The organism is Xanthomonas citri pv. citri, from assembly GCF_000961215.1.
Classification (GTDB): Bacteria; Pseudomonadota; Gammaproteobacteria; order Xanthomonadales; family Xanthomonadaceae; genus Xanthomonas; species Xanthomonas cissicola.
In genome coordinates, this window is sequence record NZ_CP008998.1 from 4731049 (window position 1) to 4788719 (window position 57671).

A 57671-nucleotide genomic window follows, 5' to 3' on the forward strand; every position below is an offset into this window, starting at 1 on the left:
CGCTGCCGGTGCCGAGCGCATCAAGGTGTTCGTGATCGCGGTGGACGACCCGGAAACCAACATCAAGACGGTGCGACTGATCCGTCGCCTGTACCCGCAAGCCACCGTGCTGGCGCGTGCACGCAACCGCCAACACGCCTGGAAATTGATGGACCTGGGCGCAGAACCGTTCCGCGAGGTATTCGCCTCCAGCCTGGAGCTGAGCGAGCGCGTACTCACCTCGCTCGGCCTGGGCGAAGCCCTCGCACACGATCACGTCAAACGCTTCCGCCAGCACGACGAAGACCTGCTGCGCCGCCAGCACCTGGTCTACGACGACGAAGCCAAGGTCATCCAGACCTCGCGCGATGCACGTGCCGACCTGATGAACCTGTTCGAAGCCGACGTCAGGGCGGATGTGGATGGGGAACCTGCACCCACCCTGCGGGAACGTTGAGCTCTTCCGTAGGAGCGCGCCTGCGCGCGACCAGGTGTTTACCGGCAGAGTCCCGTCGCGCGCGGGCACGCTCCTACGCGGATGTGGTGCACCGGTCGTCAGCGGTAACGACGCAGTCGTTGCCTCGGCGACGACCTGCACGCGATCGTTCGATTGCTCAAAATCATAATCCGATGCGGATGGCGAGCCCCCACCAACCACACATAATCGCCGCGCTGTTCGTAGGAGCGTGCCTGCGCGCGCCCCGGGCGTTACCGGCAAAGCACGTCGCGCGCAGGCACGCTCCTACGTGGCGCTGCGGCGGCTGTAGGCCGCTCGCCTCGGTCAGCGGCGTGGCGTGCGCGCCACGGTCTTGCTGGCCGACTTCTTCGCTGCGCCCTTGCCTGCCGCGGTTTTGCCGGCGGCCTTTGCGACCTTGCCGGTTACGCGTTTGCTCACGGCCTTCCTGGCCGCGCTGCTAGGCGACGTAGCCGCATCCTGCGATGGTCTTGCTGAAGCCGCAGATGCGCGTCTGGCTGGCGCCTTGGTGACCTTCTCGGCCGGCGCCTTGGCGGCCTTCTTGGCAGATTTGCCGGTGGTTTTCTTAATCGGCGCGGCAGCGCCAGCACGCGCTTCCGGCGGCCGGCGCGGTGGCGGCTTGCGCCCTGGGGTGAGTGCGCGCCAGGCGTGTCCGCCATTCATTGCCAGTAGTGCATCGGCAGCCGAAGGGCCGGCGCTGCCGGCGGCGTAATTGGGGAAGTCGCTTGGGGGTTGTTTCCATGCATCCAGGATCGGTTGCACGATGCGCCATGCGCCTTCCACCATGGCCGCATCCTGGAACAAGCCGGCTTCGCCGTTCATGCAGTCCTGCAGCAGGCGCTCGTAGCCCACCGTGTATTCCTTGGGGAACCAGTCGCGGTAACGGAAGTCCATGCGCACCGGTGCCAGTGCCACCTGCGCGCCCGGACGCTTGACGTCGAACTGCAGCGAGATGCCCTCGTCCGGCTGGATATGCAGCACCAGCCAGTCGGGGCCGTAGCCGCCCACCTCGGTACTGCGGAAGGGCGCCAGCGGTGCCGGCTTGAAGCGAATGGCGATCTCGGTCGTGCGTTCGCGCAGGCGCTTACCGGTGCGCAGGTAGAACGGCACGCCGGCCCAGCGCCAGGTGTCCACCTGTAGCTTCATCGCCACATAGGTTTCGGTGTCCGAATCGTCGGGCACGGTGTCTTCTTCGCGATAACCCGGCACCGCATTGCGATTGACCGCACCGGAGGCGTATTGCCCGCGCACCACGTCTTCGGGTTTGATCGGGCGCACCGCTTCGATCACTTCGGCGCGACGGCGATGCATCGCCTCGGTGGTGAAGGCCGCTGGCGGCTCCATCGCAATCATCGCCAGCAGCTGGAACAGATGGTTCGGCACCATGTCGCGCAGGCAGCCGGTGGGGTCGTAGAACCGTCCGCGCCCTTCCACTCCGATGGTTTCGGCCGCGGTGATCTGCACATGGTCGATGCGGTCGCGGTTCCACACCGGTTCGAACAAGCCATTGGCGAAGCGGAACGCGAGAATGTTCTGCACGGTTTCCTTGCCCAGGAAATGATCGATGCGGAACACCTGATCCTCGTGCAGCACCTTGGCGACCGTGGCATTGAGGTGCTGGGCGCTGGGCAGATCGTAGCCGAAGGGTTTTTCCACGATGACCCGGCGCCAGCCTTCGCCTTCGCGCTGCTTGACCAGGCCAGCCTCGCCCAGGTTGAGCAATACCGGCTCGAAGAAGCGCGCGGCGGTGGCCAGATAGAACAGCACATTGCCCTGCGTGCCGTAGCGCTTGTGCAGCTTGTCCAGCACGCCGCCCAGCGATCGATAGGCTCCCTGATCGGTGAAGTCGCCGCGCAGGTAATGCATGCGTTCGCGCAGCCAGTCCCAGGTGGCGGTGTCGAATTCGTCGGTCTGGAATTCGGCATCGCGGCTGCTGAGCAGCTGCGTCATCGACTGCCCCATGTTGGTCCGCCAGGCGCGCTCGCTGATGTCGCCATGGTCCATGCCGACAATGGCGAAATCATCGCCCAGCGCACCGGAACGGCGCAGGTTGTACAGCGCCGGCATGACCAGGCGCTTGGTCAGATCGCCGCGTGCGCCGAACACCACGATGATGCACGGCGGTGTGGTTGCTTGCTCACTCATGGATGCGTTTCCTTTTCGCCCATGCGTCCATGCAGGCGCAGTGCCGCATTGACCAGGGCCACGTGGGAATACCCTTGCGGGAAGTTGCCGAGCATGCGTTTGCTGCGCGGATCGTATTCTTCGGCGAGCAGGCCCACGTCGTTGCACAGCCCGAGCAGGCGTTCGAGCAGCGCACGCGCCTGGTCGGTGCGGCCGATCAAGGCATAATTTTCCACCAGCCAGAAACTGCAGGCCAGGAAGGTGCCTTCGCCGGCCGGCAGGCCGTCGGCGCTGTCGTCGGCGCGATAGCGCTCGACCAACCCGTCGATGGTCAGATCGCGCGCGATCGCATCGACAGTTGCGGCGATGCGCGGATCGTCCGGCGGCAGAAAGCCCACGATGGGAATCAGCAGCAGCGAGGCATCCAGCCGATCCGAGCCATAGCTCTGCACGAAGTGGCCGTCCGGGTGCACGCCTTTTTCCAGCACTTGCGCGCGGATTTCTTCGGCAATGCGGCCCCAGTGCGCGCGTTTTTCAGCCTCTGCGTTGGTGATGCCGTCGCGCGCGCCGCAGTCGAAGGCCAGCCAGGCCATCACCTTGGAATGCACGAAGTGGCGGCGCTCGTCGCGGATTTCCCAGATGCCTTCGTCAGGTTCGCGCCAGAGGGTTTCCAGGGTTTCCAGAATCTTTTCCAGCAGCGATGCAGACGAACCGTCATCGTCCGACGGCAGGCCCACGCCTTTTTCGCGTGCGTAATGAAACGCACCGATCAACTCGCCATACACATCGAGCTGGAACTGATCCACCGCGCCGTTGCCGATGCGCACCGGGCCGGAATGTTCATAGCCGGGCAGCCAGTGCGCTTCCCATTCCTGCAAGCGGCGTTCGCCGGCAATGCCGTACAGCGCCTGCAATTGATCCGGCGAACCGGCAATGGTGCGTTGGACCCAATCGCGAAATGCCGCCGCTTCGTCGCGGTACCCGGCCTGCAGCAACGCGATCAGCGTGAACACCGAATCGCGCAGCCAGCAGTAGCGATAGTCCCAGTTACGGGTGCCGCCCAGATGCTCCGGCAACGAGGCAGTGGGCGCGGCGACGATGCCGCCGGTGGGCAGATAACTCAGCCCCTTCAGCACCACCAGCGAGCGGCGCACCTGCTCGGTCCATGGCCCGACATCGGTACAGCGGCGCGCCCAGCCGTGCCAGAACGCGGTGGTGCGTTGCAGTGCCTGTTCGGCGTCGATCAAAGGCGGCGTGGCTTGATGGGATGCGCCGTGGCTGAGCAGGAACCAGGTGCTTTGCCCTTCGCGCAGGGTGAAGTCGGTTTCGGTGCCCATGTCCTGGCCGCGCAGCGTCTGCGGCGAACGCAAGGCCAGTTGATCGGGGCCGGCGATGGCGCGGATACCATCGACGATACGCGTCACCCATGGCACGGTGCGGCCGTAGTTGAAGCGGAAGGTCAGGCGCATGTGCATGGGCACGCTGCCCTGCACGCAGCGCACGATACGCACCAGATGCTGATGGACTTCGCCGTTTTCGCTGGCGACCATGAAGTCGATCAGTTCCACCGTGCCGCTGTCGGTGATCATGCGCGTGCACAGCACCAGACTATCGTCCTGGTAGGCGCGCTCGGTACGGAAGTCGGCGGCCGGCGACAACGCCCATTGCCCGTGTTGTTGATCGCCCAGCAACGCAGCGAACACCGCATCGGAATCGAAGCGTGGCAGGCACAGCCAGCCGATGGTGCCGCGGTGGTCGACCAGGGCCGCGCTGTGGCAGTTGCCCAGCATGGCGTGATCCTCGATACGCACGCTCATTGGGTGGGCGCTTCCTTCCGGCGAAAGAACGCGCAGTCTTGCATGGGCCGTGTCGGGATCAGGTTACGACTGCGCCGGTAGACCCAGCAGCGGTGGCACCGTGTGTTCCAGGCGGCGTACCAGGGCCGGATCCATGTATGCATCGCCGTCGGGAATGTGCAGACAGATCACCCGGCAATGGCGCAGGTGCGCGGCGAAGCGTTGACGCAGCAACTGCAGATGGGGGCGTTCCGTGACCAGCACCACCTGCGCTTCCTGCAACAACTCCGGGGTGACCTGCACGCCGGCATCTGCAGCCAGCCCGGCCGATTGCGCCTGCACGCCGGGCCAGTCGGCGAGCACGCGCTCGGCGGTGGGGCTGCGAAGGCGGTTACGGCTGCACACGAACAGCACCCGCAGCGGTTACCCGCCGCGCTGGCTCAGCGGCCTTCGCGCAGGAAGCGCGCCATCGAAGAGACGCCCGGCAACGCCGGTTCGAATTGGCCGGCCACATCGATGAAGCCGCGCATGATGGCGATCTCGCGTGGGGTGCGGTTGAGCGCATCGCGGCGGTCGGCATCGGCGCCGGCCCGCAACAGGCGCTGCACCAGCAGCGGCAGGCCGTGCAGTGCAGCCAGATGCAGCGGGCCGAAGCCGCGCTGGTCGGCCACATCCAGCGAGACATCTTCGTCGAGCAGGCGTTCGACGCCGGCCAGCACCACCTGCTCGTCGCAGGAGGTACCCGGTTCGGCACGCGCGCCCAGCAACAGCAGCAACGGGCTGACCCGGCCACCGGCCAGGTAGTCCGGGTCGGCGCCGGCCAGCAGCAAGGTGTCCAGCAGAGCCAGCAGGCGGTTCTTGTCGCGCGCGGTAAAGCCGTACAACGCCGCGCAATGCAGCGGCGCCAGCCCCTGATTGTCGGTGGCGTGCACGTCGGCCGCGGCAGTGAGCAGGCGCGCCACGATGTCCGGCAGGCCCAGCGCGCAGGCCAGCATCAGCACGGTGACCCCGCCCGGCAGGCGGTGCTCGATCTGCGCACCGGCGTGCAGCAGTGCGGCCACGATCTCGGTCTGCCGCATGCTCACCGCCGCCGACAACGGCGTGGCGCCGCTATTGGCCGCGCGCTGCGGATCGGCGCCGCGGCCGAGCAGGTGCGTCACCACGCCAAGATGGCCACCACCGGCCGCACGCAGCAGCGCGGTGCAGCCTTGGGCGTCGACGGCGTCGACGGCGAGGCCGAGATCGATCAGGCGACGCACCGCATCGGTATCGCCGGTCATCGCAGCGGCCGGCACATCCGCTTCGCGCAGCGTGCGGCGCGGCAGCGACCAGATGCGCCAATCCAGCCAGTCGGCCAGATCGCGGCGGCCGATCGACAGCGCCACGCCCAGTGGGGTCTGCCCGTCGGCAGCGCGCGCTTCCGGCGAGGCGCCCTGCTTGACCAGCAGTTTCAGCGAGGCGTCGCGGCCCAGTGCGGTGGCCAGATGCAGGGCGGTCATGCCGTGGCTGTCGCGCGCCTCGCGGTCCACGCCATGTTCCAGCAACCAGTGCTGCAGACGCAGCCAGCCCAGCCGCACCGCCAGCGACAACGGCGGATCGCCGGCGGCCGACGGAGCGAAGGGGTCGGCGCCGCGTTCGAGCAGTTCCAGCGCGAACTGTTCCAGCCCGCGCGATGCCGCATCGTGCTGCACGCAGGCACTCAGCAGCCGGGTCAGGCCACCGGCGCCTGCCGGCGAGACGCCATGCCGCAGCAACGCCTGCAGCGCCGGTACCGCCTCCACGCCGCGCGAGAGCAGCGCAAACATCGGGACATCGCCGCAGGCGTCGCGCACTTCGGCGTCGGCGCCGTGGCGCAGCAGCCAGTCGACCGCCTCGGCGTTCAAGGCCAGATGCGCGTCGTGCAGCAGGCCGCCCAGTTCGTCCGGGGCGCATAGCCGCGCCAGCGCGACCAGGCCGTCGCGCTGCCCGAGCTGCAGGCCTTCGCGCAGCAGCACCAGCGGCGGGCGATCAGGCAGGACGGCAGCGCCAGGCGTGTCGCCCTGCGCGTCGCTGACCGCGGCCGGCAACGGGTAAGCGGGATCGAGCAGTTGCACGATCGCCCAACGTCCGGCCTCGGCGGCCACATCCACCGCGCGACGGCCATGCGCATCCACGCTGTCGGCAGGCACCTGCAGGTCCAGCAGGCGGCGGATCAGCGCCGGCGAGACGTTGTCGGCGGCGCAGGCCAGCATCAATGCGTTGCGGCCGTCGCCATCGATGGCCAGCACATCTGCCTTGCGCGCGACCAGGCGTTCGAGCACGGCGCTCCGTGCCTGGCGCGCGGCATCCAGCCACGGCGTACGGCCCAGCAGATCGCGTGCTTCCAGATTCGCCCCGGCCGACAACAGCGCCTCGACGATGTCGCCGTGGCCGGCCAGCGCGGCTTCGTGCAGCGCACTGCGACGCTGGCGGTCGCGCGCATCCACACGCGCCTTGTGCTTGAGCAGCAACTGCACGCCGGCCGGGTCGTCTTCTTCGGTACCGGCTGCCGCCAGCAGCACCGGGGCGCCGCCCTCCGGCTCCGACTGCGCGCCGCGCTCCAGCAGGAATTTGGCCAGCCGCCAGTTGCCGACCTGGCAGGCCATCGCCAACGGCGAATGGCCTTCGTTGTTGAGCGCGTCGAGCTCGGCGGCGGCATCGTGCAACAGCGCGGCCACGCCCGGGTCGGAACTGCGCACGGCGTGATGCAAGGGGGTGTTGCCGTCGTTGTCGCTGGCGCGCGGATCGGCGCCGTTGGCCAGCAAGGTCATCACCGCATCCGGGCGGCCGTGCCAGCTGTCGCGGGTGGCGGCCAGCAAGGGGGTCATGCCGCGATGCGGTTGATTGACGTCGACGCGGCGCACGATCAACTCACGCAGCAGGCGCAGATCCGGCAGTACGGCCGCCAGCGCCGGCAGGCTGCGTTGATCGCGCCATTCCGGCAGCGGCAGCGCCTGCGGGTCGGCACCGGCCTCGAGCAATTGCAGCGCGCGGTCCACCCGGCCACTGCGCGCGGCCTCGAAGAGTTCAGGCACCAGCTGATGCTGGGCCACCGGTTCCAGCGGGCGCGGTTCGGCGGCGGCTTCGGAAAAGAAATCGGCGGCCTGGCGCGTCTGTGGCACATCGCTGCGCATGGGTGCGGGGGTGCGTTGCAGCAGCAGATGGGCCACCGGCAACAGCACGCAGGCGGCCACCGCCAAGCCCCAACGCAGGCCGCCGGACAACCAACCCGGCCAGGCCAGCACCACGGCCAGGGTGCACATCGCCAGCACCAGTGCAGCCGCCAGCAGGCCGCGCCAGGCATGCAATTCCTGCGCAGCCAGCGCCTGCCAGCGTGGCGCCAGCGCACCACCGTCGCGTTCCACCTCGCCCCACAACGGCCAGGTCCGCCACAGCCCCAGCAAGGCTGCGCTGACTGCCACGCTCAGCGCCAGCGCGGCAGCCAGGCTGCCGCTGTCGCGCAGGGCGGTCAGCGGCCAGCTGATCAGCGCCGCCAGTGCCAGCAGACCCACGCCCCAGATTGCCAGCAACGGCGGCAGCGCCTGCGCGATCGCGCGCGGCTGGCCCGGCACTGCGCGCGTCCCACGCGCCCACGACACTGCCAGCGCGAACGCCGGCTGCGCCAGCCACAGGCTCAGCGCAGCAACCGCACCGCCAATGCCACCGAGCAGGCAGAGCACCACGCCAGCCGCACCGGCCAGCGCTGCGGCGCGCATCCGTGCGCCACGCACAGGTTCAGTCATAGTCGCACTCGCCTGCGAGCACGATGGTTTTGGGCAATTGCAGATAGAAGCCGTGCTTGCCCAGCGCCTCGCGCACCGTGGCCGCATCGGCCTGCGCCAGCCGGCGCTCGGGTGTCAACGCCACATCCAGCACGAACGTAAACGGCGCCAGCTGCGCCTGCACGGCAGCAGGAAGACCGGAGAAATCGTCGCGTGTGGCGAGATAGACGAAGGTGTCCTGCTTGCGTTGGCTTTTATAGACGTAGGCGTGCATGCGCGCGTGGTCGCGCTCGGAAGAGAGATGTGTCGCGTCGATTGTGTCGCAATTGCGGCGACGGCGAAAGCGCGGCCTGTGCGAAAAATCCCAGCCGCGTCAGCGACATGACTGTGACGTTCAGTTGCGCCGTCCACGGGACCCACGCGCGCCATCGATATACTGGCCGCACTTTTTGCCAGCCAGACCATCGTGAGCCAAGCGCAGCATTCGTCCCAGATGGCCCCGGTTGCCGTCACCGCGTTCACTTCCACCACCGCGCTCGGCGCCGGGCTCGCCGCCCAGGCCGCCGCGTTGACCGCTCGCCGCAGCGGCCTGCGTCGCAACGATTTCGGCCCGCAACCGCTGCTGCCCTGCTGGGTTGGCCGCGTCGATGGCGTTGAAGACGTTGTACTGCCCGATTCTCTGCAAGAGTGGGATTGCCGCAACAACCGCCTGGCCTGGCTGGCCCTGCAGCAGGACGGGATGGCGCAGGCCGTGCAGGCCGCTGCGCAACGTTGCGGCGCCGAGCGCGTGGCGGTGATCATCGGCACCTCCACGTCCAGCATCGGCGCCAGCGAAGAAGCGTATACGCGGCTGGTCGACGACGCCGACGGTGCGCGCTTTCCCGAGGATCTGAATCGCCCGATCGTGCACACCCCGCATTCGCTGGGCGATTTCGTGCAGCACGCCACCGGCCTGCGTGGCCCGTGCGTCACCGTGGCCACGGCCTGTTCGTCCAGCGCCAAGGTGTTCGCCCAGGCGGCGCGGCTGATGGATGCCGGCGTGATCGATGCGGCGCTGGTCGGCGGCGTGGACACCTTGTGCGGCAGCGTGCTGTTCGGCTTCAACTCGCTGCAGGTGGTGGCGCCGGAGATGTGCCAGCCGTTCGATGCACGCCGGGTCGGCCTGAGCCTGGGCGAGGCCGGCGGCTTTGCGCTGCTCGAACGCCCGGCCGCCGCACCGGATGCCACGCTCTGGCTGTACGGCTACGGCGAATCCAGCGACGCGCACCATATGTCGGCCCCGCATCCGCAAGGGCTGGGCGCGCAGCTGGCGATGCGCGGTGCGCTCGACCGCGCCGGTCTGGAGCCAGCCGCGGTGGGCTATCTGAATCTGCACGGCACCGCCACGCCGGCCAACGACAGCGTGGAAGCCGCCGCAGTGGCAGCGATCTTCCCCGGCACCTTGCACGCCAGTTCGACCAAGGCCTGGACCGGCCACACCCTGGGTGCGGCGGGCATCGTCGAATCGGTGATCGCACTGCTCGCGCTGCGCGACGACGTGCTGCCCGGCACGCTCAACAGCGATATCCCCGACCCGGCCTGTGGCCCGCAAATCCGCTTCGACAACGCCCATGCCCGCATCGACTACGCCATGAACAACTCTTTCGGTTTTGGCGGCAACAACTGTTCGCTGCTGTTCGGGCGGGCCCGCTGATGCTGGCCGCGACCATCGAAGGGATCGGCTTCTGGACCCAGGGTCTGCCCAACTGGGACGCTGCCAGCGCCTTCGCACGCGGCGGCGCGCTGCAGGACACCCCCGCCCGCCCGGCGCCGCAGCTGCTGGCCGCCAACGAGCGCCGCCGCGCGCCGGACACGGTGGCCGTGTCGCTGGAAGCTGCGCTGGCCGCCTGTGGCGCCGCCGGCCGCGATCCGGCCAGCCTGCCGTCGATCTTTACCTCTACTTACGGCGATCTGGCCATCTCCGACTATATGTGCACCACGCTGGCCAGCGACCCGTTGGCGATTTCGCCAACGAAGTTCCACAACTCGGTACACAACGCCGCAGCCGGCTACTGGACCATCGGCGCCGGCGCGATGACCCCGGCCACGGCGATGAGCGCCAGCCTGGGTAGCTTCGCGCAGGGCCTGCTGGAAGCGCTGGTGCAGCGCGCTGCCGGCGCGCAGGCCGTGCTGCTGGCCAGCTACGACGCCCGTTCGGTCGGGCCGCTAGGGCGCGTCGCCCCCAGCCTGGGGCTGCTGGGTAGCGCATTGGTGCTGGGCACGCCCGGCCAGGCCGGCAAGCCGCAGCTGCACGCACATCTGGACGACGGCGCTCCCTCGCCCGGCGATGGCGCGCTGTCGCGCCACATCGCCGGCAATGCAATGGCGCCGATGCTGCCGCTGCTGGACCTGTTGGCCGGCAATGGCGGCAGCGTGGCGCTGCATGCCGCACCGGGCCGGGTGCTGCGCGTGGAGGTCCGGCAATGAGCCGGCAACCGCTGAGCCGCGAAGACACCGCCATCCTGGTGCCAGCCTTGAACGAGGCGCTGCGCATCCGCGAAGTGGTCACCGACGCGCTGACCTATTGCTCTCACGTCATCGTGATCGACGACGGCTCCGACGACGGCACCGCCGAGTGCATCGCCGGCATGCCGGTGACGCTGATCCGTCACCCGCAGCGCATGGGCAAGGGCGCGGCACTGCGCAGTGGCTTTGCGCAAGCACAGCGTCTTGGCATGCGCGCGGTGATGACCATGGACGGCGACGGCCAGCACAAGGCGGCCGATTTCCCGCGCCTGCTGGCCGCCGCCAACCGCCACCCGGGCTGCGTGATCATCGGTGCGCGCATGCGCAAGCGCGCCACCCAGCCCACCATCCGCCGCATCGGCAACGATTTCGGCGACTGGGGCATTGCCTGGGGGTGCGGCTTCCGCTTGATCGACAGCCAAAGCGGCCAACGGTTGTATCCGGCCTCGGTGTTCACCCTGCCCAACGTGCCCGGCGAGGGCTTCGTGTTCGAAGCGCAGCTGCTGATTTCGGCCGCGCGCCAGGCCGGCGCGCGCGTAGTCGCCGTGCCGATCGAAACCCGCTACGCCGGTACCTCGCCTGGCACCTTCCGCAAGAGCCATTTCCGGCTGGTTCGCGACCTGTGGAATATCACCTCGCACGTGGTCAAACAGGTGTGGGCATACGGCCATGTGTGGCGCGAATATCGCCGCGTGCGCGCCAACCCGGTGATCGTTGACGATCCCGATGGCGAATTTGCTACTGTCCCTGCGGTCACCAAGAGCAATCACTCCTCATGAATGCGCAGCGCGCCGATGTCGTGATCACCGGGGGTGGCCTGGCCGGCCTGAGCCTGGCCTTGCAACTGAAGCAGCGCGATCCGGAGCTTGCCATCACCGTGCTGGAACGGCGCGCGCATCCGGTCCGCGAAGCCGCGTTCAAGGTCGGCGAATCCACGGTGGAAATCGGCGCACATTATTTTGCCGACGTGCTGGGCCTGCGCGAGCATCTGGAGTCCGAGCAGATCCGCAAGTTCGGGTTTCGCTTCTTCTTCTCCGACCAACGCCACGACATCGACCGCTGCACCGAACTGGGCGTGAGCAAGATCCTGCCCACGCCGTCCTGGCAGATCGACCGCGGCCGCTTCGAAAATTTCCTGGGCGAGCGTGCGCGTGCGCAGGGCATCGCCTTCATCGACAGCTGCAGCGTCAAGGGCGTGGACCTGTCCGAAGACGACACCGACCACGCCGTGCGCTTCGAACGCGATGGCACGCCGGGCACGCTGGGTGCGCGCTGGGTGGTGGATGCCAGCGGACGCGCCGGCCTGCTCAAGCGCAAGCTCGGCCTGGCGCAGGACAACGCGCACAACGCCAATGCCGTGTGGTGGCGTGTGGAAGGCCTGATCGACCCCAACGGCTGGTCGCAGGACAGCAGCTGGCTGCAACGCTGCACGCCGCCGGACCGCTGGCGTTCGACCAATCACATGTGCGGGCCGGGCTACTGGTTCTGGCTGATTCCACTGTCCTCGGGTGCGCATTCGCTGGGCATCGTCTGCGATGCGGACCAGCATCCGCTGGAGAGCATGAACACCCACGAGAAGGCGATGACCTGGCTGCGCACGCATCAGCCGCAGGTGGCCGCCACGCTCGACCAGGCCGATTACCGGCTGCAGGACTTTCTGTTCCTGCGCAACTTCTCCTATGGCTGCAAGCAGGTGTTCTCGTCGCAGCGCTGGGCGCTGACCGGCGAGGCAGGCGTATTCCTGGACCCGTTCTATTCGCCCGGCAGCGACTTCATCGCCATCTCCAATACCTACATCTGCGAATTGATCGGCCGCGACCGCGCCGGCAAGTCGCTCAGCCCGTACGTGGAGCTGTACCAGCAGCTGTATTTCTCGTTCTACGAAAACACGCTGACGCTGTATCAGGATCAGTACGCGCTGTTCGGCGACGAGCAGGTCATGCCGGTCAAGGTGATCTGGGATTACACCTATTATTGGTCGTTGCTGGCGCCGCTGTTCTGCAGCGGGCGCATCGCCCATCTCAGTCTGCTCTCGCGCATGAAGAACGACTTCCTGCACGCGCGCGACATGAACCTGGCAATGCAGCAGGTGCTGCATGCATGGGGCGTGCGCAATGCCGCCCAGGGCATCGCGGCCGGCAGCGGACGGCTGCTGGACCAATACCTGATCGGCTGGTTCAACGAACTCAATGGCGCCTTGAACGACACGCTCGACGATGATGCGTTTGTCGCACGCATCCACGGCAATGTCGCGCAGATGGCGGTACTGGCGCGCGAGATCCTGCAACAGGCACGTCAACGCTACCCGGACCTGCCCGACTACGGCCTGGAGTCGTTGACTGCCGGCGCCAACGGCGAGGCGATTCTTACCGCAACCTGGTACGCCGACGCGGCGTGAGGCCTACAGAATTAGGTGTGCGCCATGAAACTTACCTTTTTCGCTATATCGATTGCGCTTAGCACACCGACTTATGCTGCGGAGATTGCCTCATGCTCAAATCCCGCAGGGAAAGGCTACTACGCCGAAACAGGCATCATCACGGCAAAAGACAGCGGCTGGAACGATGAAAGGATCACTGGCGGTCTGACCAAACTCTCAAGACAGGGTGATGATTACGACCTGATCTATGTAGATGTTCGCAAGGAAATAGTGTCAGCTCGCGAGGAAGGAGCACAGGTAATGCTTCTAAGCCGGGGCATCAGTTCGTTATCCATTCTGGTTGTTTATCCTGGGAAGACTGCCGAGGTTTACACTTTTCTCAAGACATCCTCAGGAAAGCTGGAATACATCCACACGTTCAGTCGCGCTGGTGATGAGGTTCTCATCACCAAGGCATCCGTGATGCGCGGAGAATGCCGCTACATCAACTTCGATGCGATTTAGAGCGGCTACCAAAACGTAGCGAGCAGTCATCAGGTGGGTGTGGACGGCGCACTCAGAACCACAGTGTCCGAGTGGTACATGCCGATACCGAGCACCGACCGCGCCCTGGCGGTGAGCGCAGTCGTATCGGTAGCCGCCCTCAGCCCATCCCACCATTGACGCCGATCACCTGGCCATTGATGTAGCCGGCCGCGTCCGAGCACAGAAAGGCGACCAGCGCGGCCACTTCATCGGGTTTGCCGACGCGGCCGGCGGGCACCAACTGCTTGATCGCCTCCGGCGCAAAACTGTCGCCGACCATGTCGCTTTCGATCACGCCGGGCGCGACCACATTCACCGCGATGCCGCGGCTGGCCATTTCGCGCGAGAGCGACTTGCTGGCACCATGCAAGGCGGCCTTGGCGGCGGCGTAGTTGGTCTGCCCGCGATTACCCAGCACGGCCGCCACCGACGACACGCTGACGACGCGGCCCCAACGCGTGCGCGCCATCGGCAGCAGCAACGGCTGGGTGACATTGAAAAAACCGTGCAGCGACACGTCGATGACGCGATGCCACTGCTCGACATTCATGCCTGCCATCGGCGCGTCGTCGTGGATGCCCGCGTTGTTGACCACGATCTGGATCGGGCCAGCTTCCAGCAAGCTCTCCAGCGCCGCCGAACTTGCCTGCGCGTCGGCCACATCGAAGGCCACTGCCTGTGCGCTCCCGCCATCGGCCACGATCGCGGCAACCACCTCGTCGGCACGCGCCAGGTTGCCGTTGGCGTGCACGATCACATGCCGGCCCTGCGCAGCCAGGTGGCGGCAGATCGCACCGCCAAGATCGCCGCTGCCGCCGGTAACGAGTGCGCGTCGTGCAGATGAGTTCATAAGCCACGAACCATATGAGCAGAGAAGGAGCGTTATCGTAGATCAAGCTGCCCGCTGAAGGACGGACTCTTGGTACTTCTCGCGTATTTGCCTGACCATGCCGCAAATCCGACCGCTGCCGCTTGAGCGCTTTCGAATCCGACTGGTAGCTTTCGAACACGGGCAGCGATGAACGACACGAGATGAGTGCAGCGAACTTGGCGGGCCTTGGCAAGCAAGGCGAGGACGCGATGAATGCATGGCTGCAGCTGCATGGCTTCAGCTATGTGGCCATTTGCCAAGCGCCGGACACCTTCGCGCCATTATTCGGCACAGCGGTCAAACGCCCGGATTTCCTGATGCTGTTGGAGTCGATCGGCTTGATCGCCATTGACGTCAAGAACTACGTCCAGTTCAAGCATGCCAACCAGGCCTGTTACAGCCTTCCGTACGAGAGCGAGCTCAAACGTGCGGTGGCGTTCGAACGGCTATTCCGCATTCCGGTCTGGTACGCCTACTTCAATCGTCAGGATGCCGGTCGGTCCTTCCATTGGATCAGCGCATTGAAGGCACTTGAAGTAGGCGAGATCAAGCCGGCGCGCGATGACAATCCGGAATTTCTCTCTATCGGGTTGGAGCATTTCGAACACGTACATAGCGGCGGCGATATCGCACGGCTGTATACGCACCGCCTGCCCAGCGTCGCCAACCTGAGCGCGCTGGTTGCAAGCAAGACACCCGCCGCCTCCTGAAGCTGATCTCAGGGCGCGCCCAGCATCACGGTGGCGCGTCCTTCGGCAAGCAATTGCGCGCCATGGGTCAGGCGAAAACTGTATTGCTGGCTGTCCTCGCCCTGCATCAACACCTGCGCCTGGCACTCGATCGCATCCGGCAAGGTATCCAGATACATCACGTGCACCTCCACGCTACGCAGCGCTACCAGCATGCCCGGGCGTACCGGCTTGCCGGATTTGCGGCCCAGCAACCCGCCATGCACGGCCATGGCCTGCGCGCCGTATTCGCACAGATGCAGGGCGCGCAAACGCCCGTTGCTACGCAACGGATGCGCATCGCTGCGATGCGCGTGACTGCGCAGCACAATGCGCTGCGCATCCCACTCGATCACTTCTTCCCACAGGCACATGCTGCCCTGGTGCGGAATCAGCGCAGCGATTGCGTCACGTCCCTGCATGCGGTTCTCCGTTCGCGGTGCGTTCCAGCGCCGGTTCGCGCGACACCAGCAAGGCCAGAATGAAATTGAACAACACGCCCAACGCCACTGTGCTGCCGATGGCACGCAAGACCGGGATGCTGGACACGGCCAACAGCGCAAATACCAGCAGCGTCATCAGGCTGCAGACGATCAACGCATGCAGCGTACGCAGTTGGTCGGCGTGATCGTCGCCGGCATGATCGAAGAACAGCGCGTAATCCAGGCCCAGACCGGCGGCCAGGATCAGCGCGATCAGATGGAACAGATTGAGTTCCACCCCGGTGCCGCGCAGGATCGCCAGGATCAGCACCGTCGTCAGCGCCATCGGCAGCAGTACGCGCACGATGCGGCGCGGGCTGCGCAGTGCGATCGCCACGGTCACTGCCAGCAACAAGGCAGCCAGGACCAGCGCACCGAGCACGCGTCCGCGGTAGGCGGCCACCAGCGATTCGGAGGCGTCCTTCAGATCCAGCAATTGCGCGCCGCTGCCTTGCACGGCGGCCGCCAACACCGCCGGATCGCGCAGGCCCGTCAACGACACCAGCGCGGTGCTGCGATCGCCACGGCCGAGCAGCAAGCCACCGACCGACGTGGCCAGCGGCGAGCCGCTCAGATCCTTCGGTAGCAGCGGTGCGGCGCGCTTGGCGGCGTCCAGATCCTGCAGGAACGGCGCAAACGCATCGCTGCGGAATGGCGTGGTGGCTACTGCGCGCTCGGTCAGCGCGCGCGCCTGCGCAGTATCGGGCAAGGCGGCCTGTCGCGCACGCTGGGTCTTGGCGCTGGGCAGATAGCGTGCCGCCATGTCGTAGCCGAGCAACGCACCAGCGCGCACCGGCGCATCCAGACGCGGGCGCAATTGCTCGCTGGCCTGCAGCGCCGCCTCATCGCTGGCTGCCGGCAGCGCCAGCACGTAACGCACGTCCGGCGCGCCCAGTTCCTGACGCAGATGGGTGTCCTGCGCCAATGCCTTGGGCGGCACGGGGGTTAGCTTCGACAGATCGTTTTGCCAGAACTGCCCCGGCGCGAACACGATCACCGCAATGCCGATCACGGCCATCGCCGCCAGGCTGATGCGTGGCCGCGGCAGGCGCGCAATGCCACGCCACAGCACCGCCAGCACGCGCGAGTCCGCGTAGTCGCGCGGGGCCGGATCGATCAGGGCCGGCAACAGCCAGCGCGTGGTGACCGCGGCGGTGGCAAGGCCGGCAATGGTGAACACCGCCAGCTGCCGCAAGCCGTCCACGCCGGAGAACAGGAAGGTCACGTAGGCAATGCAGGTGGAGACCACGCCGGTGGCCAACGTCGGCCACAGATGCCGTGCGTTCTCGCGCGGATCCAGACCGGGACGCTGATGACTGAACAGATGGATCGGGTAATCCTGCACTACACCGATCAGCGTGAAGCCGAATGCCACGGTGATGCCGTGCACGCCGTCGAACAGCAGCGCCACCGCACCCAGGCCGGCTAGACCGGCGCTGGCCAGCGGCAACACGCCAAGTACCGGAATCTTCCAGCTACGGTAGGCCACCAGCAGCAGCAGCACCAGGCCCACCGTATCGAGCGTGCCGATCCACTGCGCCTCGCCCTGCGTGCGCGCGGTGATTTCCACCGCGAATGCGCCCGGCCCGGTCAGCGTCAGCCGGGTGGCAGTGCCCTTGCTGACCTTCGCGAACGCCGCTTGCACGGCGTCATAGGCCAGCTGCTGGCCGGTGGGGTCGAAGCCTGCCGCGCGGGTCTGCACGATCAACAGCGCCGAGGTGCCTGCGCGATCGAACCACACGTCATTGCGCGTGCGCGGCATCGCTGCCGGCTGCAGGGTGTCGGCCAGATGCAGGATTTCCATCGTGGGGTCGCGCGGCAACAACGGCTCCACCATGGCCGCCGCCGGCGAGCCCAGATCCTGCACGCGCGCCTGCAACGCCGCTTCCAGCGTCCGCGCGTCGAGCGGGGTCTTGTCGAAGCTGTCGCTGAGCAGATAGCGGTACGGCAGCAAGCGCTCGGGAATCGCCTCCAACCCGGCATTGCCGCCATTGCCGACCAGTTCGAACAGCGCCGGCTGTGCGGACAGCGCTTGGTGCAGTTGCTGCGACTGCTCGGCCAAGGTGACCGGATCGTTGTTGGACAACGCCATCAGCAGCAGCCGCGATCCAGGGCCTTCGCCGAGTTCTTCGATCAGCAGTTTTTGCGCCGGCGTGCGCGGGGCGGGCATGAACTTGCGCAGGTCGCCGGTGACCTTGAGCGTCTCGCTCAACCAGAATCCGGCCACTGCCAGCAAGGCCAGCCACAACAGTGCCAGGCCGATGCGGCGGTTTGCGTTCAACTTAAGCGACATGGTGTACGTGTCCTGCTACAGCGGCCGAACGCCCGCTGGCCGCGCGCGCGGCATCGGGCTGCAACGACGCGTTGTTTTTCCTGAGGGCGGGCATGAACTTGCGCAGGTCGCCGGTGACCTTGAGCGTCTCGCTCAACCAGAATCCGGCCACTGCCAGCAAGGCCAGCCACAACAGTGCCAGGCCGATGCGGCGGTTTGCGTTCAACTTAAGCGACATGGTGTACGTGTCCTGCTACAGCGGCCGAACGCCCGCTGGCCGCGCGCGCGGCATCGGGCTGCAACGACGCGTTGTTTTTCCTGAGGGCGGGCATGAACTTGCGCAGGTCGCCGGTGACCTTGAGCGTCTCGCTCAACCAGAATCCGGCCACTGCCAGCAAGGCCAGCCACAACAGTGCCAGGCCGATGCGGCGGTTTGCGTTCAACTTAAGCGACATGGTGTACGTGTCCTGCTACAGCGGCCGAACGCCCGCCGGCCGCGCGCGCGGCATCGGTCGTTATTGGCAACGTGCGCGTTTCAGCTGCGAAGAGTGTGATGTGGTTAGAGACGACCGGCGCAACCATCCCGCGCGCGGTCACGCGCCCGAGCCGTGGCAAAGCGTGGTCAGCGCGGCGGCATCGGTCACGCCGGCGGCCGCGCGCGCTGCACCGGCCAGCAGGGTGCGCTGCAGGTCGCCCTTGGCAGGCACGCTTTCGATACACCGCAGTTCGTCGTTGCGTCCGTACAGGCGCAATTCGTGCACCTGCTTGGCCACGGCGGCGTCCTTGGGCTGCAGGGTCAGCTGCCAGGCCTGTGGCTGGCCCTGCCCACTGACGCGGTAGTGCTGCTCCAGCAGGGCGCGGTCGCCGGACAGCAACGCGCCGAATCCGGACTTCAAGCCGGCCAGCTCGGGCACGCGGCTCAACGAGAAACGGCGTGGCGATTTGCCTTCGCGTTCCAGCACGCCTTCGTCGCCGGTCAGCGTGGTGGTTTCGCGGTATGGCGCACTGACCTCGCGCACCAGCGTCTGCGCGTCCGGGCGACGGTAGTGGCCCTCCACGCGCAACGGCGTCTTCAGCAAGGCCGAGCCGCGCAATTCGACGAATTCGGTGCTGACCGGTGCGGGGCGCGCCAGGCGCTGCAGCACCTGCCCGACGTCCAGCGTCTCAGGCGGTGCGGCGCATAGCGGTGCGGCGCTGAACAGCAGTATCAGCATCCACGGCAGGGTGCGGCACATCGGCATGGTGGGTGTTCCAGAAATCGTAGAAGTTGAACCAGTTGTACGGCGCGTAGCAGGTGTAATGTTCCAGCCTGGCAGCGTAATCGCGCATGAGTACCGCCAGCACCGGGGCGCGCTGACGACGTGGCACGTCCAGGCCTTCGCTGAAGGTCTCGAACGCCAGCTCGTAGTGATTGCCGCCGTGATACAGGCCGAACGCCAGCACCACCGGCACCTTGAGCGCGGCGGCGATCAGCCACGGCGAGGTCGGGAACATCGCATTGCGGCCAAGGAACATCGCCGGCAGCGCCGGGTCGCCTTCGCGCGGGCGATCGATCAGCAGCGCCACCAGCGCACCGGCATCGGTGGCCTCCTTGATCGCCATGACGATCGAGGTCGCGTCCATGCCGGCGTCGATGATGTTGGCGGCCAGCTGCGGATTGAGCGCCCCCAGCAGGTCGGTCATGGCGCGGTTGTGCGCCTTGTCCAGCACCACCTTGACCTGCACGTCCGGGCGCTCGGTGGCCAGCACGCGCAGCGCATCGAAGCTGCCCAGGTGCGAGCCGAAGATCAGCACGCCGCGGCCGCGATCCATTTGCGCGTGCAGTTGATCCAGGCCGGCGATGTCCACGCGGAAGCGCTGCATCTGCCCGCACAGCATGTACACCCGGTCCAGGATGGTCGAGGCGAAGGTATGGATGTGCCGCGCCACATCGCGCAGCGTGGCCGGGCGGCCCAGCACCCGCGCCAGATAGGCACGCGAGGCGGCGCGCTCTGGGCCACGCACCAGCAGGAAGTACAGCGTGATCGGGTACAGCAGCGCACGCCCCACCGCACGCCCGGCGTGCCGTGCAATGCCGCGGATCAGCCACAACGCAAAGCGCCCGCCACCTTCCGGACGCTGTTTCCAATGCTTGCTCATGGCGCTGCCTCGGCCACCAGTTCGCCGCTGACCAGCAACGCCTCGGCGCGCTGCACGCGGAAGCGCCAGCGCGGGCCATCGCCTTCCAGCGTGACCGAGGCGGTCTGGCCGGGCAGCAACGGCTGCACGAATTTCACCTGCGGCAGGCGCATGGCCGCGCGCGGACCATGCAGGGCTTCCACTGCCTGCAGCACATGGTCGAGCACGACCACGCCAGGCACCACGGGACGGCCCGGGAAATGTCCGGGCAGGCAGGGATGATCATGCGGCACAACGAAATCCATAAGCGTGGAACTCAGATCCTGGGTTGAAGCATTGCAGCCACGGCCTTGTGTGCCTGCTCGGTCAATTGTTGGCGATCCGGCGCATCCGGCCCGGTCACCGCGATCGGCGCACCGATCCGCACGCGAATGATGCCCGGCCTCACCCTGAACAGGCCATCGACCGGCAAGACCTTGCCGCAGCCATCCAGCGCCACTGGAACCACCTGCACGCCAGCATCGATAGCGGCCTGCAGTAGTCCGGCCTTGAATGGCAATAATGCGCCGGTGCGGCTGCGCGTGCCTTCGGGAAACAGACACAACTGTTTGCCCTCGCGCAGCAGTGCAGCAGCCTGGCGCCGCACCAGCGCCCCTGCCCTGCGGCTGTCGCGGTCCAGAAACAGCATGCCGGCGGCATGCGCATACCAGTTCACGAACGGCACCTTGCGCATTTCCTGCTTGAGCAAGAAGCGCAGCGGCACCGGCAAGGCATGGAACAGCGCACAGATGTCGATGATCGACTGGTGGTTGCTCACGAACAGATAGTTCTTGGACCAATCCACCCGCTCGCGCCCTTCCACGATGACGGTGGCGCCCGCACCACGGAACAGCACCGGCGACCACATCCAGCTGCCCATGCGCAGCATTCGGTCGGCATCGCGCGTGATCGCCAGCAATACCAACGCGTAGACGATCCCGCCAGCGGTAAAGGCCAGCGTAAACGCCAATTGCAACAGGTTGAACCCAGCCCACGCCAGGCGCGGCGGCATCCTTGCCAACGGCATTTTTGTCTTGCCCCCGAAAATATGCACGTCCGTCGCTGCCCCAGGCCACGCACTCAGCGCAGCAGATCGCGCCAGAAATCCGGCCCGAGCCGCGCCATCTGACGCAAGAAGTCTGGCAGATTACGATAGGGGCGCTGTGGAAACCAGCGACCGCGCAATAGATATTCCGCAACGAAGAAGCCGCCAATCACCCCATAGGCGAGCAGGTTGGCGAACAACGAGGCGCGCGCGTCGCTGATCGGCAGCGGCGAGGCATGGCCCAGCTGCGCGAGCACGCCGCTGGGCTCGGCGCACAGACCCAGCACCAGATTGGCCAGGGTCAGGCCGCACAGCAGCACTGCCCAGGCCAGCGTGAGGCGGCGCGTGTAGCGGCGTTGTTCGGGCGTGATCGGCATGCCGGCCTGGCCGTACAGGCCTTCAACAATGCGCGTGATCAGCGGCGTGCGCCCGGCCCGCAGGCTGCGCCCGAAAAACCAGGCCACCCAACCGGTAAACACCACCGGCGGCGCCGCCAGCACCAACATCGCATACGGCGAATGCCACAGCGCGCCCAGCCCGGCAAGCAGCAGCAGCGCCAACGCCCAGGCCCAGGGCCGGCGCGCAACCATCGGTTCGATCAACACCATCAGCACCAGCAAACCACCGGCGATGACGGCCAATTCCGGGCGGTGACTGGCATTGGCCCAATGCGCCAGCGGCGAATACGCCACCGCCAGCAGAACGCCCAGCCCCAGCACCCACGCGGGTGCGTCGGGGGATGGCGCAGTTGGCAGATCAGACGGTCTTGTTGGCTTGGACATGCGCCGACAGTGCGCGCAGCGACGCGAAGATGCGACGGTTTTCGTCGTTGTCCGAGCGCAACTGGAAGCCGTAGCGCTTGCTGATCGCCAGCGCCAGTTCCAGTGCGTCGATCGAGTCCAGCCCCAGCCCGGTATTGAACAACGGCGCCTCCGGATCGATGTCGGCGGGCTGGACGTCTTCCAGGTTCAGACTTTCGACCAGGAGTTCGGCCAGTTCACGTTCGGCAGCGGTTTGCGAGGACATCCAGGATTTCCACAGGTCAGGGTCGGACAACAAGAGTGAGAACAAGCAAGAGCAGCGCGGGCGACCATCGGCAGGCATGGGCGTCGCGTCGGGCCGTAGTGTACGTTGCCGCCGCTGCCAATCCGAGCATCTGCCGCGCGGCTGGCCGGCGCCTGCCTGCTGCCGTCGTTCTTCACATATGGATCGGCGGGCCACAGCTGGCCGGGCCGCCGGTCAGGCTATCATGACTGCATGACGCTCGCCCGCCGCAGGTTCGTTCCAGGATGACTTCCACCGCTGTTCGCCTCACCCCGACCGCCATGCCGGCAGCCGGGCCGGCTCCCGGACCGGAGTGTCCGGATGTCCTGATCGTCGGCGGCGGCCCGGCTGGCTGCACCGCGGCCATCGCACTTGCCGAGCTCGGTTGGTCCGTGACCCTGCTCGAGAAGGCACAGCACCCGCGCTTTCATATCGGCGAATCCTTGCTGCCGATGAACATGCCGATTCTTGAACGCCTCGGCGTGCTGGAAGACGTGCGCGCCATCGGCGTGCTGAAGCGTGGGGCGGATTTTCCCAACGACAGCGGCGGCTACAACACATTCCGTTTTTCGCACGCGCTCGATGCCAAGGCCGATTTCGCCTTCCAGGTGCCGCGTGCGCAATTCGACCATGTGCTGTTCCAGCGTGCGCGTGCGGTGGGCGTGGATGCACGCGAGCAGGTCTGCGTGGAGCAGGTCGCCTTCGACGGCGAACACCCGGTGCTGCAGGCACGCACGGCAGATGGTGGCGTACAGCAGTTCCGCCCGCGCTATCTGCTCGATGCCAGCGGCCGCGACACCTTCCTGGGCAACCGCCTCAAGCTCAAACGCGCCAATGCAACGCATCAATCGGCCGCCTTGTTCAGCCATTTCCGCGGCGTGGCACGACGCCCGGGCGAGGATGCCGGCAACATCAGCATCTACCGGCATGCGCATGGCTGGATGTGGCTGATTCCGCTGCCGGAGGACATCATGAGCGTGGGTGCGGTCTGCTACCCGGACTACATGAAGACCCGCCAGGGCGACAGCGAGGGCTTCTTGATGCGCACGCTGGCGCTCAACGCCGAGCTCAGCGCGCGCATGCTCGGCGCCGAGCGCGTGGCGCCGGTGCATGCCACCGGTAACTACGCCTACGAATGCACGCGCATGGCCGGGCCGCGCTGGTTGATGCTGGGCGATGCCTACACCTTCGTCGACCCGATGTTTTCCTCTGGCGTGTTCCTGGCCATGCACGGCGCCGAACGTGGCGCGGCGATGGTGGATGCCGCACTGCGCGCACCGCAGTCGGAGGCGAAACTGCAGCGCGCCCTGCAGCGCGAACTTGCGCGCGGCGTGGATGAATTCAAGTGGTTCATCTACCGCTTCACCTCGCCCACCATGCGCGCCTTGTTCGCGCAGCCGCAAAACACCTGGCAGTTGGAGCAGGCGGTGGTGGCGATGCTGGCCGGCGATGTGTTCGACGCCCCCAAAGTCCGCATCCGCCTGCGCGCCTTTCGCGCACTGTACGCACTCACCGCCTTGTCGATGATGCCGCGCGCCTGGCAGTCGTGGCGCCATCGCCGGCGTCAGGCCAAGCTCGGCTTCGACGGCGACACCTTGCAACGCGACACGCAACAACGAGACGCTCCATGACCGCTTCCCAGGCCCAGACCACGCACGCCGTGCGCCACCCCCGGCTGCAGGTCGACTATGTCGACCAGACCGACCCTGCCGTGCTGCTGACCGACCCGCAGGTGCTGGCCGTGTTCGGCTTCGGCGATGCGGCGCCGCGCCTGCACGACCCGCGCTATCTGCGCGTGCCGCTGCAGCCGTACCAGGCCAGCGTGCTGGAAGTGTGGCGCACCGATGCGCCGGTGAGCAGCGGCCGCGATGGCAACATCGCCTGGTCCAGCGATGGGCACCTGCAGTTCGGCGTGATCGAGATCGACGAGCAGGATGTCGATATCGAAGAAGCCGCCGCCCGGGCGTATGCGGAAATCACCGCCTTCGTCAGCAACAGCCAGACGCCACGGTTGCTGCGGATCTGGAATTACCTCGACGCCATCACCCTGGGCAGCGGCGACCGCGAACGTTACCGGCAGTTCTGCGTGGGCCGTGCACGCGGGTTGGGCGCATTCGACACCGCGCAATTGCCGGCCGCCACCGCCGTGGGCCGTTGCGATGCCGAGCGCATCATCCAGATCTACTGGCTGGCCGCCGCCAATGCCGGCACGCCGCTGGAAAACCCGCGCCAGGTCAGTGCCTACCACTACCCGCGCCAGTACGGCCCGCAGTCACCGAGTTTCGCCCGTGCCATGCTGCCGCCGGCCGGCAGCGACATGCCGTTGCTGCTGTCAGGCACCGCTGCCGTGGTGGGCCACGCCTCGATGCACACCGGCCAATTGCTGGCGCAGCTGGAAGAAACCTTCGCCAACTTCGACGCCCTGCTCGGCGCCGCGCGCCAGCAGGCACCTGCGTTACCCGCGCAGTTCGGCGCCGGCACCCGCCTGAAGGTCTATGTGCGCGAGCGCGAGGACCTGCCCCGGGTTGCGCAGGCACTGGACGCCCGCTTCGGCGATGCGGTTCCGCGCCTGCTGCTGCACGCGGTGATCTGCCGCGATGAGCTGGCGGTGGAGATCGATGGGGTGCATGGGTGATGCCGCCTGCCGCGGAGGCCATCTGCGGCGATCGCTTGAGCAGCGCCAACGGATGGCGCGATGCGGGCTGACGTGACGCAGGCATTCCTGCGCTGTGCGCGTTCAACACCGCTTGTCGAAAGCGTTAGACAGCCGCTGACAAATGCCAGCACACCGCTGCTTCTAAGCTGGCCTCTCAGCATTGCGCGCAGAGGCCGACCATGTTGTTGCTTGCGATCGTATTGGCGGTGTCCGTTCCAGCCGGCCCCCAATTGCTTGTCGGCCAGTCATTCGAAACCTTCGCGACGCAAACCGACAGCCTGTGCCCTGGCAGGCACGCCAGATCGATCACGCCCGGCGATCTGGATTTTGCGCAAGAAACCTTTGAAGCGCAGTTGCGCCCACGCACCCGCACACGGCTGGAGGCGGCGAATACTGCGGCAACACGCTGCGCCGATCGCAATGGCCTGAGCTGCCAGGTGGAAGCAACGCTCGAAGCCCTGCAGCAAACGCGCTTGCTGGCACGTTTTTCGCGTTATGTCTGCAGCCATCCATCGCCAAGCTGATCCTGACAGACGCAGCGCCCGACGACGGCGCACGCGGCAGGTCACGCTCAGCCGTTGAGCAATCCCAGCACCACATCGCGCGGCAGCTTGCCGGTTTCGTTGCGCGGCAGGGCGGCGAGTTTGCGCAGGCGGCGCGGCAGGAACACCGGGTCCACGCTGACGCGCAGTGCGGCCAGCACCTGGGCTTCGTCGAGGGTGGGGGCGACCACCAGCGCAGCGATGCGACCGACCGCCTGGCCGGGGTCGGGCGCGAGCTGCACGATGGTCCCGTCGATGACGCCGGGAATGGCGAGCAAGCGCCGGGTGAGATCGGCCAGCGATGCGCGTTTTCCGGCGATTTCCAGCAGGTCGGCCTGGCGGCCGCGCACCTGGAAGCGGCCGTCGTCGGCCACGTCCATCATGTCGGCCAGCAGCACCGGCGTGGCCAGATGCGGCGCATGCACCAGCGTGCCTGCAGCCTGGGTTTCCAGGCGCACGCCGGGCAAGGGCGTCCACGCCGCTTCCAGCGCGGTGCGGCGCACGGCGAACACGCAGGTTTCGGTGGAGCCGAACATCTCGCGCACCTCACCGCCGAAACGCGCTTCGGCGGCAGCGGCGATCTCCGGCGCCAGCGGCGCGGTGGCCGACACGATGCCGGCCAGCGGCGGCAGCGCCACGCCGGATTCGACCAACGCACGCAGATGCACCGGCGTGGTCACCAGGACACGCGGCGCGGGAATATCGGCCAGCGCACGTGCCACGTCGTCCGGAAAGAACGGCCGCCCTGCGTGCACCGCCAGCGTGGTCACCATCGGCAGCAGCACCGACAATTCCATGCCGTACATGTGCTGCGGCGGCACCGTGGCAACCACGTGCGGGACGGCATCGGCGTGCGTCCACAGGCTTTGCAGCGCGACCAGATCCTGGCGCGTGCTGGTCAAAAAACTGCCCCATGTCTTGGGATTGGGTTGCGGGCTGCCCGTGCTGCCGGAGGTGAAACCGATCGCCACCAGCGCATCGTCGGCCAGCTGCGGAATCGGACCCTGGGCCTGCGGCAACTCGGCCGGCAGCTGCCAATACCGCGGCGGCGCCAACTCCAGCGTCAGATCGCCCAGACAATAGGTATCGGCGTAACGCGCCTGCACTTCGCCCACGACCGCCGGCGCGCGCGAAGACGGCAGCAGCGAGACCTGCCCGCGCAGCGCACACGCATAGAACGCCACCATGAAACGGTAGCGGTCTTCGCACAGATTCACCGCATGGCTGCCCGCGGGCAGCTGTCGCGCCAGGCCGTGCACGTGTGCAATGAAGGTCGCCAGATCGACCGACTGCCCCGCGCGCCAGGCCAGCGGACGGTCGGGCGCACCAACAGCCATCGGATGGGAAACAGCGGGAGCAGGCAGGCTGGACATGGAAACCGACGGTCGCAAAAGCGCGCTAGCTTGGCCGCCACCTGCGCTGCTGGCAAGTCGGGGGTTTTCCTCAGCGACACGCGGAGTTGATCGCCGCCAGGGCGTGGCATGGGGGGACGGGCCAGTTGCGTGTACCGCGCGCGCCTTGTGCGGCACGGCAATCATCATCTCTGCGCTCGGCGGGTCTTCGCCAGTGCGTGGTTGCGCTGGGCGTTGCGATACGCCGGTCGGCTGCAGGTGTGGATGGCAGTCGTGCGGCGCGGCTGCGCAGGTGGGTTTTCCACGCGAGATTTTCGCTGCGCTCGTCTGCGCTTGTCAGTCGCGCGCGGATTTACCAGTGCCGTGGAGTTGAAGTGTTCATTTTGCTGTCGCGTCCTACCTTGCTGATGCCGCGTACCGCTTGCTCTGCAACTGCATGCCTTGCGCAGCGCTCGATCATGGTCGCGCCCGCTCATCGCGCGCTAGCAGATGTTATCGGCGGCTGCATGCAGCCACGCACGCATGACCTGTGGCCCAAGCCTGCCACGAAGGCGAACTGCTAGGCTTGCGCGCTCTCCTTTGCGTCCAGCCGTGTCCGATGCCTAGATTGTTGCCGTTGACCCTTCTGCTGCTGGCCACCGCTGCGCATGCGCAGTCTGCCGCCCCGCTCACCATCGAACAGGCGATGGCCGACCCGGACTGGATCGGGCCGTCGGTGGATCAGGCCTGGTGGCAATGGGACGGCAAACAGGTGCAATACCTGCTCAAGCGCGATGGCAGCCCGGTGCGCGACACCTATCGCCAGGGCACCGGCGGTGGCACTGCCGAACGTGTGGCCGATGCCGCGCGCGCCGGCCTGGATGCGGCAAACCCCAGTTACGATGCCACCCGCCAGCGCATGCTGTTCGCACGTAACGGCGACATCTTCCTGCGCGATCTGCGCACAGGTGCGCTGACCCAGCTGACCCGCAGCAACGAGATCGAATCGCGTCCGCAGTTCGCCAGCGACGGCGGTGCGATCTGGCGCGCGGGCAACAACTGGTACCACTGGCGCGCCGACGGCGGCACCGCGCAGGTGGCGGTGGTCAAGGCCGAGCGCGACCCCAACGCCGCCCCAAAGGCCGATGTGCTGCGCGATCAGCAACTGGCGACGCTGGCCACCTTGCGTCGCGACAAGGAGCAACGCGACGCGCTGCGCACGCAGGAAGATGCCTGGCGCCGCGCCGATGCCACGCGTGCGGCAGCGCCGGTGTATCTGGGCGATGAGGTGGAGATCGTCGACAGCGCGTTGTCGCCGGACGGCCGCCATCTGCTGGTGGTCACACAGGCCAAGAGCGCCGACGAAGGCCAGGCCGGCAAGATGCCCAAATACGTGACCGAATCCGGTTACGAAGAATTCCAGGAAGTACGTACACGTGTGGGCCGCAACGCACCGGCAGCGCATGCGCTATGGCTGGTGGATGTCGGCGCGGGCACAGCCAGATCGCTGTCGTTCGATCCGCTCCCCGGCATCGCCACCGACCCGCTGGCGGCCTTGCGCAAGGCCGCCAAGCGCGACCCGCTCAAGGGCAACCGCGCGGTGCGCGTGGAAAGCGATGGCGACGGCAGCGGGCCGGCCGTGCACTGGAGCGATGACGGCCGCAACGTGGCGGTGGAAATTCGCGCGGTGGACAACAAGGACCGCTGGATCGCCAGCGTGGACCTGGACAACGCCAGGTTGCAGCCGCGTCACCGTTTGAGCGATAGCGCCTGGATCAATTGGGACTTCAACGATTTCGGATGGCTGCCCGACAATCGCACGCTGTGGCTGCTGTCGGAAGAGTCGGGCTATTCGCAGCTGTACACCGTGGAAGGCAACGGCAAGCCGCGCCAGCGCACGCGCGGCAAGTGGGAAGTGTCGATGCCCGTGCCCAGCGCCGATGGCAGCGGCATGTTCTTCCTGTGCAACCAGAAATGGCCGGGCGATTACGAAGTCTGCAAGCTCGATCTGCGCAACGATCAACTCACCGAGATCACGGCGTTGAACGGCGTGGAAGGCTACAGCCTGTCGCCCAACGGGCAGCAGTTGCTGGTGCGCTACTCCGGCAGTTATCTGCCGACGCAACTGGCGGTGGTGCCGGCCGCAGGTGGCCAGGCCACCGTGCTCACCGACACGCGCACGCCGGCCTTCAAGGCGCAGCCGTGGATTGCGCCGCAGTACGTGCAGGTGCCTTCCAAACATGGCGCCGGCACGGTGTGGGGCAAGTATTACGGGCCCAAGACGCCGGAGCCGGGCAAGCACTATCCGATCGTGATGTTCGTGCACGGCGCCGGGTATCTGCAGAACGTCTCCGAACGCTACACCCCGTATTTCCGTGAGCAGATGTTCCACAACCTGCTGGTGCAGCAGGGCTACATCGTGCTGGACCTGGACTATCGCGCCTCCGAAGGCTATGGCCGCGATTGGCGCACGGCGATCTATCGCAACATGGGCCACCCCGAGCTGGAAGATTACCTGGATGGCCTGGACTGGCTGGTCGCCACCAAGCAGGGCGATCGCGCACGCGTCGGCATCTATGGCGGCTCGTACGGCGGCTTCATGACCTACATGGCGCTGTTCCGCAGCCCCGGCACGTTCAAGGCCGGGGCGGCGCTGCGCCCGGTCGGCGACTGGATGCAGTACAACCACGAGTACACCTCCAACATCCTCAACACGCCCGAGCTCGATCCGGAGGCCTACAAGACGTCCTCACCGATCAACTACGCCGAGGGCTTGCGCGACCATCTGCTGATCGCACACGGCATGATCGACGACAACGTGTTCTTCAAGGACTCGGTCGACATGACCCAGAAGTTGATGGAGCTGCACAAGGACAACTGGCAGGTGGCGCCGTATCCACTGGAACGCCACGGCTTTACGCGTGCCGATTCATGGCTGGACGAGTACAAGCGCATCCTCAAACTGTTCAACGAGCAGGTGAAACCCTAAAGCCGGCGAAACTGCGCGTGTCTGTCCCTGGATGGAAGCGGACGACACGCGCAGGGCTCGGGCGTTGCGCGTGTTGCACGCAGACGCCGGGGTCAGGCCAGCTCGCAGTCACGATCCGCCCTGACCAACGGCGCACAAGGTTCCTGATGCGGCATCCGCAGCGACGGCCCTGCGAGCGGGATCAACAATGCAGCACGTGCGTAGGCAAACCAACACCGGCGCGTCGGTTGCTTCGCACTCACCTGTTGCTACGCAAGTGGCTCTAAGCTTGGCGCAGGACCGGCAACGCGCCCTCGCTGCGCGCGCGTTGCTGCACCGGTCCGCCGCATGACCGGTGCGCCGCCGGCATGATGGCGCTTCCACTCACCACGGGCGCAGGGAAGGAAGAAGCGATGGGCCTGTGGGACCGTTTGTTTGGACGCAAGAGCACTGCGGCAAACACGCCGCGCACAGCACCGACGGCAGCGCCTGTCGCTGCCGCAGACGCCTCGGAGGCGGGGGCCGAGATCGACCCCGCACTGCAGCCGGCGCTGAGCGCGTTTCAGCGCGGCGACCATGTCGGCGCCTACAACGCTGCGCAAACGCAGCTCCACCTTGGTGCCGACGCGCAGCGCCTGTGCGCGCTGTCGTTGAGCGCGCTGGACCGCTATCGCGAAGCCTACCCGTACTGGCTGGCGCTGTACGAGCTGGAGCCCAGCGCACACAACGCACTGCAGTTGGCAACCACCTCGGTGATGTGCAACGAGATCGCGCAGGGCGAGCAGTGGTTGCTGATCTTCGACGATCTCAACGCGCAGGAGCGGTCCACCTCGCCCGCCACCGCACGTACCAGCTTCCTCACCGCGCTCACCCGCGCCGGCCATGGGGCGCACGCGCTGCCGCATCTGGAATGGTTGCGCGAGGCATACGCCGGCATGTCCATCACCGACAGCCACTTCCTGTACGTGCGCGGGCTGCCGTTTCTCGAAGCCTTTCTTGAGCGCAGTACGCCGCTGTTGCGCCAATGTCTGCCAGCCGATGCAGTGCCCGAGTGGTACGCGCAACTGCAACCGGCGCTGGATCCCCCCGGGCAGGCGATGGTGGCTGCCCACATCGCATCGCTGCAATGAGCGCCGTCCAGCCAGCATCGGCGCGGCAGCGCGGTGGCTTCGTCACTCCGTTGGCGTGGGTTTCCCTGTTGCTGGGGGTGGTCGGCGTGCTGGCCAATCTGGTGCAGATCGCAATGATCGCACTGACGCCAGGTGCGGCATCGCTAGGTCTGCCCGAAGGCATCACCCTGCCCCACTCCTGGCAATGGCTGATCGATCACGCGCTGTCCTTATCCGTCGCCGGCGTGTTGCTCTCGGCTGCGTTCTGCTGGTTGAGTTGGGCGCTGCTGCAGCGGCGCGAGTGGGCAAGGCTTGGCTTCGTGGCGGTGTTGCTGGTGACCGGAGTGCTCAATTTCGGCGGACTGGCGTTGATTGGACCATTGTTCGACGGCGTACAGACGCTACTGCCCGCCGATGTGCTGCAAAGCCCGGAATGGCCGCAGATGCGGGCACGTTTGCAGGCCACCCAGCAGATGGCATTGGTCCTCACCGGCCTGGGTGCGCTGGCGATCGGCTGCGTGCATGCGGTCCTGGCATGGCGGTTGTGCGCGCCCGCTGTCCGCGCGGAATTTTCGCAACCTGAGTGACTTGGGAGCGGGCAAGGACGCTGCAGCCTGCAGCAGATCAGCTGCCTTGCAACGAAATACCCCTCGCTCGCCAGTTGCGCATCAAAAACTGAGAGCTTGCGTGTGCGATTGCCCGGCGATCTTCAAGCCCAGGTCGACTGTACGGCGCCTGCATCGCTCGCGGCACACGCCGTGCACCCATCGTTGCGGAGGACACTGCACCAGCATCCCCGCATCGCACTGCGACAAACGGGCGCGCTTGCGCGGGATGCACCACGCGGAGTGCACGGCTTAGAATTGGGACATGAACGAATTCGACCGTGTACGCGATTATCTGACCGACCTGCAGGACCGGATCTGCGCCGCTGTGGAAGCTGCCGACGGCAAGGCACGCTTCGCCGAGGATCTTTGGAAGCGCGAAGAAGGCGGCGGTGGCCGGACCCGCATCCTGCGCGACGGCGCGGTGTTCGAGCAGGCCGGCATCGGTTTTTCGGATGTGTCCGGTACGCGCCTGCCGCCGTCGGCCAGTGCGCACCGGCCCGAGCTTGCCGGTGCGACCTGGCGTGCATGCGGCGTCTCGCTGGTGTTTCATCCGCACAATCCGTATATCCCGACCACGCACATGAACGTGCGTTACTTCCGCGCCGAGCGCGATGGCGAGGTGGTGGCAGCCTGGTTTGGCGGTGGCTTCGACCTGACCCCGTTCTATCCCTTCGATGAAGACGTGCAGCACTGGCACCGCGTTGCGCAGGCGCTGTGCGTGCCGTTTGGACAAGAGCGCTATGCCGCGCACAAGCGTTGGTGCGACGAATATTTTTTCCTGCGCCACCGCAACGAAACGCGTGGCGTGGGCGGGCTGTTCTTCGACGATCTGGGTCAGGACTTCGAGCGCGACTTTGCCTACCAGCGCGCAGTGGGCGATGGCTTTCTGGATGCCTACATACCCATCGTGCAGCGTCGCAAGGACACACCCTATGGCGAGCGCGAACGCGAGTTTCAGCTGTACCGTCGGGGGCGCTACGTGGAATTCAATCTGGTCTACGACCGCGGCACCCTGTTCGGTCTGCAAAGCGGTGGGCGCGCCGAGAGCATCCTGATGAGTCTGCCGCCGCGGGTGCGCTGGGAGTACGGCTTTACGCCGGAGCCAGGCAGCGCGGAAGCGCGCCTGGCCGATTACCTCATCCCACGGGACTGGCTGGGTTGATGAAGACGCCGCCGTAAGGCGTGTCGTCCTAGCGGACCTCCATGCAGGCTGTGGTCGTGGCCGATACGTTCCAGCGCGCGTCGCGAGCAAGTGCGCTACTTGCTGACGGCTCGATCGACTGTGCGTCATCGGTGCGCCACGCCGCCGGCGACAGCGCCGCAAAGGCGCGGATCGCGCAACGCAAGGCGCCCCGCTCCCTAGCAGGATGAAACTCGCCAACCATCGCCGGCATCGGGAGCGTGTCCGGCAAGCGCGCAGGGCTAGCGTGTGCAACGCAACAACGATAAGCCGATAGCTGAATGCGCGCGGTGGCACGACCCATAAGTCTGAATGCCTGAGAGGGTCACCATACCGCCGGCGCAGCATGACCTCTACATCGCCGCGCGCGGCCAATTGAATGGCATTTTTCCTGCAACGCAGCCTGCAGTGGCGCCTGGCGCAAGCCAATGCGTCGCCTCCGCGGGACCTCTGACCATGTCGCTACATGCCGCGCGCTGCGCACGCCGAGGCACACCGCATCGCAACCGACCCTGCAGTGCTTGCGGCATCATTGGGAAGACACAAATAAAAAAGCCCCGCAGACCAGGGGGAGGTCGGCGGGGCCAGGGAACGGAAACTTGGGGAGGAGTTTCCGCTCCGAGATCTGCTCCAGGGGATGGGAGAGATCTGCCGACAGGCATTGCGCCCGTCGAGGGATATAACAACATTTTCCACATTGATGGATCGTGAAGATGACTGTTAAAAAAATGTAGAATTTAGGGGGTATTCATTCCATTAACTCAGCTGAATTCACATTATGTTTGGAACGGATTATTGCTGATCTGCGTATTCAGCATATCGCTGCCATTCGCCGCATCAATGCGCTTGGTCCCAATTATCGCCAACGCCCGAATCGACCACCAGCGGCACGCGTAATTCAGCAGCGCCCGCCATGCGCGTGGTGACCTCGCTCAGCAGCGTGTCGACGAAATCGATATCGGCTTCGAACACCAGTTCGTCGTGCACCTGCAAAATCATCTTCGCGCGTTGCGCGTGGTCGGCGATCCAGCCATCCACCTTGACCATCGCGCGCTTGATGATGTCCGCAGCGGTGCCCTGCATCGGCGCGTTGATGGCGGCGCGCTCGGCACCGGCACGCTGGCCCTGGCTGCCGGCATTGATGAAATCCAGGTACAGCCGACGGCCGAACACGGTTTCCACATAGCCCTTGTCGCGCGCCTGCTGGCGGGTGGTTTCCATGAAGTCGCGCACGCCCGGGTAACGGCTGAAGTACAGCGCAATGTAATCCTGCGCCTCGCCGCGGCCGATACCGAGCTGGCGGGCCAGGCCAAAGGCGCTCATGCCATACATCAGGCCGAAGTTGATCGCCTTGGCAGCGCGGCGTTCGTCAGCGCTGACGGTGTCGATGGTGCGGCCGAAGACTTCGGCGGCCGTGGCGCGATGCACGTCGGCGCCGGACTCGAACGCACCCACCAGCCCGGGGTCGCCGGACAGGTGCGCCATGATGCGCAGTTCGATCTGCGAATAGTCGCAGGCGATCAGCTTGCGTCCGGGCGGTGCGACGAAGGCGCGGCGAATGCGGCGGCCGTCTTCGGTGCGGATCGGGATGTTCTGCAGGTTCGGATCCGAGGAGGACAGCCGCCCGGTGGCGGCACCGGCCTGGTGGTAGCTGGTGTGCACGCGCCCGGACTGCGGGTGGATCATCTCCGGCAGCTTGTCGGTGTAGGTGCTGCGCAGCTTGGTCAGGCCACGGTATTCCAGGATGACCCGCGGCAGCTCGTGCTGGTCGGCGATGGCTTCCAGCGCCTCTTCGTTGGTCGAGGGCTGGCCCTTGGGCGTCTTGACCACGGCAGGGAGCTTGAGCTCGTCGAACAGCAGGGCCTGCAGCTGCTTGGGCGAATCCAGGTTGAAGGTGCGCCCGGCCAGCTCGGTGGCTTTCTGCTGGGCGGCGAGCATGCGCTTGGACAGGTCCGCGCTCTGGCGGCGCAGTTCGGCCGCATCCACGCACACACCGTTGGCCTCGATGCGGGCCAGCACGTCCACCAGCGGCATTTCGATGTCGCGGTAGACGCGCTCCAGGCCCGGTTCGCTGGCCAGGCGGGGGCCGAGCACGCGATGCAGGCGCAAGGTGATGTCGGCGTCTTCTGCGGCATAGCGGGTGGCGTCTTCCAGGCTGATCTGGGCGAACGGGATCTGCTTGGCGCCCTTGCCGCAGACGTCTTCGTACTTGACGGTGTCGTAGCCGAGATAGCGCTTGGCCAGGCTATCCATGTCGTGGCGGGCGCTGCCGGAATTGAGCACGAAGCTCTCCAGCAAGGTGTCGTCGGCGTAGCCGGCCAGTTCCACGCCATGCCGGCGCATCACGTGCAGGTCGTACTTGCCGTGCTGGCCGAGCTTGCGCACGGCCGGGTCGGTGAGCAGCGGCGCCAGCTGCGCCAACGCCTGGGTGCGGTCGAGTTGAACCGGGACGCCGGGAAAGTTGTGGCCGAACGGCAGGTACGCCGCCTGGCCAGGCTCGGCGGCCACGCTCAGGCCGATCAAATCGGCTTGCAGCGGGTCCAGGCTGTCGGTTTCGGTATCGAAGGCGAACTGCCCGGCGGCACGCAGCCGCGCGATCCAGCTGTCGAGCTGCTCCTGGGTCAGGATGGTGTCGTACTGGCCGGGCGCCGACAGCGACGGATCCAGATCCACCGCTGCGTTGACGGGGCCGGAGACGAAGCCGGTGCCGCGCGCGCGGCCCGGCTCGGTGCGCGCAGTGGCAGCAGCAGCGCCCAGCGCCACCGGCTCGGCCAGCAGGCCCGCCTGGGCAGCGGCCGCACCACCCAGTTCGCGCAGCGCCTGGGTGAAACCGTAGCGGGCATACAGCACCGCCAGCGCCTCGGCATTGGGCTCGCGCAGGTCCAGCGCGCGCGGGCCGCTGGCCAGGGTGACATCGGTCTTGATGGTGACCAGCGTGCGGTTGAGCGGCAGCCGTGGCAACGCGGCGCGCAAGTTGTCGCCGATCTTGCCCTTGATCTTGTCGGCATTGGCGATGACGCCATCGAGCGAGTCGTATTCGGCCAGCCATTTGGCGGCGGTCTTGGGGCCGCACTTTTCCACGCCGGGCACGTTGTCGACGGTGTCGCCCATCAGCGCCAGCAGGTCCACGATCTGCTCCGGCCGCACGCCGAACTTGGCGATCACCGCCGCGTCCGAATCCATGCGGCTGCCGCTCATGGTGTTGACCAGTTCGATGCCCGGGCGCACCAGCTGGGCGAAGTCCTTGTCGCCGGTGGAGATGGTGACGGCCAGGCCATCGGCGGCGCCCTGCAGCGCCAGCGTGCCGATCACATCGTCGGCTTCCACGCCGTCGATACGCAGGATGTCGATGCCCAGCGCATGCACGATGTCGCACATCGGCTGCACCTGCGCGCGCAGGTCGTCGGGCATCGACGGCCGGTTGGCCTTGTAGTCGGCATACAAGTCATCACGGAAGGTTTTACCGGGCGCATCCACCACGAAGGCGATGTAGGCCGGGCGCTCCTTCAAGGTGGCGCGCAGCATGTTGACCACGCCGAACAAGGCGCCGGTGGGCTCGCCCTGCGCATTGGTCAGCGGCGGAAGCGCGTGGAACGCGCGATACAGGTAACTGGACCCGTCGATCAGGACTAATCTGCTCATGACCCAATTCTACGCTGCACGCCCAGGGCACACCGCGCCAGCGCATACTTGCCGACGCTCAATACGGATAACGACAATGAACAAAGCACGTCTTTTGCTGCTGCCGTTCCTGCTGCTCGGCGGCTGTGCCACCAGCGGCGGCGACCGCGCCGGTGGCGATATCCCGGCTGGCGCCGATGTCACCAGCAAGACCATGGGCAACGGCGACAAGGTCGACGAATACCGCGTCAACGGTCAGCTGGAAATGGTGCGGGTGACGCCGGCGCGTGGGGCGCCCTACTTCCTGTACGACCGCGACCACGACGGGCATACCGACGCGGAAAGGGACAAGGTCAACAAGGTGTATTGGCAGCTTTATAGCTGGTGATTGGGGATTGGGGATTGGGGATTGGGGATTGGGGATTGGGGATTGGGGATTCGTAAAGCAGGGGCCGCGGGTCGGAGACGTTCCGTGGCTTTGTTTTTGATCTCTGGTTTGGTGGGTTAGGTGCGTTGCGGCGTTGCTTGTAGAGATGGCTGACTGAGGCCTGGGTACAGTTCTTCGCATGCCGGCGTCGTGCGCCGCCAGTTCTGCTGCTTTGCGGTGACGGCACGGCTGGGCGCGTGGCTCAGCGTTTTTCCAGTTGGCTGGGCGCACCGCTCGGCTTTCTGCGCCCGGTCCGGTGCACCAGTTGGCCAGCTTGCTCGGCCTGCCGGGCGCTTGCGCAGCTTTAGCTGTCTTCCAGCGGGCCGGTGACGCGTTGCAGTTCGTCGATGCCGGCCGGGGCCAGCTCCTTCATCAGGGCCAGGAAATCGGCGCCGACCAGGCGTTGCGCGCGGCGCAGCAGCATCGGCACCGGGCTGGACGGTTCGTGCCGGGCGTAATAGGCGCAGATCTCTTCCAGCCGCCGCTTCACATCATCGGGGCCGGCGATCTCGTCGTTGCGGCACGTGGCGTTGGTTGCCATGGCGACGGCGTGGCCTTCGCCGGCAGCCTGCTCGCCGTCTTCGGCGATCGCCGAGATGCCCTGCCGCGCTTGCCAGTGCGGCAGCACGAAGCGCTCCAGATCGCGCAGGTCGGTCAGTAGCGGGCGCAAGTCAGGGGCGGCGGTGCCGACACGTTCGCTCAGCAGCGCATCGATCGCGCGCGCCTGCCGCAGCGCTTCGGTAATGGCCTGGGCGGAGGTGGCCAGCGTTTCCGGCGTGCAGTCCTGGCAGCAGGCTTCGATTTCGGCCAGGCTGGGGCCGCTCTGGCCGTCGGGCAGCTTGATGCTGCCATTGGCCACGCGTAGATCGCGCAGGCTGAAGCGGCCCAGCCGCGGCGACTGCACGAACGCGGTGGCGCGCAGCGCGCCGAGCAGGCCCATCGGGTCGCTAAGACCGACCAGCGCATTGATGCGCGAGGTCGGGTCGTTGTCGTCGTCGGCATCCAGTTGCGGATGCACGCTGTCCCAATGGCGCTCAAGCAGGCCATGGATCAACGCCAGCGCGTCGGCCCAGCCCGGCAGGCCGCGCAGGCGCAGCCAGGCGGCGCCGAGCCTGCCGGCCACGCGCAAGTCGCGGCTACGCCGGCACAGGTCCAGCGCCAGCGCCTGTACCTTGTCCCAGTCCGGTTCTTCGGCGGCGATGACGCTCTCGCCCAGCGCGCGCTCGGCGCGGACCGCCGATTCGCGCTCCAGGCGCAGGAACTCCGGGTCGTATTCCAGATCCGGTCCGGCCGGGGCGTCGTCGCCGAGCGGCGCCAGCAGGGTCTCCAGGGAACTGTCGTCTTGCATGGCACGGCCTCCATCGGGGGAGCCGCCGCGGTAAGCGGCGGCAGGCAGATCACTTGGGGCTGCAGACTGCGTCCGGATCGCCGGCATCGCAGGCCGGCTGCTGGTCGTCGGGCAGACGCAGGCCGGGGCGGACCAGGCCGAAGGCGCGGTACGGGGTACCGCCGGCCGACAGGTCCACGAAGGCCACGGTGCGGCTGGCCGAACTCTGCGCACGGCCCGCAAACGCCGAGGCCGGCACATTGAAGCCGGAGGCGCCGGCCAGATCGAGCAGGCTGCCATCGACCGCCGTGGCGTTGAAATACGCCGGCGGCGCGCCGATCGCCGCCACGGTCTGGGTGCCGGTGCCGGTTACATAGATCGGGTTCTGCTGCGTACCGATCTGGCCGGTGGCGGCAAAGGTGCCGGTGCCGTTGCGCAACGGCGCGCGGCCGTCCTGGAACAGATTGCCGCGTACCGACAGGAACATCGCGCTGTTGCCGGCATCCACGCTGTAGCTGCTGCCATTGGCCAGCACCAGCAGCAGGTCGCCGCCGTTGGTGAAGCTGAAGCCGTTGCTGGCGACGAAGTCGCCCAGGCGTACGACACGGTTATCGATGAAGCCGGCCGCATCGCCCAGCGCCACTGGCCCGCCTGCGCTACCGCTGAGCAGGCCGGCGGTGATCGAACTGCCGGCGCGCTGGCCGATGCCGGCGACAGCCTGCAACCAGCTGGTGGCACCGCCGAGCTGGCCGCTCAGCTGCAATTCGCCGCCGCTGCGCAGGCGCAGCGAGGGGCCGCCGGCGACGCGGCCGCTGACCAGCAATGTGCGGTTGCTGAGCACATCCAGGCCCTGCGCGCTGAAGTCACCGAGCACATCGATGGCGTTGCCGCTGCCGGTGAGCGCGACCGCCCCGGCGGCGCTGCCGCTGAGCTGACCGGCGCGCAGGTTGCCGGCGTCCTGGGTGATCGCCCCGCCGCTGCTCAAGGCCACGCTGGCGCCTCCAATGTCGTGACCGAGGACCACGCCGGTGCCGCCGCGCAGGGCGATGGCGTTGGCGCTGAGCATGCCGGCGGTAGCGAGCTGACCACCGGCCTGCAGACGCAGGGCATCGCTGGCTTGCGCAGTCGCCGCCAGGTCGTTGCGATCGACAAGGGCGATGCTGCTGCCGCGCGCCTGCACCGTGCCCTGGAAGTCGTTATCGGCCGCATCCAGCACGATCGCGCCGGTGCCGGCATCGAGCAGGCTGCTGCCGACCACCGTCAATGCGCCTTGCTGGGCGATGCCGGCAGCGGTGGCCGCAGGCACGGCGATCGCCTGGGCAACGACCGTGCTGGCGTTGGCCGTTGCTGCACTCCCGCTGCGTGCCACCAGCGCACCGCCGATCCGCCCCCGGCCCAGATCCAGGCCGGCGCCGCTGGCGACCTCCAGTGCATCGACATCCAGGTTGCCCAGGACCAGCGCATTGCGATCGCGCACGCTGGCCGTGCCGCCGCTCAGGCTCACCGCCGCCTGGAAATCGTTGCCGGCATCGGTCAATGCAATGGCGGCGCCACCGCTATCGATGCGGGCGCTGCCGGTAACGGTCACGGCACCGCTCTGGGTGACGGCGCCGCCGTTGCTGGCCGCATCCAGATCGCCATTGACCAGGCCAACGCCCAGATTCAGCGCACCGCTGTTGCGGACCTGCAGGTCGCCGGTGTTGAGCGTGCCCAGGGTCAAGGCATTGGCATCGCGCACGCTGCTTGCACCGCCGGTCAGGGCGAGCACGCCCTGGAAGTCGTTGCCCGCCGCCTCCAGGGCAATGGCGCCGCCGCCGGCATCGACCGCGGTGTCGCCTGCGACCAGCAATGCGCCGCCGGTCTGGGTGATGGCGGCGTTGTTGCTGTTCAAGCGCAGCGCGTTGCTTGCCGTGACCGTGTTGCTCAGCGCGATGCCGCTGGCGCCGGTCAATTGCACCGTGCCACCGCGCAACGCGCCGGCAGTGCGCAAGGTGCCGCCGTTGGCTGTCAGCGTCAGCGCGCCGGTGCCGGCGTCGATCTGGCTGGCCGGCAGGTTCAAGTCACCGCCCGCGACCAGCGCGATCGCCGCGTTGGCACCGCTGCGCACCGCAGCGATGCTGAGGTCGTTGCGATCCTGCACGGCGATGGCATTGCCGGTGAGCGCAACCGCGCCGACGAAGTCGTTGTTGGCATCGGTCAAGGCGATGTCGCCGCTGCCGGCATTCAACGTGGATGCACCGCCGACCGACAACCCGCCGCTCTGGGTGATCGCTGCATTGCCGCTGGTGCCGTTCAACGCGCCACGCACCACACCGCGACCGAGATTCAATGCGCCACTGCTGTTGGCGGTGAGTGCATTGGTGGACAGCGTGCCGAAACCGAGTGCGTTGCCGGCGATCTGCACATCGCCTGCCGTGAGATTGACCACGCCGTCGAAGGTGTTGCCCGCGATGTTGAGCGTGACGTCGCCACTGCCTGCATTAACGGTGGTGGTGGTGCCAACGTTGAGTGCCGCGGCGGTCTGCGTGATCGCGGTGTTGTTGCTGCTCAGCGATAGCGCGTCGGTGGTGGTGATGGCGTGGCCGATGGTGAGACCGTCGCGTGCGGACAGGGTCACGTTACGGCCGCGTAAGTCGCCGCCGGTGCTCATGCTGCCGCCGTTGGCGATCAGGGCAAGATCGGCGGTACCGGTGTCCAGGTTCTGCGCGGACAGATTCAGTGCGCCGCCGGCGGTCAACGCGATGGTGCCGTTGGCGCCGGCATTCAAGGCATTGATGGTGAGGTTGCCGCTATCGGCCACTGCGATGCCGGTGCCGGTGAGACTGATGCCAGCGCCAAAGCGGTTGCTGCCACCGTTGAGCGCGATGCTGGCGCTACCGGCATCGACGGTGCTGGCACCCACCATGGCGAGTGCGCCGGCGTTCTGCGCGATGGCGGCATTGGTGCTGCGCAGGGCGAGCGTGTTGGCAGTGACGGTGTGGCCGAGCGTCAGGCCGTCGCGTCCGAACAGCGTCACGTCGTTGCCACCCAGGTCTGCGGCCGTGCTCAGTGCGCCGCCGTTCGATGACAGGGTCAGGTTGCTGTTGCCGACCGCGATAGCCTGCGACGGCAGGCTCAAGGTACCACCGGCCGTCACGACGACCGCGCCATTGCCGGTGCTGGTCAGTGCGGCGAGGCTGAGGTTGTCGCCGTCGGTCACGCCAATGCCGTTGCCGATCAGGCGCACGCTGTCGAAGTTATTGCCGGCTTGCAGCAACGAAATCGCACCCGTGCCTGCATCGACCGTGGTGGCGCCGCTGACCAGCAGTGCGCCGCCGCTTTGCGTAATCGCGGCATTGCTGCTTGCAAGCGACAATGTGCGCGCGGTGATGGTCTGGCCCAAGGTCAAGCCGCTGTTGGCGCGCAGGCTCACTTCGTCGCCAAGCAACGCTGCCGACAGGCTCAGGTGGTTGGCGATCAGATCGATGTTGCCGCTGCCGTTGTTCAACGTCGTGCCTGGCAGGGCCAGATTGCCGCCCGCGGTCAGCGCGATCGTGCCGCCGTTGTTGCTGGTCAACGCCGAGAACGTGAGATCGTTGCTGTCGCGCACCGCGATGCCGGCACCGGTCAGGCGCATGGCGCCCTGGAAATCGTTGCTGCCATCGGTCAGCGTGATGGCGCCGCTGCCGGCATTGAGGGTGGCGGCAGCATCGACGATCAGTCCGCCGGCCTGGCCGATGGCGCCATTGCCGCTGCTCGCAGCAAGCGTGCCGGCAACGCGACCGCTACCCAGGCTCAATGCGCCGTTGCTGGTGGCGGTGAGGCTGCCGGTGTTCAGCGTGCCCAGCGTCAAGGCGCCGCTGTCGCGGATCGACACGCCGTTGCCGGTCAGGCTCACTGCGCCGCCGAACTGATTACCGGCGCTGCCCAACGCGATCGCGCCGGAGCCGGCGTTGACGCTGGAGGTCGAACCGATACGCAAGGCGCCTGCGGTCTGGTTGATCGCGCCGTTGCTGGTGGACACCGACAACGTGCTGCTGGCGATGCCGGTCGCCAGCGTCAGTGCGTTGGCGCTGAACAGCGAGACCGCATTGCCGACGAGATCGCCGCCCAGTGTCAGCGTGCCGTTGTCTGCGCGCAGCGTCAGGTCATCGCTGCTGGTCAATCCGCTGCCAGGCAGCGTGAGCGAGTTGCCTGCGGTGAGCGCGATGGTGCCGGCACCACCGTTGGTGAGCGAGACCACGCTGAGGTCGTTCGCATCGACCACGGCGATATTGCGACCGGTCAGTGCAATGCCGTTCTTGAAATCGTTATCGCCTGTCAGCGAAATGGCGCCGTTGCCGGCATCGACGGTGGCCAGACCGCCGACGTCGAGCACGCCCGCATTCTGGGTGATCGCGGCGTTGGTGGCAGTCAAGCCCAGGATGCCGCCGGCGGTGACGTTGTGATTGAGCACCACGCCATCGCGCGCGCTCAGGCTGACGTTGCCACCGCTCAAACTGCCATTCGTGCTCAATGCACCGCCATTGGCGATCAGGCTGAGCGCGCCAGTGCCGGTGCTGAGGTTTTGCGTGGGCAGCGTGAGTGCGCCACCAGCGGTCAGGGCGATGGCGCCATTGGTGCCGTTGCTGATCGAGGAGACGCGCAGATCGTCACGATCGACCACGCCGATGCCGGTGCCGGTCAGGCTGACGCCACTACGGAAATCGTTGCTGCCATCGGTCAGCGCAATGGCGCCGCTGCCGGCGTTGAGGGTGGCGGTAGCATCGACGATCAGTCCGCCGGCCTGGCCGATGGCGCCATTGCCACTGCTCGCAGCAAGCGTGCCGCGAACGCTGCCGCTGCCCAGGTTCAACGCACCGTTGCTCGTGGCGATGAGGTTGCCGGTATTCAGCGCACCCAGCGTCAGCGCGCCAGTGTCGGCGATGCGGGTGTCGCCTCCGGTCAGCGTCACCACACCCTGAAAATCGTTGGTCGCTTCGTCCAGTTCGATGACGCCGGTTCCGGTACTGATAGTGCTGGTGCCGGTGGCGGTCACGCTGCCGCCGGTCTGGGTGATTGCGCTGTCGGTCGTGGTCAGTGCCAGCGTGCCGCTTGCAGTGACGTCATGCCCCAGAGTCATGCCGGCAGTGCCGGTGAGGTCCACGTTCGTGCCGGCCAACGCGGCGCGCGTGGTGAGGCTGCCGCCGCTGGACAGGGTGAGGTTGGCGCTGCCGGTGTTGATCGCCGCTGCCGGCAGGGTCAATGCACCGGTGGCACGCAGCGACAGTGCGCTGTTGTTGCCAAGGCTCAAGGTGCCGATCGACAGAGTGCCGGCAGCGTTCAACGAGATACCGCGCCCGGTCGCGCTGACCAGATCGCCAAAGGTATTGCCACTGTTGTTCAGCGTGATCGCACCGGTGCCGGCCGTGAGGTCGCTGGTGCCGACGATGGTCAAGCCATCGGTTCCCGACTGCGTGATCGCGCCGTTGTTGCTGGTGGCGAGCAACGCGCCGCCCACCCGGCCGCTGCCCAGGTTCAACGCGCCGTTGCTGGTGGCGGTGAGATCGTTGCTGTTCACCGTACCCAAGGTCAGCGCGCCGCTGTCGCTGATGCGTGTGTTGCCGCCGGTCAGCGCCACCGCACCCTGGAAGTCGTTGCTCGCACCGTCCAGCGTGATGGCGCCGGTTCCGGCATTGATGGTGCTGGTGCCGGTGGCGGCCACGCTGCCGGCGGTTTGCGTGATCGCAGCATTGGTGGCGGTCAATTTCAGCGTGCCGGTCGCAGTGACGTCGTGCGCCAGCGCGATGCCGCCGCGACCGGTGAGGTCCACGTTCCTCCCGGCCAACGCAGCGCGCGTGGTGAGGCCACCGCCGCTGGCCAGGGTGAGGTTGGCGCTGCCGGTGTTGATCGCCGTTGTCGGCAAGGTCAAAGCGCCACTGGCGCTCAACGACAGCGCGCTGTTGCTATCGAGGTTCAACGTGCCGATCGAGAGATTGCCTGCCGCGTTCACGGCAATGCCGTTGCCGCTGGCGCTCAACAGGCCACCGAAGGTATTGCCGCCGTTGGTCAACGAAAGCGCACTGCCGGACTGCAGGAACTGGCTGGTGCCCGTCACCGCCAGCGAACCGGATTGGGACAACGCGACCGTGTTGGTCAGGCTGAGGTTGCCGCCTACGTCCAGGTTGCCGAGGCCGCCGATCTTGTTGGCCCCGCTGAAGGTGGCACTGCCACCGATAAAGCCACCCAGGCTGCCGGCGGTGTAGATGCCGGTCTGCTGTACGCCGCGGCCGGTGCCCAGGGTGATGGCCCCGGTGCCGGCATCGATGCTGCCGCCGCCGGCGACATCGAAGCTGCCAGCGCCGGAGGCGATCAGCGACACGCTGCCGTCGGGACCAGTGGACAGCGACGACGCACGAATGGTGCCGCTGTTGTTGATGAGTCGATCGAAGATGCCTTGCGCCGCGCGCGCCTGCAGCTGGATCGCGCCGCCTGGCGCGCTCAGGGTGCCGGAATTGTCCACCGCCTCGGTGGCCAGACTCAGCTGCAGCGGCTTGTCGATCAGCACGCCGAAGCCGCCGCTTTCGAACGTCAGCGTGGCTGCGTCGGCACCGGCGAGGGTGATGTTGCCGGCGGTGGCGGTGATGGTGCCGCTGTTGGCGACCCGGCCGCCGATCAGCGTGGCCGACCCGGCCGCCGCATTGATGGTGCCGCTGTTGGAGACCAGCGCCACGGTATTGCCGCCGGCGTCGAAGACGTAGTTGCCGTTCATGAACTGGGACACGCTGGTGCCCAGCGTACTGACCACCAGGCCACCGACATTGATGTTGGCGGTGCTTCCGAGCAGCACGCCGTTGCTGTTGAGCAGGAACACCTGCCCGTTGGCAGTGAGGTTGCCGAAGATCTGTGTGGGGTTGCCCCCCTGCACCAGGTTGAGGACCACCGAGGTGGTCGTTGGCTGGTTGAAGGTCATCGTCGCGGCCGAGCCGATGTCGAACGCCGACCAGGTCAGCGCCATGCGCGAGGAGGTCTGGTCGACAACCCGGGTCGTGCCGCTGGCAGCGTTGATGGTGCCGGTGCCGCCGACGATGCTGCCGCCGGTGGGCAGCTGGTTGGCCGCCACCTGGGCCAGGCCGCTGACCGGCATGGCCATCAGCGCAGCTGCCAGCGCGAGGGCCAGCGGGCGATGACGCAACGGGAGCGTGCGCGGCGAGGTCGCGGGATGGATGGTGGCGTGCATGCGCAGATCCCTCAAAAAGTGAAGCCGAAACGCGTGTAGATGCGGGCGTCGTCGCGTCCGTCGGAGGCATTGCGCGCGCCGGTCGGAAGCGCGGCGCTGATGCGCCATTCGAAATTGGCGTACTGCGGCAAGCGGAAGGTCAGGCCCACGCCGGCGGCATCGAAACTGGCCGGTGTCAGGCGGCCATTGGCGGCGAACACGCGGGCGTGGTCGGCGAAGACATCCAGCTCCAGCAATTCGCGCCAGGGCCGGCCATTGAACGGCGATGCGGCGTCGGCAAAGCCGGGGGCGTCGATGTGGTATTCAAGCGCGGTGTAATACCCGCGGTCGCCCAATGCATCGGAGACCGGATAGGCGCGCACGCTGTCCGGCCCACCGACAGCGAACTGCTCCATCGGGGTCAGCGTATCGTCGCTGTATTGGCCGTTGAACTTGAAGTAAAGCCGCTGCGTACGGGTGAGGTATTGCAGGCGCGTGTAGGCGAGCCGCGCGATGGTGAAATAGCTGTCGCGACCGGGGCTGATCTGGTCCACCGGCGCCGAGCGGTCGCGCAAGGATTGGCGCACGCTCACCTGCAGCAGATCCACACCGCGCCAGCGCAGATCGGTGCGCCGCAACGACAGGCCCAGTTCGGCGACATCGAACTGCTGGTCGGACAACTGCATGCCCAGCGCACTGAGCTTGGATTGCTCGCGCAGATAGCGCGCCGAGCCATGCAACTGCAGCGTTTGGCTGTTGATGAATTTCCAGTCGGCGCCGGTGTAGACGATGGAGGTCGGCCCCTTCAGGCCAAGTCGGGCGAACACGCCGTTGCGCACTTCCAGTTCGCTGCGGCTGGCGCCGATCACCGCGCTCAGGCCGGACACGCTACCGATCGGCAAGCCATACGACAGCGCGCCGATCTGGCTCTGCTGCGGCGCCAGCGAATAGGCGTAGTTGGCGGCGAACACGTCGCCCAGGCCGAGCGGGCTATTCCAGGTAATGCCGGCCTGGGCGCGATAGCGGCCGGTCAGCTCGGTGCCGTAGTTGTTGCCGCCCAGGGTGATCACATACGGGCGGGCGGCCTCGCTGGCGACCAGCACCACGTCGGTCTCGCCTTCCTTCTGGCCGGGCTGCAATACCGACGACACCGACACCCCGGGCAGATCGCGCGCATACAACAGCGCGGCGTCCACGTCCTGCTTGCGCAGCGGGCGGCCCTGCAGCTGGCGCAGCGGTGCCGACAAGGCGTTGCCGCGGTAGCGTGCGGCGCCCTGCACGCTGATCTGGCCGATGCGCCCTTCCAGCACGCGGATCTCGATCAGTTGATCGGGCCCCGGCGTCTGCGCCGGCAGATAGGCCGTGCTGACGATGAAGCCGGCCTGGCGATAGGCGCGGGTGATGGCATCGGCCACCGCCTGGAGCTGGTCGAAGCGCAACGCCACCACCGGCTGGCCCTGGGCCAGCTCGGCGAAGGCAGCGTCGGCCACGGCCTGCATGCGGGGCGGGTCGATGCCGGCCTCCGGGTAGTGGCCCACATCGCGCACGCGAAAGCCGCGCACCTGCAGGGTGACCGCATCGGTCCGGTCCTTCATGGCCGGCACCGCCGCTGCGGACTGCGCAGCAGCCGTGGCATCGGTCGGCGATTGCGCCCACGCGGGTGCGGCCAGCTGAAGACACGCGGACGCCGCCGCGGCCAGACACGTCATACGCATACGTCCATTTCCCCTGAGACCATCCGTTGTTGCGCATGGCCGACGTGTCCCGCTGCATAGACAGGCGCCAAAGTGGCCACTGCACAGCGGGTGGCGTGTCTGACCTCGCCACTTGCTGAACGTCGATCAAACCCTGACGTACATTTATGCAATGTTAGCAAGATTATTGCGATGAGCATCACAATTACGAAGACTGCGACCACCTGACTGCGCAGTTTGCGTGTGACCCGATACCCCGAAAGCGGGCGCGTCCGAGCATCAGACGAACTCGGCAAGGCGTTGCGCAGGGTCACCCCTTGGGTCTGCCGGGCGGCGTCCAGCACGCGCCGACGGCGTGCGCGGTATTGCTCGCGGTCGAGTTGGCCCTGCTGATGGGCCAGCGCCAGCGCCTGCAGCTGCGCATTGGCCGGGTGCGCAGCGGCAGCGGTGGGCGACGGCGGGGTAGCGCTCATGGCAGCTCCCGCAGCACGCGCAGGCCCACGTCCGGTTGCGCCGAGCCGTTGTCGGCACGGCTGGCCTGCACCGTGCAATCGGACCAGTAGCTGGAAAAACTTCCGCCGCGCGCCTGCAGGCCTGTTCCGGTCGACACCCACTCCCAGACATTGCCCGTGAGATTGATCAGGCCCCAGGGATTGGCATCGCGTCCGCGCGCCGACACCGGTGCGCGCGCAGCATCGCCAGCGCTGGCGTTGGGCGGCACGCAATTGCTGTCTTCGGCCTGCCGCCAGTTGCTGGCCGCCTGCGCGGCATGCAGCCATTCGGCATCGCTGGGCAGGCGGTAACGCCAGCCGCCGCTACCGATGGTGAGCCAGCGCAGATAGGCCTGCGCCAGGGTCAGGCTGATGTTGCGCACCGGCGCGCGCGCCAGTTCCGGGGTGGCGGCGGCCTGGGCGGTGCAGCGGCCGGTGGCCTGGCAGAACAGGTTGAAATCGGCCACCGCCACTTCGCCGCGCGACAACGCATACGGCTTGCCGCCGGCGATGGCCGGGATCACCACCAGCATCGGCGCGCGGGTCTGCCCGAGTGTGTCGAAGCACGCCGCACCACGCCCGGCCAGGCCGGCGCAGGGATCCGGGCCGGTGGGCACCGGCGGCAGGCTGTCGGCATCGTCCACGTTGGCGGGCAATGCCGCAGCGGCGGCGGGGTCGCGCGCAGTGGTTGGGGTGGCGGCGGCAGGCCTGGCAGCGGAATTGTCGCGCGCCGGTTTTGCGCCGACGGCAGGCGCAGCTGTCCCGGTGGCGCTGCCTGGCGGCACGCTGTCGTCGGCCGGCGCATCGGCGGCGCGCGCGCGTTGCAGACGCGCCGACAACGAGCCTTCCGGCAATTGGCCGGCCGCCTTCATCTGCGCCTCCAATTGCGCCAGCGCGATGGCATCGGTGCGATAGAGCGTCTGCAGGCGCCCGGCGAGTTGCTGGCGTTCGCTGGGCGGCAGAGCGCCAGCAGTCATCACTGCGGCGGCCACCGCATAACGGGTTTGCGCGCTGCGCAGTTCGGCGCGCTGGCCGAGCGTCTGCAACCCTTGCCTCAGCAGGTCGGCCGCCTGGGCGTATCGCCCCTGTGCGAACGCATCGCCGGCGGTATTGCGATACACCTGCGAGAGCAGTTGCGGGCCTTCGCTGCGCAACAGCGGATGGCCCGGTTGCAGTGTGCGAATGCGCGCCAGTGCGTCGCGGGTCTTGCCCAGATCGTTGGCGGCGGCGGCGCGGCGCAGCGATTCGATCCGCGCGGCCAGTTCGGCCTCGGCGCTTTCGCGTGCCAGCGCTTGTTCGAACTGGTGCTCCAGCGTCTGCAGGCGCATGCGCTGGGCCAGCAGGCTGGCCGATCGCGGGGCCAGGCCCAGGCCGAAATCCACCAGCGCCTGCGCGCCAGCCAGCTGTGCGGGGTCGCTTTGTACGGCGACCGCCGTGCTGATGGCCTCGGCCAGCGCGCTGCCCTGGCTGCTGCGCTCGGCCGCCGGCAGTGCGGCCAGTTCGGCGTCGATGCGCGCGCGCCAGGCCGGGTCGGTACTGGGGTTTGCCAGATCGGCAGCCAACGCCGTGCGTGCGCTGTCGGCATCGCGCGGCGTGGCGGCAACCGGTGTACGTCTGACTTGCTGCTCGGCCACGCCGACCTCGGCGCTGCGCAACTGCAGGCGCAACGAGTCCGGGAAGGCTGCGCGCGCCTGTTCTACTTCGGTCCGCGCGGTGGTGAGTTGCCCGGCGGCCACCGCCTCGGCGATGGCCGCGTCCAGCCGTACTTCGAGCGCGGAATGGCGCAGCAGGCTGCTGCCCGGATCGATGCGTCGCACCTGGTCGAGCGTGGCCAGCGCGTTGTCGGGCTGGGTGCGGAACAACAGCCCGGCATCGAGCTGGCGGTTGAGCGTGGTGTCGAGCGCGTTGAGGCGTTGGTTCTTTTCGCGTTCGATGGCCTGGCGGCGCGCATCCAGCGCGGGCGAATACAGCCGCAGCCGGTCGCGCAAGGCGAACACCTGCAACGCGCCGCGGTAATCGTCGCGGCCGTTGGCCGGATTCCACAGCGCGTCCAGGCGGCGCAGCAGGAAATCTTCGATGAGGTCGCTGCGGTCCATCAGCACGCGTCGGCGGTCGTCTGCGCTCAGGCTGGACAGCGCCTGCATGGCCTGGGTTTCGTCGCGGTAGTGCTGCGGGTCCTGCGCACCGAAGCGCGCGATGACCTCATCCAGATGGCGTTGATGCAGATAACGCGATGCGCCCCACCCGCCCACGCCCACCAATGCGAGTGCGGTGGCACCATAGCCGATCAATGGCAGCGCGCGCTCGCGCAGCGGCACCTGGCGCAGGCCGTCGAGCAACTGGTCCACGCGCGTGAGCCGCTGCGCAGCCGGGAACGCTACGGCCGCGCACAAGGTGGCGTACTGGCGACGGGTCAGGCCCGGCACCGGCCGCGGGCGGCGGCCTTCGCGCAGCGCCACTTCGGCGCTGAGTTTGTCGAACGGGTGCTTGCCGGTCAGCAATTCGAAACACACGCAGCCCAGCGCGTACAGATCGTCGGCCGGTGTGGGCGCTTGGCCGCGAATCATTTCCAGGCTGGCATAGGCCGGCGTCAATGCGCCCAGCGCTGCCGCATCGAACACGGTTTGTTCGCCCGCCACCTCGGCCGCATGTTTGCCGGCGCGCGCAATGCCGAAGTCGAACACCTTGGCCACGCCATCGCGGGTGACCATGACGTTGCCGGGCTTGAAATCCGAATGCACGATGCCGGCCGCGTGCGCGCGCATCAGCGCGCGGCCCATCCCATCGATCAGCGGCCAGGCCTGCTTGAGCGGCATGCCGTTGTAGGCCTGCTCGCGGATCAGCGTTTTCAGATCGCAACCGTCGATGTATTCCATGGTCATGAAGACCAGGGTGCGATCCTTGTCGAAGTCGTACACGCGCACGATGTTGTCGTGCGCCAGTTTCTGCGAGCGGCGTGCTTCGCGCTGCAATGCGACCAGTGCGTCGGGATGGCGGCGGAATTCGTCGCTGAGCACTTTGACCGCCAGCCACGGGTCGCGGTCGCGCGCTTCCACCTTGCGTTCGTCGCGCGCCAGATACACCACGCCCATGCCGCCGCGGCCGAGTTCGCGTTCGAGCTGGAAGCGGCCCTTGAGCAGGCTGCCGACACCGGCATGATCGCCGCCGGCTGCTTCGGCCAGGTGCTGCCAGCTGGACACGCTGGCGGTACCGGCCGTGCCAGTGCCAGTGCCAGTGCCGGTCTGCGTGCCGAGGTTGGGGTGCGTGGCCAGCCCCAGGCTGGTGAGGCTGGGTGCATCACCGGACACGAGCTGCGCCGGTTGCACGCGGGTGATGTCGTTTTCGGCCATGCGCGCCGGGCCCGGTCGTGGCATCACCACCGTGGCATCGTCGTCGACCACGGTTGGCGTGGGCGTTGGCTCCTGCGCTGCCGATGGCGCAGGCGCAGGCGCAATCGCAGGCGCGCGATCGCGCAACGCATCCAGCCGGCTCACCAGGGTGGTCACGGTGGCATCGTCGAGCAGGTGCTGGCGTTGCAGCGTCCACAGCGTTTCCACCCCGGCGCGGTATTCGGCCTCCGGCACTGCAGCGCGCCTGCCCAGCGCGGCCAGGACCGCGTTGAGGTCGAGTGCGCCGCGGCGCATGGCGGTGACCAGTTCGGTCACGGTGGCGGTGTCTTCGTGCATGCACTTACTCCTGCAGGCGGACGACGACGGCGGTGACGTTGTCGCGTGCCGCCCTCCCCATCGCCAACTCGAACAGACGCGCCAGCAGCGCGCGCGGATCGCCGAAGCGATGGCATTCGGCATCCAGTTCCGGGTCTGGGATTTCCTTATTGATGCCGTCGCTGCACAACAGGAATTGCGTGCCCGGCAGGCTCGGCGTCAGCACCCAATCGACGAACAGCGGCTCCTGCGCGCCGACCGCGCGCGTGAGCACGCCGGCCGCCGCAGCACTGGCCTGCGCACCGCCAAACTGGGTGATGTCCTCGCGCACGCCATGCACGTGGTCGCGTGTGAGCTGACGCAGCGGGCCGCCGTGTTGCGCATAGATGCGGCTGTCGCCGACCCAGCCGCACAGCATGAAATCCGGGTCGTGCACCAGCACCACCACGGTGGTGGCGATCATGTCCACGCGGCGCTCGCGCGCGACCTGCAGCAGCTCGCGGTTGATCTGCGCCAGGGTGTCGTCGATGGCATCCAGGAAATCGCACAGGTCGGCCGGGCGCACCAACGCCCTCAGCCGCTGCACCAGCAACTGGCTGGCGTAGTCGCCGGCACTGTGGCCACCCAGGCCATCGGCCACCACCCACAGCCCGGCGTCTTCGCGCAGCAGCAAGGCATCTTCGTTGAGACGGCGCACCTTGCCGGTTTCGGTGTGCCCGGCCGATTGGTAGGGCGCGTTCATCGGGTCACCTCGGTGATGTCCTGCTCGGCCAGCAATCAATCCAGATACGTCTCTGCAGTGGGCAGCCCATGCATTGCCTGTGCGGCCGCACCGAGTCGCCACCACCACGATTCGCCGTGCACCGGTGCGTACGTGCTGGAAGGCGCGGCCGGCACGCCGAGCGCAAGCAGCGCCGCATCGAATCCGGCTGCATCGGTGCGCGCGCGCAAGCTGCGGCCCAGGCACGCGGCCACCGCGCCGAACCATGCCGCCGGCGGCAGGCACATGTGCGGCAAGGGCATCGCCACGGTCAGCGGAAAACAGCGCCCCACGCGGTCTTCGCCCGGGCCGAGCATGCCGGCCCAGGCCTGCGCCCCGCACACGCCCGGCCCCAACGCAAACGCGCGCAGACCGCTGTTGCGATACGCGCCAGGCCAGTGCTGCCCGAGCGGCTGGCGCACCGTGTCCAGGCAGTTGGCGAAGTGCAGGTCCCACGTCTGCACGAAGCTGGCCGGCAGGCGCCGCTGCACGAAGTCGCCCACGCCAGGCAACTTGCCGTGGAAGCCGAGTGGTTCGTGCGCCGGCATGCTCATCCGCCGCACGCGAAGTGCTGGACGTCGCGGTCCAGAAACGGGTGGCGCAGGTTGCCGGCACGCAGCGGCACCTGCACGTCGTGGCCGCCAAGCGCGAAGCTGGCGACAAAGCGCAGATCCGATGGGTTTTCCAGGTGCCCGGCCTGCAGCGCACGGAACAGCGCCCAGTCGCCCTGGTAGTCGAGCGTTCCCAGCGCCACGCCATCGGCGCCGAACGCGGCGATGGAAACATGCCCCGGCACCGGGCCGGGCCAGATCATCGGCATGCTTTGCGCCGCGCCGGGCTGGTAGTCGTAACGCTGGCCTTCGATATCCAGCGTCAGCCGGGTCACGCCCTCGCCCAGCGTGGGCGCCAGCACGGTAAAGCCGATCTGCGGCGTGGGCCCGCCGCGAAAATATTTCTGCCGGATCCGTTGCGCCAACTGCAGTTGCACCGGCAGACCGGGTGCGCCGATGACCGCGTCCGGGCCATCCTTCCAGCGCCATTGCGGGGACTGGGTGTCCAGCAGCGGTTTGACGGTGCCGGTGTAGAGCGTCTCCAGACGCCCACCACTGCCGAACAACTCGCCGAAATTCTGCAGCGGAATCTCCACCTGCGCCTCCGGATCGAACGGGTAGCGGCCACGCACGAAATCCGTGCACACCTCGCCCACCGATTGCCTGACCTGCGCATCCAGTGCGGCGCGTGCACCCTGGGTCATCAAGGTGGCGCTGCTGCCGGCCAGGCTCTGCAGCCAGTCGGTCACCGGCGGTGGCAGTTGCGCCATTTCCTGCCGGGCCAATGCCAGTTGCGCGTTGGCCGCCGCGGCATCGCCGCCGCCCTGGGAGATCACCAGCAATTGCTTGCCGAGCTGATCGAGCACGCTCAGCAGATGGTCCAGCGGCGTGCTGCCGGGCGCGCCGGCGGCCAAGGCGTTGAGCGCCAGAAAATGCTCGCTGATCGCCGCACCCGGTGCCGGCGCCGCAGCTGCGGCACCATCGGCGGGCGTGGCCAGCGCGGCGCTGATCGCCGCCCCGCCGGGGAGTTTGGCCGCGGCCGCATTCGCCTTGGCGCCTGCCGAGCTGGCGGCAGCCGCCAGCGCGCGTTGCGCGGGGTCTGCCGGCGGTGCGCGGTCCATCGCCTGGGTGTGCTCGCCCACCACGCCCAGCAGCAGCCGCAGGGGCGAACTGGGCCCGGCCAGCTTGGCGGCAGTGGCGCTGGCACCGGCCAGATCGGCCGAGGGGCGCAGTTGCAGATCGGCCAGCAGTCCATCCCAGTAACGGATGTAGTCGGCCGTGTAGCGCTGCCCCACTTCGCGCACCAGCGTGGCCCTGGCAGACGCATCCAGCGCCGCACCGCCGAAGACCCAATCGTCGCGGCCGAAGCGTTCCACCGCCTGGCCGATGCCCTCGCGTTGCAGGGCGGCGAACACCGGCTGTGTGTACAGCGCCGGCACCGGCATGGACAACGCCGTGCCACTGCGGCGCACGAAGGTGTCGGCCAGCAGGCCCAGCGCTTTGTCCAGCCGCAACGGCGTGCCGTCCGGCGGGGTCAGCAACAGGTTGCCGTAGATCAGTGTCGACAGATCGGCGGCACGCAGGCTGGCACGTGCCTGGGCGATGCGTTGGTTGTCCAGCGACAGCGCACGCACGTGCGTGGGCGACTCCAGCACCGCCTGCAGATGCGCACTCAGCGCCTGCTGCAAGGCCGGCTCGCCCGGGAATAATTTTTCGGCTTCGATCGCCGCCAGCGCGCTGAGTTGCGCCGGGTCCAGATGCTGCGGCTGGCCCAGCATCAGATAGCCCTTGAGCGTGTAGTACAGCGCCTGCGGCGCCTGCGCGTTATCCACCAGACCGGTGCGCAGGCGCACCGCCAAGGCCGGCAACAAGGTGGCGTTGAGCTGACGCAGATAGCCCGCCCGCACTTGCTCGCCCAACGCCTGTCCCTGGAACAATCCCATGCGCAACGACCACGGCGCGCCGGCGTGATACTGCTGCGCCACCTTCACCACCGCCTGCGTCGCATCGGCTTGCTGCAGGGTGCGCGCGACGTACTCGGGCATGCCGGTGGCGGCATGGGGATCGGGCACTGCCGGCCGCGCCTCCAGTGCAGCACGTACCTGCTGCAGGTACGCACGGTTGCCCAGGTAGCTGAGCCCCAACCCGGCCAGCGCGGCGCCGGTCAGCAACGCCACACCCGCGTACGCGGCGGCCTGCAACCACGCCCTGCGGCGCTGCTGGGCGGGCGGAGCATTGGCCAGGCCGGATTCGCGCAGCACCACCTCGCGCAGCAGCCGCTCGACGAAGAAGGTGCGGCGTTGCGCGCCCGGTGCCTGCACGCGCGCTTCTTCCAGGCCGAAGGTGCGCGCCACCGCGCCCATCATGCGGTCGATCGGCGTGCCGTCCTGGGTGCCGGAGGTGAAGTACACCCCGCGCAGCAGCGGTGCCGGGCCATACGCATTGCCGGCGAACGTGCCTTCGACAAATTGCCGTGCACGCTCGCCAAGAGCGGCAACCTGTTGCGGAAACGACAGGATCGCCGCACACCGCAGACGGTCGCGCTCCAGGTTCAGGCGTTCGAACAGGCGCGCGCTCAGCTGCTGCTGCAGCACGCCGAACTCGTCGGCGAACTTGCGCGCCGCGTGCCCGTCCAGGGTCTGCGCCAGCGCAAATGTCATGCCCCACACCTGGTTGCGCTGCGCCGGCGTCAGATCGTCGAAGAACTCGCCGAAGCCGCCGATCAGATCGCACTTGGTGAAGATCAGATACACCGGCACGCTGGCCTGCAACTGCTCGGCCAGCTCGTCCAGGCGGCGGCGGATCGCCTGCATATGCGTGTCGCGCTCGGCATCGTCGAGCAGCAACAGGTCCGACATGCTCATCGTCACCAACACGCCGTTGAGCGGGCGGCGTGGGCGATAGCGTCGCAGCAGGCGCAGGAAATCGCGCCACGCGCCGGCATCCACCGCCTGATCCGAATCCTGCGTGGTGTAGCGCCCGGCGGTGTCCAGGAACACCGCTTCGTCGGTGAACCACCATTCGCAATCGCGGGTGCCGCCGACGCCGCGCAACGCCGCATCGCCCATGCGCGCAGCCAGCGGAAACTGCAGGCCCGAATGCTGCAGCAAGGTGCTCTTGCCCGAACCGGGCGGGCCGATCAGCGCATACCACGGCAGCGTATACAGATCGGCGCCGCCGCGCCGCTTGCGTAGCAGCTGGATCGCCTGCTGAAAGCGCGCCTGCAGCTGCGCGCGTTCCTGTCCGCTGCGCAGCTCGCGGTCGTCGTCGCGGCCGGGCGCCGCCAGGGCGCTGGACAAGGTCGCCGCACGCGCCTGCCTGCGCCAGCGGCGCAGCGCCAGCACACCCACCCACACCACCAGCAGCAACACGATCGCCAGCAACCGCGCCGCCACGCTGCTCAGCGGGCTCCAGCCGGCCAGCGCCACATACGGCCCACCCACCCACAGCAACACCGACAGCAGGCACAGCGCCAACAGGCCGACCACCACCGTTGCGCTCAGCTTGGACAACAGCGTCTTCATCGTCATTCCCCAGGCTGGAACAAGATCTCCACGCGGCGGTTGCGCGCGCGGTTGGCCGGTAATTGCACCGGCTGTGCGATCGGTTGCGAAGCGCCGGCGCCAATGGCTTCCACCCGCCCCGGCGTGCTCAGCTGCGCCTGCAACACCTGCGCAAGCGCCTGCGCACGCGCGGCCGACAAGGCGTAGTTGTCCTGGAAGCGCAGCGAGCGCACCGGCACGTCATCGGTGTGCCCGACCACGATCACCCGCCCCGGCAATTGCTCGATGGCCGCTGCAATCTGCGCGATCAAGCCGCGCTGCTGCAGCTCCACCTCCACCCCGCCGGAGGCGAACATCGCCGCGCTGCTGAGGCGCACGCGCGTCTGCCCGTCGGCCTGTTCGTCCACGCGCAGCAGGCCGGCGCGTTCCTGCGCGGAGAGCAACTGCTTGAGCCGCACCGGAGGCGGCGGCACGGGTGCAGCGTCCGGCGGCGTGGCCGGCGCAATTCCCCATTGGGCGGCCTGCGCACTGATCGGTGCGGACAGGCTGTTCAAACGCGCCTGCAACCACACGAACGCCACCACCACCAGGCTCAACCCCAGCAATGCAGCCGCCCACACCGGCAGATAACGGCCCAGCCGGCGGCGGTCTTCCACCCCGCGCCAACGCGGCGCCAAGCTGTCCGGCGCGGGGCCGCGCGCCGCACGGATGCGGCGATAGACATCCTCCTGGATGGCCGCCAGCGTCGCGATGCCGCCGGCCTCGATCTGGTAGCGGCCGACGAACCCCAGCGCCAGGCACAGGTACATCAACTCGATCAAGTCCAGATGCCGCGGCATATCGGCGCACAAGCGCTCCAGGATCTGGAAGAACTTGGCGCCGCCGTACGATTCGCTGTGGAAGGTCACCAGCAAGGTCTTCTGCGACCAGCCGCTGCGCTCGCCCCACGGTGCGTTGAGCACCGCTTCGTCCAGCAGCGCGCACAACACGTAGCGCGCGGCGGTGACCGCTTCCACCGGCGCGCCTCCATCGCGCGCACGGTGTTCGAAGCGGCGCACCTGCGCCATCACCTGCTCGCGCAGGCGGGCCACATCGGGCGATTGCGCACTGTGGCGCAACTGCACCGCCAACAGCAGCAGCGGCGTGGCGGCCTGCACCAACGGGTTGACGCTGCGGCCCAGCAATTCGCTGATGTCGGTGTCTTCGCTGGGCACGCCGGTGCCCCCTGCGGCCGGCAGCGGTGCGGCGTAGGCTGGCGCCAGATCGGCAACAGGTCGGCTCATGCTCAGCTCCGGATCGCCCACAATTGCAGGTCCAACCCGGCGAATTCGCTGCCGAAGTGGAATGCGATACCGCCGGAGGTCTTCAGCGTTCGCCACAACGCTGCGCTCTTGTCGAATTCGAAATACAGATAGCCGGCGTGATACGGAATCTGTCGCGGCGCCACCGGCATGGGCGTGGCCACGATGCCGGGCAACTGCAGATTGACCAGATCGCGAATCTGCTCCACCGGCCCGATCTTGGCGTGCGCGGGCAATTGCCGGCGCAACTCTTCGCTGGGCATGTCGGCCTTGGCCGCGAGCACGAACGCCGCGCTGTCGAGCAGGCCCGGGTCCGGCACCATCGCCACCCACACGCCGAACTTGCGCGCCTGGATCGGGAGCGGCGTGGCGGTCTGTTCGAGCACTGCGCTCAAACTGCTGCGCAAGGCGCCGATCACCGGCTCGAAGCTGTCCTGCTGCGATTGGTGCCGATAGGCAGGCCATGCAGGCGGGCGCTTGCCGGCAGCGGTGAACGTGCTCAGTTCACCGGCCAGCGCCACCAAGGCGCGAAACAACTCTTCCGGATGCGCCAATGGCGCGGCCGCCCAGTGCGCCATCTGCGGCTGCCAACGGTTGACCAGCTGCAGCAGCAGAAAGTCTGCGATATCGGCCGCAC

43 protein-coding genes and 1 other RNA gene (2 of these 44 only partly in view) are annotated in these 57671 nt (G+C 67.4%); 15 read left to right on the forward strand and 29 right to left on the reverse strand.

Translation table 11 applies throughout. From position 1 onward, the window contains the following. A protein-coding gene (locus AMD14_RS20860) for a monovalent cation:proton antiporter-2 (CPA2) family protein (protein WP_015463719.1) crosses the window boundary here: on the forward strand, positions 1–436 show its 3' portion. 1376 nt of this gene lie to the left of the window's left edge; 436 of the gene's 1812 nt are visible here — the last part of the coding sequence; the start codon falls outside the window, past its left edge; it ends in the stop codon at positions 434–436. A 324-nt stretch (positions 437–760) separates the two neighbouring features. On the opposite strand, the gene zwf is transcribed toward AMD14_RS20860, so the two are convergent. The 5 genes from zwf to AMD14_RS20885 all read right to left on the reverse strand — a co-directional run bounded on the left by zwf (position 761) and on the right by AMD14_RS20885 (position 8388). Beyond that, a complete protein-coding gene (zwf, locus tag AMD14_RS20865; protein WP_011052719.1) occupies positions 761–2599 on the reverse strand; it encodes a glucose-6-phosphate dehydrogenase in 1839 nt (612 codons plus the stop codon). Next, positions 2596–4395 carry a glycoside hydrolase family 15 protein gene (locus tag AMD14_RS20870; protein ID WP_003487323.1) on the reverse strand — a complete coding sequence of 600 codons (1800 nt, stop codon included), beginning with the start codon at positions 4393–4395 and terminating at the stop codon, positions 2596–2598. Before AMD14_RS20870 ends, zwf begins: the two co-directional genes overlap by 4 nt. Before the next feature lie 63 nt (positions 4396–4458). Then, positions 4459–4788 (reverse strand): low molecular weight protein tyrosine phosphatase family protein, encoded by a 330-nt coding sequence (locus tag AMD14_RS20875; RefSeq protein WP_011052720.1) that lies wholly within the window; start codon positions 4786–4788, stop codon positions 4459–4461. A gap of 26 nt (positions 4789–4814) precedes the next feature. Beyond that, positions 4815–8135, reverse strand: coding sequence for an ankyrin repeat domain-containing protein (locus tag AMD14_RS20880; RefSeq protein WP_015471441.1), 3321 nt, complete (start codon positions 8133–8135; stop codon positions 4815–4817). Further along, positions 8128–8388, reverse strand: coding sequence for a YcgL domain-containing protein (locus tag AMD14_RS20885; protein WP_003487326.1), 261 nt, complete (start codon positions 8386–8388; stop codon positions 8128–8130). Before AMD14_RS20885 ends, AMD14_RS20880 begins: the two co-directional genes overlap by 8 nt. Positions 8389–8607: 219 nt before the next feature. On the opposite strand from AMD14_RS20885, the gene AMD14_RS20890 reads away from it, so the two are divergent. From AMD14_RS20890 to AMD14_RS20910, 5 genes are read left to right on the forward strand one after another with little or no spacing between them, the layout of a single operon-like run. Further along, positions 8608–9807 (forward strand): beta-ketoacyl-[acyl-carrier-protein] synthase family protein, encoded by a 1200-nt coding sequence (locus AMD14_RS20890; RefSeq protein ID WP_003487327.1) that lies wholly within the window; start codon positions 8608–8610, stop codon positions 9805–9807. Then, positions 9807–10580: a beta-ketoacyl synthase chain length factor gene (locus AMD14_RS20895; RefSeq protein WP_011052722.1), complete on the forward strand. Its 774-nt coding sequence runs from the start codon at positions 9807–9809 to the stop codon at positions 10578–10580. Before AMD14_RS20890 ends, AMD14_RS20895 begins: the two co-directional genes overlap by 1 nt. Further along, complete coding sequence (locus tag AMD14_RS20900) at positions 10577–11398, forward strand: glycosyltransferase family 2 protein (protein ID WP_003487328.1); 822 nt, start codon at positions 10577–10579, stop codon at positions 11396–11398. The genes AMD14_RS20895 and AMD14_RS20900 overlap by 4 nt, the downstream gene beginning before the upstream one ends. Then, complete coding sequence (locus AMD14_RS20905) at positions 11395–13017, forward strand: NAD(P)/FAD-dependent oxidoreductase (RefSeq protein ID WP_011052723.1); 1623 nt, start codon at positions 11395–11397, stop codon at positions 13015–13017. The genes AMD14_RS20900 and AMD14_RS20905 overlap by 4 nt, the downstream gene beginning before the upstream one ends. A 24-nt stretch (positions 13018–13041) precedes the next feature. Then, complete coding sequence (locus tag AMD14_RS20910) at positions 13042–13503, forward strand: hypothetical protein (RefSeq protein ID WP_015463721.1); 462 nt, start codon at positions 13042–13044, stop codon at positions 13501–13503. Between the two features lie 3 nt (positions 13504–13506). Here AMD14_RS20910 and AMD14_RS24265 read toward each other — a convergent pair. After that, positions 13507–13583: non-coding RNA, sX9 sRNA (locus AMD14_RS24265), on the reverse strand. A 59-nt stretch (positions 13584–13642) separates the two neighbouring features. Then, positions 13643–14374, reverse strand: a complete 732-nt coding sequence (fabG, locus tag AMD14_RS20915; protein ID WP_005923273.1) for a 3-oxoacyl-ACP reductase FabG — start codon at positions 14372–14374, stop codon at positions 13643–13645. 182 nt (positions 14375–14556) lie between these two features. On the opposite strand from fabG, the gene AMD14_RS20920 reads away from it, so the two are divergent. Beyond that, positions 14557–15105, forward strand: a complete 549-nt coding sequence (locus tag AMD14_RS20920; RefSeq protein WP_005914794.1) for a hypothetical protein — start codon at positions 14557–14559, stop codon at positions 15103–15105. Between the two features lie 8 nt (positions 15106–15113). On the opposite strand, the gene AMD14_RS20925 is transcribed toward AMD14_RS20920, so the two are convergent. The 10 genes from AMD14_RS20925 to xanC all read right to left on the reverse strand — a co-directional run bounded on the left by AMD14_RS20925 (position 15114) and on the right by xanC (position 22105). Next, positions 15114–15545, reverse strand: a complete 432-nt coding sequence (locus AMD14_RS20925) for a hotdog family protein (protein ID WP_005914792.1) — start codon at positions 15543–15545, stop codon at positions 15114–15116. After that, positions 15532–17898, reverse strand: coding sequence for an MMPL family transporter (locus AMD14_RS20930; protein ID WP_011052725.1), 2367 nt, complete (start codon positions 17896–17898; stop codon positions 15532–15534). Before AMD14_RS20930 ends, AMD14_RS20925 begins: the two co-directional genes overlap by 14 nt. After that, positions 17888–18115: a hypothetical protein gene (locus tag AMD14_RS20935; protein WP_011052726.1), complete on the reverse strand. Its 228-nt coding sequence runs from the start codon at positions 18113–18115 to the stop codon at positions 17888–17890. The genes AMD14_RS20930 and AMD14_RS20935 overlap by 11 nt, the downstream gene beginning before the upstream one ends. Further along, positions 18105–18332 carry a hypothetical protein gene (locus AMD14_RS20940; RefSeq protein ID WP_011052726.1) on the reverse strand — a complete coding sequence of 76 codons (228 nt, stop codon included), beginning with the start codon at positions 18330–18332 and terminating at the stop codon, positions 18105–18107. The genes AMD14_RS20935 and AMD14_RS20940 overlap by 11 nt, the downstream gene beginning before the upstream one ends. Before the next feature lie 138 nt (positions 18333–18470). Continuing rightward, a complete protein-coding gene (locus AMD14_RS20945) occupies positions 18471–19118 on the reverse strand; it encodes a LolA-related protein (protein WP_005914789.1) in 648 nt (215 codons plus the stop codon). Further along, positions 19042–20016, reverse strand: coding sequence for a lysophospholipid acyltransferase family protein (locus tag AMD14_RS20950; RefSeq protein ID WP_011052727.1), 975 nt, complete (start codon positions 20014–20016; stop codon positions 19042–19044). The genes AMD14_RS20945 and AMD14_RS20950 overlap by 77 nt, the downstream gene beginning before the upstream one ends. Further along, on the reverse strand, positions 20013–20300 hold the full coding sequence (locus AMD14_RS20955) for an ApeI family dehydratase (protein ID WP_005914787.1): 288 nt from the start codon (positions 20298–20300) through the stop codon (positions 20013–20015). Before AMD14_RS20955 ends, AMD14_RS20950 begins: the two co-directional genes overlap by 4 nt. 11 nt (positions 20301–20311) lie before the next feature. Then, positions 20312–21061, reverse strand: a complete 750-nt coding sequence (locus AMD14_RS20960) for a lysophospholipid acyltransferase family protein (RefSeq protein WP_011052728.1) — start codon at positions 21059–21061, stop codon at positions 20312–20314. Between the two features lie 53 nt (positions 21062–21114). After that, positions 21115–21798 carry a COG4648 family protein gene (locus AMD14_RS20965; RefSeq protein ID WP_003487404.1) on the reverse strand — a complete coding sequence of 228 codons (684 nt, stop codon included), beginning with the start codon at positions 21796–21798 and terminating at the stop codon, positions 21115–21117. A 37-nt stretch (positions 21799–21835) separates the two neighbouring features. Then, the gene (xanC, locus tag AMD14_RS20970; protein WP_005914783.1) at positions 21836–22105 is read right to left on the reverse strand and encodes a xanthomonadin biosynthesis acyl carrier protein XanC; all 270 of its coding nucleotides are present in this window, start codon (positions 22103–22105) and stop codon (positions 21836–21838) included. A 299-nt stretch (positions 22106–22404) separates the two neighbouring features. On the opposite strand from xanC, the gene AMD14_RS20975 reads away from it, so the two are divergent. The 3 genes from AMD14_RS20975 (at position 22405) to AMD14_RS20985 (ending at position 25303) form a co-directional block, all read left to right on the forward strand. After that, entirely contained in the window at positions 22405–23754 is a 1350-nt protein-coding gene (locus AMD14_RS20975; RefSeq protein WP_011052730.1) for an NAD(P)/FAD-dependent oxidoreductase, read from the forward strand. Then, positions 23751–24758: a chorismate transformation FkbO/Hyg5 family protein gene (locus AMD14_RS20980; protein WP_005926462.1), complete on the forward strand. Its 1008-nt coding sequence runs from the start codon at positions 23751–23753 to the stop codon at positions 24756–24758. The genes AMD14_RS20975 and AMD14_RS20980 overlap by 4 nt, the downstream gene beginning before the upstream one ends. Before the next feature lie 200 nt (positions 24759–24958). Next, complete coding sequence (locus tag AMD14_RS20985; protein WP_015463722.1) at positions 24959–25303, forward strand: hypothetical protein; 345 nt, start codon at positions 24959–24961, stop codon at positions 25301–25303. Between the two features lie 47 nt (positions 25304–25350). Here the strand turns inward: AMD14_RS20985 and AMD14_RS20990 are convergent, their stop codons facing one another. Beyond that, positions 25351–26694: an AMP-binding protein gene (locus tag AMD14_RS20990; protein WP_015471438.1), complete on the reverse strand. Its 1344-nt coding sequence runs from the start codon at positions 26692–26694 to the stop codon at positions 25351–25353. Positions 26695–27280: 586 nt separating this feature from the next. Between AMD14_RS20990 and AMD14_RS20995 the strand changes: the two genes are divergently transcribed. The 4 genes from AMD14_RS20995 (at position 27281) to hemF (ending at position 32499) form a co-directional block, all read left to right on the forward strand. After that, positions 27281–29641 (forward strand): S9 family peptidase, encoded by a 2361-nt coding sequence (locus AMD14_RS20995; RefSeq protein ID WP_015463723.1) that lies wholly within the window; start codon positions 27281–27283, stop codon positions 29639–29641. Positions 29642–30033: 392 nt separating this feature from the next. Further along, positions 30034–30750, forward strand: a complete 717-nt coding sequence (locus AMD14_RS21000) for a hypothetical protein (protein ID WP_003487383.1) — start codon at positions 30034–30036, stop codon at positions 30748–30750. Continuing rightward, the gene (locus AMD14_RS21005) at positions 30747–31316 is read left to right on the forward strand and encodes a hypothetical protein (protein ID WP_003487382.1); all 570 of its coding nucleotides are present in this window, start codon (positions 30747–30749) and stop codon (positions 31314–31316) included. Before AMD14_RS21000 ends, AMD14_RS21005 begins: the two co-directional genes overlap by 4 nt. Positions 31317–31599: 283 nt before the next feature. Beyond that, positions 31600–32499 carry an oxygen-dependent coproporphyrinogen oxidase gene (gene hemF / locus AMD14_RS21010; RefSeq protein WP_003487378.1) on the forward strand — a complete coding sequence of 300 codons (900 nt, stop codon included), beginning with the start codon at positions 31600–31602 and terminating at the stop codon, positions 32497–32499. Between the two features lie 855 nt (positions 32500–33354). Here hemF and polA read toward each other — a convergent pair. Next, complete coding sequence (gene polA, locus AMD14_RS21015) at positions 33355–36159, reverse strand: DNA polymerase I (protein ID WP_015463724.1); 2805 nt, start codon at positions 36157–36159, stop codon at positions 33355–33357. Between the two features lie 76 nt (positions 36160–36235). On the opposite strand from polA, the gene AMD14_RS21020 reads away from it, so the two are divergent. Continuing rightward, positions 36236–36526, forward strand: coding sequence for a DUF2782 domain-containing protein (locus AMD14_RS21020; RefSeq protein WP_003487371.1), 291 nt, complete (start codon positions 36236–36238; stop codon positions 36524–36526). A gap of 343 nt (positions 36527–36869) precedes the next feature. Here the strand turns inward: AMD14_RS21020 and tssA are convergent, their stop codons facing one another. The 10 genes in view from tssA to tssK are tightly spaced (at most 49 nt apart) and all read right to left on the reverse strand, a layout consistent with a single transcriptional unit that may run on beyond the window. Then, a complete protein-coding gene (gene tssA / locus AMD14_RS21025) occupies positions 36870–37913 on the reverse strand; it encodes a type VI secretion system protein TssA (RefSeq protein WP_011052737.1) in 1044 nt (347 codons plus the stop codon). A 49-nt stretch (positions 37914–37962) separates the two neighbouring features. Then, positions 37963–45090: a two-partner secretion domain-containing protein gene (locus AMD14_RS21030; RefSeq protein ID WP_040107695.1), complete on the reverse strand. Its 7128-nt coding sequence runs from the start codon at positions 45088–45090 to the stop codon at positions 37963–37965. An 11-nt stretch (positions 45091–45101) separates the two neighbouring features. Further along, positions 45102–46778: a ShlB/FhaC/HecB family hemolysin secretion/activation protein gene (locus tag AMD14_RS21035; RefSeq protein WP_040107696.1), complete on the reverse strand. Its 1677-nt coding sequence runs from the start codon at positions 46776–46778 to the stop codon at positions 45102–45104. Next, complete coding sequence (locus tag AMD14_RS21040; RefSeq protein WP_011052740.1) at positions 46775–47236, reverse strand: hypothetical protein; 462 nt, start codon at positions 47234–47236, stop codon at positions 46775–46777. The genes AMD14_RS21035 and AMD14_RS21040 overlap by 4 nt, the downstream gene beginning before the upstream one ends. Next, positions 47233–50940: a bifunctional serine/threonine-protein kinase/formylglycine-generating enzyme family protein gene (locus AMD14_RS21045; protein ID WP_011052741.1), complete on the reverse strand. Its 3708-nt coding sequence runs from the start codon at positions 50938–50940 to the stop codon at positions 47233–47235. Before AMD14_RS21045 ends, AMD14_RS21040 begins: the two co-directional genes overlap by 4 nt. Positions 50941–50944: 4 nt before the next feature. Further along, on the reverse strand, positions 50945–51661 hold the full coding sequence (locus AMD14_RS21050) for a PP2C family protein-serine/threonine phosphatase (protein ID WP_003487360.1): 717 nt from the start codon (positions 51659–51661) through the stop codon (positions 50945–50947). Positions 51662–51696: 35 nt separating this feature from the next. Beyond that, entirely contained in the window at positions 51697–52233 is a 537-nt protein-coding gene (gene tagF / locus AMD14_RS21055; RefSeq protein ID WP_015463726.1) for a type VI secretion system-associated protein TagF, read from the reverse strand. Next, complete coding sequence (tssM, locus tag AMD14_RS21060) at positions 52230–55760, reverse strand: type VI secretion system membrane subunit TssM (protein WP_011052743.1); 3531 nt, start codon at positions 55758–55760, stop codon at positions 52230–52232. Before tssM ends, tagF begins: the two co-directional genes overlap by 4 nt. Continuing rightward, the gene (gene icmH, locus AMD14_RS21065; RefSeq protein ID WP_015463727.1) at positions 55757–57037 is read right to left on the reverse strand and encodes a type IVB secretion system protein IcmH/DotU; all 1281 of its coding nucleotides are present in this window, start codon (positions 57035–57037) and stop codon (positions 55757–55759) included. The genes tssM and icmH overlap by 4 nt, the downstream gene beginning before the upstream one ends. Next, positions 57019–57671, reverse strand: the end of a protein-coding gene (gene tssK / locus AMD14_RS21070) for a type VI secretion system baseplate subunit TssK (RefSeq protein ID WP_011052745.1). The gene runs 682 nt beyond the window's last position; only the last 653 of its 1335 coding nucleotides appear in the window; its start codon lies beyond the right edge, outside the window; it ends in the stop codon at positions 57019–57021. Before tssK ends, icmH begins: the two co-directional genes overlap by 19 nt.

What these genes read in the sequence shown, in the direction of transcription:
- zwf (WP_011052719.1), bottom strand. Translation starts at nt 2,599, where the DNA reads ATGAGTGAGCAAGCAACCACACCGCCGTGCATCATCGTGGTGTTCGGC.
- AMD14_RS20870 (WP_003487323.1), bottom strand. Translation starts at nt 4,395, where the DNA reads ATGAGCGTGCGTATCGAGGATCACGCCATGCTGGGCAACTGCCACAGC.
- AMD14_RS20880 (WP_015471441.1), bottom strand. Translation starts at nt 8,135, where the DNA reads ATGACTGAACCTGTGCGTGGCGCACGGATGCGCGCCGCAGCGCTGGCC.
- AMD14_RS20885 (WP_003487326.1), bottom strand. Translation starts at nt 8,388, where the DNA reads ATGCACGCCTACGTCTATAAAAGCCAACGCAAGCAGGACACCTTCGTC.
- AMD14_RS20890 (WP_003487327.1), top strand. Translation starts at nt 8,608, where the DNA reads ATGGCCCCGGTTGCCGTCACCGCGTTCACTTCCACCACCGCGCTCGGC.
- AMD14_RS20895 (WP_011052722.1), top strand. Translation starts at nt 9,807, where the DNA reads ATGCTGGCCGCGACCATCGAAGGGATCGGCTTCTGGACCCAGGGTCTG.
- AMD14_RS20900 (WP_003487328.1), top strand. Translation starts at nt 10,577, where the DNA reads ATGAGCCGGCAACCGCTGAGCCGCGAAGACACCGCCATCCTGGTGCCA.
- AMD14_RS20905 (WP_011052723.1), top strand. Translation starts at nt 11,395, where the DNA reads ATGAATGCGCAGCGCGCCGATGTCGTGATCACCGGGGGTGGCCTGGCC.
- AMD14_RS20910 (WP_015463721.1), top strand. Translation starts at nt 13,042, where the DNA reads ATGAAACTTACCTTTTTCGCTATATCGATTGCGCTTAGCACACCGACT.
- fabG (WP_005923273.1), bottom strand. Translation starts at nt 14,374, where the DNA reads ATGAACTCATCTGCACGACGCGCACTCGTTACCGGCGGCAGCGGCGAT.
- AMD14_RS20920 (WP_005914794.1), top strand. Translation starts at nt 14,557, where the DNA reads ATGAGTGCAGCGAACTTGGCGGGCCTTGGCAAGCAAGGCGAGGACGCG.
- AMD14_RS20925 (WP_005914792.1), bottom strand. Translation starts at nt 15,545, where the DNA reads ATGCAGGGACGTGACGCAATCGCTGCGCTGATTCCGCACCAGGGCAGC.
- AMD14_RS20930 (WP_011052725.1), bottom strand. Translation starts at nt 17,898, where the DNA reads ATGTCGCTTAAGTTGAACGCAAACCGCCGCATCGGCCTGGCACTGTTG.
- AMD14_RS20935 (WP_011052726.1), bottom strand. Translation starts at nt 18,115, where the DNA reads ATGTCGCTTAAGTTGAACGCAAACCGCCGCATCGGCCTGGCACTGTTG.
- AMD14_RS20940 (WP_011052726.1), bottom strand. Translation starts at nt 18,332, where the DNA reads ATGTCGCTTAAGTTGAACGCAAACCGCCGCATCGGCCTGGCACTGTTG.
- AMD14_RS20945 (WP_005914789.1), bottom strand. Translation starts at nt 19,118, where the DNA reads ATGCCGATGTGCCGCACCCTGCCGTGGATGCTGATACTGCTGTTCAGC.
- AMD14_RS20950 (WP_011052727.1), bottom strand. Translation starts at nt 20,016, where the DNA reads ATGAGCAAGCATTGGAAACAGCGTCCGGAAGGTGGCGGGCGCTTTGCG.
- AMD14_RS20955 (WP_005914787.1), bottom strand. Translation starts at nt 20,300, where the DNA reads ATGGATTTCGTTGTGCCGCATGATCATCCCTGCCTGCCCGGACATTTC.
- AMD14_RS20960 (WP_011052728.1), bottom strand. Translation starts at nt 21,061, where the DNA reads ATGCCGTTGGCAAGGATGCCGCCGCGCCTGGCGTGGGCTGGGTTCAAC.
- xanC (WP_005914783.1), bottom strand. Translation starts at nt 22,105, where the DNA reads ATGTCCTCGCAAACCGCTGCCGAACGTGAACTGGCCGAACTCCTGGTC.
- AMD14_RS20975 (WP_011052730.1), top strand. Translation starts at nt 22,405, where the DNA reads ATGCCGGCAGCCGGGCCGGCTCCCGGACCGGAGTGTCCGGATGTCCTG.
- AMD14_RS20980 (WP_005926462.1), top strand. Translation starts at nt 23,751, where the DNA reads ATGACCGCTTCCCAGGCCCAGACCACGCACGCCGTGCGCCACCCCCGG.
- AMD14_RS20985 (WP_015463722.1), top strand. Translation starts at nt 24,959, where the DNA reads ATGTTGTTGCTTGCGATCGTATTGGCGGTGTCCGTTCCAGCCGGCCCC.
- AMD14_RS20990 (WP_015471438.1), bottom strand. Translation starts at nt 26,694, where the DNA reads ATGTCCAGCCTGCCTGCTCCCGCTGTTTCCCATCCGATGGCTGTTGGT.
- AMD14_RS21000 (WP_003487383.1), top strand. Translation starts at nt 30,034, where the DNA reads ATGGGCCTGTGGGACCGTTTGTTTGGACGCAAGAGCACTGCGGCAAAC.
- AMD14_RS21005 (WP_003487382.1), top strand. Translation starts at nt 30,747, where the DNA reads ATGAGCGCCGTCCAGCCAGCATCGGCGCGGCAGCGCGGTGGCTTCGTC.
- hemF (WP_003487378.1), top strand. Translation starts at nt 31,600, where the DNA reads ATGAACGAATTCGACCGTGTACGCGATTATCTGACCGACCTGCAGGAC.
- polA (WP_015463724.1), bottom strand. Translation starts at nt 36,159, where the DNA reads ATGAGCAGATTAGTCCTGATCGACGGGTCCAGTTACCTGTATCGCGCG.
- AMD14_RS21020 (WP_003487371.1), top strand. Translation starts at nt 36,236, where the DNA reads ATGAACAAAGCACGTCTTTTGCTGCTGCCGTTCCTGCTGCTCGGCGGC.
- tssA (WP_011052737.1), bottom strand. Translation starts at nt 37,913, where the DNA reads ATGCAAGACGACAGTTCCCTGGAGACCCTGCTGGCGCCGCTCGGCGAC.
- AMD14_RS21030 (WP_040107695.1), bottom strand. Translation starts at nt 45,090, where the DNA reads ATGCACGCCACCATCCATCCCGCGACCTCGCCGCGCACGCTCCCGTTG.
- AMD14_RS21035 (WP_040107696.1), bottom strand. Translation starts at nt 46,778, where the DNA reads ATGACGTGTCTGGCCGCGGCGGCGTCCGCGTGTCTTCAGCTGGCCGCA.
- AMD14_RS21040 (WP_011052740.1), bottom strand. Translation starts at nt 47,236, where the DNA reads ATGAGCGCTACCCCGCCGTCGCCCACCGCTGCCGCTGCGCACCCGGCC.
- AMD14_RS21045 (WP_011052741.1), bottom strand. Translation starts at nt 50,940, where the DNA reads ATGCACGAAGACACCGCCACCGTGACCGAACTGGTCACCGCCATGCGC.
- AMD14_RS21050 (WP_003487360.1), bottom strand. Translation starts at nt 51,661, where the DNA reads ATGAACGCGCCCTACCAATCGGCCGGGCACACCGAAACCGGCAAGGTG.
- tagF (WP_015463726.1), bottom strand. Translation starts at nt 52,233, where the DNA reads ATGAGCATGCCGGCGCACGAACCACTCGGCTTCCACGGCAAGTTGCCT.
- tssM (WP_011052743.1), bottom strand. Translation starts at nt 55,760, where the DNA reads ATGACGATGAAGACGCTGTTGTCCAAGCTGAGCGCAACGGTGGTGGTC.